This is a genomic window from Mucilaginibacter pocheonensis (genome assembly GCF_031456535.1).
GTDB lineage: Bacteria > Bacteroidota > Bacteroidia > Sphingobacteriales > Sphingobacteriaceae > Mucilaginibacter > Mucilaginibacter pocheonensis.
This window is the reverse complement of record NZ_JAVDUU010000004.1, coordinates 1,095,759-1,147,904: the sequence shown is the minus strand read 5'-3', so window position 1 is coordinate 1,147,904 and position 52,146 is coordinate 1,095,759. Positions and strand designations below refer to the sequence as shown.

The following is a 52,146-nucleotide window of genomic DNA, read 5'->3' as shown; positions in this document are numbered from 1 at the left end:
ATCTCACATCTCACATCTCACATCTCACATCTCACATCTCACATCTCACATCTCACATCTCACATCTCACATCTCACATCTCACATCTCACATCTATCGAAGATCCACCACCTCAACGCCCGGATGGGCTTTGGCGTCCCAGGCAAAAACATTGTCGGCAACCCGGGGGTTAGGGGTAAAGCTGCGAACGGTGTAATTGTATTTATTACCGTTTTTATCAAATAACTGCGCGCTGTAGATCTGTTTTTTTACTTTATCGATCAGCAGGCGTACCTTAAAAATATTTTGTTTTTCATTTTCGGGAGTAAGGTCAATAGCCTGGTATACTTTGCCGGCCAGTTTTTGCTCGCCGGTGTACAGGTATTTGTACCCATGTTCATAGATGGTAAAAATTTGCGACGGATTGTTGATCCCATCGGCACCTTTGGCTGCCTCGCTCACCTGTACCTCTTTATCTTTTTTAAGGTAGGTCCACTGGCTTTTGCCATCGCTCATGATCTCTTTGTCCACATCTTTGGCGGCGGCAGATGTATAAAGGGTAACCTTGTATTTGCCCGCTTTGGCTTTTGAAATTAAAGTACCGCTTTGGGTTTCTTTAACGCCGGCCTGCGGGTTATCAAGGGTAAAAGTAAAATCCGTTTTTATAACGTCTAACGATCTGTATTTCTGGCTTACCAGATTCAGGATAGCCTTAGCCTGGGTATCTTTCTGGGCAAAAGCTGTATTATAAGTGCTTAAAGCTAAAATAGAATATAAAAAAATCTTTTTCATTGGTAGTTTTTACATCAATAACTAATTATCATAGTTATTGGTTTAGAGCAAATAAATTTGAATAGGTTTAATCTTTAGGTTTTTGAAGCGTTTCCAGGTACCTTTCCAGGCTGTATTCATCGGGATATAATACATCGCGTGCCTTGCTGCCTTCAAAAGCTCCAACAATGCCGGCTGCTTCCAGCTGGTCAATGATACGGCCGGCACGGTTATAACCCAGTTTCATTTTACGCTGTATTAACGAGGTAGACCCTTGCTGGTGCATCACAATAAGGCGGGCAGCCTCTTCAAACATCGGGTCACGATCATCCGGATCATATTCTTTGGCGCTGCTGGCTTCGCCTTCACCAACATATTCAGGCAGGAACATGGCGGTAGGGTAGCCGCGCTGTTCGCCAATAAAGTTTGATATAGCCTCAACCTCAGGTGTATCCACAAACGCGCATTGCAGGCGTATCAGATCGCTGCCAGTTGAAAACAGCATATCCCCGCGACCGATCAGCTGATCGGCGCCTCCGGCGTCAAGTATGGTACGTGAATCTATCTTTGACAGCACCCTGAACGCCAGTCTTGACGGGAAGTTGGCTTTAATTGTACCCGTGATAATATTAACCGACGGCCTTTGCGTGGCAATAACCAGGTGTATACCCACCGCTCGGGCCAGCTGCGCAATACGGGCTATAGGCATTTCCACTTCTTTTCCGGCGGTCATCATCAAATCGGCAAACTCATCAATTACCAGCACAATAAATGGCAGGTAGCGGTGTTTTTCGGGATCACTTATTTTGCGGTTAACAAATTTTTGGTTGTACTCTTTCAGGTTACGTACCTGCGCATCTTTCAGCAGGTCATAACGCTGGTCCATCTCAATACAAAGTGAATTAAGGGTGTTAACCACCTTTTTAGTATCGGTTATAATGGCATCACCTTCATCGGGCAGTTTGGCCAAAAAGTGTCTTTCAATTTTACGGAAAAGCGTAAGCTCCACCTTTTTAGGGTCAACCAGTACAAACTTAAGTTCGGCCGGATGCTTTTTGTAAAGCAATGAAACCAATATAGCGTTAATACCGACTGACTTACCCTGACCGGTTGCCCCCGCAACCAGCAAATGGGGCATCTTGGCCAAATCGGCTATAAATACCTCATTTGATATGGTTTTACCCAGGGCAATGGGCAGGTCCATCGTAGTGTTCTGAAATTTTTCTGTCGACAGGATTGAGCGCATCGATACCATTTCGGGGTTTTGGTTAGGCACCTCGATGCCAATAGTTCCTTTACCGGGCATGGGGGCAATAATACGGATACCCAGGGCCGCCAAACTCAGGGCGATATCGTCTTCCAGGTTCTTGATCTTGGAAATACGTACGCCCGGGGCGGGAATGATCTCGTAAAGCGTCACCGTTGGCCCGATAGTGGCTTTTATCTTATCGATCTCAATGTTATAATGGTTCAGCGTTTCAACAATTTTATTCTTGTTGGCTTCCAGTTCTTCGGCATTAACCGATATTTTGTTCGATCCGTGGTTCTCTAACAGATCCAGGTGCGGTATCTTATACGACGCCAGGTCAAGTTTATGATCATAAATACCAAACTGGCTAACCAGGTTTTTGGCTTTATCATCATCACTTTTTTCAACACTCAGCTCGGGCAGCGGCCGGTTTACATCAATGGTAAGCGGTATTTCGGTTTCTTCCTCCGGCTCATGTGATGAACTGGGGGTTAGCACTACCGGCTCATGATAAACCGGGTTTTGTACAAAGGGCTGTTGTTTAAGCGGTTCGGGCCGCACGGTATTTTCGGCGCCGGGTTGGTTATCATTACCGCGGTTATTGCGCGGCCATTCTACCGGGATTGATGGTTCTTCATCTATAAGGTCAACCGGCGCAGGCACTACCTCGTCAACGGCTAACCGGGCTGCTGCGCGGTTGCGCTGCGGCAGTTTAAAGTCAATATTATAGGCAATTACCAATACTGCAAGTGCGGCAAATATCAATAAGCCGCCGGTACCTGCCGGCCCAATCTGCGCATCAAGCAAACGGTTGCTCCAAAAGCCGAAGCCGCCTTCCAGATAATGCGGATAATCAATAATAAAAGCGTGGAAATAGGCTATGGTTGTTGATATAAATACAATGCAGAACAAGGTATACGCCAGGGTTTTTGGTATTGAAAAAAGCCTTACTTTAAACAACAGGCGATAACCAACTACAAAAAATAAAAAAACAAACAGGAACGATGCTACGCCAAACCATTCATAAATGAACTGGTTGCTAAGCAGGGCGCCAAATTTGCCAAGCCAGTTTTGAGCTATCTGCGGACTGCCGTTATCGGCTATTTCCTGTATGGTTTTGCCGGTTGCCAGGTTATGCCAGCCGCCATTGGTGGTTGATATGTAGCTTTGGTCTTCCTGCCAGGTAAACAGGTAGGAGGTAAAAGCAATAAGAAAAAAAATCGACATCAGGAGCGATAGCAGGCCTGCTATTTTCACAATCCTGCCGTTGTCCATATCCAGCTGAGGCATACTCGGAAGCCTCCTCTTCGTAACACGTTCCCGCTCAGCCTTACCCGTTTGCCGGGGCTGATTTTCGTCCTTAAAGCTATTTGATTTAAACTGATTTCCTTTTATCGGCATCGCTGATGTAACATCCTTTAAATGCAAACTTACATAAAATTTCACCTATGTAAACCTTGCAAAAACAACATATAAAAATTTAGGTGTGCTTAGCCTCCTCTAAATCTTGCCCGGCAAGTGAGCCTTTCAAAAGCTCCGCTTTACGGGTAGGGCTGGGCTCAATACGCTTAAATTGATGAATATAAAGTTAACAGATTAAACAAATTATTTAATTGTATTTTTATTTTTTTAGTATTATTGAAAACCATCAGATCCCATACCCGTAAAATAGATTTATAAAAACGCATAACCTGTAATACGCTGATTACTTAATTGTAAACAATGAGTATAGAAAAGCTGGAGCAATATATTACCACTGCCGATTTAAGCAAGCTCGAAGCCCTGCTAACGCAAACACCTGCGCTTGCAACTACCCTAACCAGTCACCAGGTTTCGCCGCTTATGTTGTCATGTTATTATAAAAAGCCGGCTGTTACCCACATATTGCTCAATTATGTAAATGAGATCAGTTTGTTTGAAGCAGCAGCAGCGGGAAAGCTGGAAGTGGTTACACACCTGATAGAAAGTAACCCGGGCGCTATTGATGATTATGCCGACGATGGCTTTACCGCCCTGGGGCTTGCCTGCTATTTTGGGCATGAGGCGGTTGCACGTTACCTGGTAGCCAGCGGTGCTGATGTTAACCGGCCTTCAAATAACGGTTTCCAGGTTTATCCCATACACTCTGCCTGTGCCGATAATAATATACAAATAGCCCGTATGCTCATTGAAAACGGCGCCCTGGTAAATGTAAAACAGCAGGCAGGTGCCACGCCCCTGCATACGGCAGCGCAGAATGGTAATATTGAGTTGCTGATATTATTGCTGGAAAGCGGCGCTGAAACAAACGTACGCATGGAAGGCGGCAAACTTCCCGCCGACCTGGCCCGCGAAAAGGGGTTTGATGAAATTGCAGAGATTTTAGGTTGATATGCCAAAAACGGTAAAAGAACTCACATCAGTCAACCCGTTCAAAATCATTGATCTTATCCAGGTGTAATACAACGCGGCCATCTTCGTCACGGTCAAAAGTTGGTTTAAATTTGGCTCCCCATACCATGTCCTTATAGGTGTAGGTGGTGCGCGAGTGAATGGTTTGCGAAAAGGTATCGTCAAATAGCTTTAACAATACCGAAAAAACCACCTCCGATTTTTCAAAATCTTCGGGCGTAAAATGTTTTATCGGGCTGTCATCATCAATGGGGTGTACCACTGTCCAGCTGATAGATAGTATACTCACTGCTTTGCGTTCCAGCTGCAGCGGAAAGAACTTGCGCTCAATCTTGCCGTTCACTTCCTCGTTATAGGAAAATAAAACTTCCATGTGCAGATCTATAAGGATATTGCGCCGCAGATTGGCCAGCCTGAACATGAGGCCTGTTTTATTCCTTTTGTAAGGCGATATAAGAATGTTCTCGCTGTATTTGATCTTTGCTGTAGGCTTTGAAAAACGTCCGTAAAGCAAGCCTGTAGCCAAAGCAAACGCCAGTAAACCCATCATAGACTCCATTGCCGCAACGCAGTTAGCGGCCATCCCCTGCGGACTGATATGCCCGTAGCCAACGGTTGATATGGTTTGAGCCGAGAAAAAGAAGGCATCCATAAAATGGTCAAACAGTGTAGTACCGCTTTTGCCGTCAAGGCTATCAGAGCCCAGCGCAACGTAGATGCAGGCAAAAGTGATATTGGCTATCATATACCCGCTTAAAACAACCAGCCAAAACTTTGTCCAGCTCATGGTAATGAGGGTTTGATAACTGTTTTGGCGATTGAAAACGGATATCCCGGTACGTTTTACATTGATGGAACCATCCTTGTTAATTACCGGCTGATTTTTTATAACCGGCTGCGTTCCAAAGCCAAGATCGTCTTCCGGGTTAACTTTTCGTGTGTTGAGTTCCATTTCAGGTATAAGCATTTTGGCTTTTGCGTAAATTTATCATTCTGTTTGGTTTTAGTAAAAACTATTTCCATATTTGTGGCACAAATGAAAATGATCGCAATAAACAATAACTGGTGGTGGCTTAACGAGTAATCGTAAGGCAATTCCGTTTTTTGTTTTTTAACATAATATTCAGAAGGGTTGCCATACGGTAACCCTTTTTTGTTACCCCCGGCCCCCTAAAGGGGAGTAATTAGCGGGGCATTAATTATAACAATGTAAATTAAAGAACTTTTCCCTTTTAGGGGCAAGGGGGGCACATGAAACAGATATTAAATCATCTTTTTGAACACAAGACCTTTAGCCGGGAGCAATCAAAAAATATTTTGATAAACATTGCGCGCGGGCAATACAACAACTCGCAGATGGCGGCATTCATGACTGCTTATTGCATGCGTAGCATCACCGTTGATGAGCTGGAAGGTTTCAGGGATGCCATGCTGGAGCTGTGTTTACCAATTGACCTGGAAACCGATGAATTGATTGACCTTTGCGGTACAGGTGGCGATGGCAAGGATACCTTTAATATATCAACCCTTGCCTCGTTTGTAGTGGCCGGGGCGGGTTACAAAGTAGCTAAACATGGTAATTATGGTGTATCATCGGGTTGTGGTTCATCAAACGTGATCGAATTTTTGGGCTACCAGTTCACTAATGATGCTGATAAGCTTAAGAATAGTATTGATAAGGCAAACATCTGTTTTTTACATGCGCCATTGTTTCACCCCGCCATGAAAACCGTAGCGCCCATACGCCGCGAACTTGGGGTGAAAACATTTTTTAATATGCTAGGGCCGTTGGTTAATCCGGCCAAGCCAGAAAACCAGTTAGTTGGCGTATTTAACCTGGAGCTGGCACGGGTATATGCTTACCTGTATCAAAAATCGACCACCAAATATACTATAGTGAACGCGCTGGAAGGTTATGACGAAGTTTCACTCACCTGCGATTTCAAAACATTTTCTGCAGAGGGCGAAAAGATAAACACGGTTGAAGGATTAGGCTTTGAAAAGCTGGATCCAAAACAAATTACAGGCGGGGATACCGTTGAGGCATCGGCCAAAATTTTTACCGACATATTAAATGGCGACGGAACATTTGCCCAAAATAACGTGGTACTGTCAAACGCGGCGCTGGCTATTAAAACCATCAACCCTGCAAAAAGCTTTGCTGATAGCTATTATGAGGCCGAAGAGGCCCTGATGGGTAAAAAGGCATTAAACAGTTTTAATATTTTATTGCAAAACTAAGCATGAAAATAAAGGTTTGTGGCTTAAAGCACCCGGAAAACATCAAGGCGGTATCTGCATTAAAACCGGATTATATGGGCTTTATTTGTTACGGAGCTTCGCCGCGTTATATTGATGCTTTACCCGCTGATGCACTGGTTGCTTTGCCCCCTGCTATACATAAAACCGGGGTTTTTGTAAATGAAACTGCCGAAACTATCAATTTACTGATCGATCGATACGGTTTTGATACCATTCAGCTGCATGGCGACGAAAGCGCTGAGTTTAGCAGCACTTTCAGGGAGAAGGTAACCGTTATTAAGGCCTTTGGGGTTGATAACGATTTTGATTTTAGTCTGCTTGAAAATTATGCGAACAATGTTGATTATTTCATGTTCGATACCAAAACATCAGGATATGGTGGTTCGGGTAAAACATTTGATTGGGGCATTTTAAATAAATATACGTTGGATATTCCTTTCTTTTTATCAGGCGGTATAAGTCTTGATAATTTAAATGAGGTAAAGAACATTACACACCCGCGGTTTTACGCGGTCGACCTAAATAGCCGGTTTGAAACGGAACCGGGTGCAAAAAGTATTGAAAAGTTAGAAAAAGCATTTGATATCATCAAAAAACAAACCATTACAGATGAAATACGGAGTTAACGAACATGGTTATTATGGCGATTTTGGCGGCGCTTATATTCCCGAAATGCTATATCCAAACGTTGAGGAACTAAGGCGGCAATATATCAGCATTATTAACGATCCTGATTTTAAAGCCGAATTTGATGACCTGCTAAAAAATTATGTGGGCAGGCCTTCGCCTTTGTATCATGCCAAAAGATATTCAGAAAAATATGGTGCTAACATATTTTTAAAACGCGAAGATTTGAACCATACCGGTTCGCATAAGATCAATAATGCCATTGGACAAATATTGCTGGCCAAACGTTTAGGTAAAAAACGCATCATTGCCGAAACCGGCGCCGGACAGCATGGTGTGGCAACCGCTACAGTATGCGCGCTCATGGGAATTGAATGCGTGGTTTATATGGGCGAGGTTGATATGGCCCGCCAGGCCCCGAATGTATCACGTATGAAAATGCTGGGTGCTACCGTAAGACCGGCATCATCGGGCAGTAAAACACTCAAAGACGCTACTAATGAGGCCCTGCGCGACTGGATAGCCAACCCGGTTGATACGCATTACATTATAGGCTCCGTAGTGGGACCGTACCCATATCCGGACATGGTGGCGCGTTTCCAGTCTGTTATATCAGAGGAAACAAAAAAACAGCTGGTTGAACATACCGGTAAAGCACTGCCTGATTACGTGTTGGCCTGTGTAGGCGGCGGCAGCAATGCCATGGGCATGTTCTACCATTTTTTGGATGATGAAGAAGTTAAGCTTGTTGCTATTGAGGCGGCAGGTAAGGGTGTTGATAGCGGCCACTCGGCAGCTACCACTTTTTTGGGTCACGAAGGTGTTTTACATGGCAGCCGTACCATTCTGATGCAAACTCCAGACGGACAGGTTGTTGAGCCATACTCTGTTTCGGCCGGGTTGGATTATCCGGGTATTGGACCGCAGCATGCCTATTTATATAAAATAAACCGTGCGCAGTATGTAAACATCACAGATGATGAGGCGCTGAAGGCTGGTTTGCTTTGTTCGCAGATGGAAGGCATAATCCCGGCTATCGAATCATCACATGCGCTGGCATATCTTGAAAAAATGAAGTTTAACCCCAGCGATAATGTTGTGATCTGCCTGTCGGGCAGGGGAGATAAAGACCTGGATACTTATATAAAATATTTTAATTATTAGACCAGAATTTTCAGAATTAAAGAATGATCAGGATTTAATCGGTGAGTGTTTACTCATGCTGCAGATTCAAAAATTCTGAAAGTTTCAACTCAGACAATCAACTACAAACAATTAAATGAACCGCCTGAACCAGCTTTTTGCATCAAAAAAAGATAACCTGTTATCTATATATTATACAGCGGGTTATCCTGCCTTAAACACTACTGTTGATATTGCCGAAGCTTTGGAGAAAGCCGGGGTCGATTTCCTGGAGATAGGTTTCCCATATTCAGACCCTGTGGCCGATGGGCCAACCATTCAGCACAGTTCTGAGCAGGCACTGGAAAATGGCATGACGCTGAATAAGCTTTTTGAAGAATTAACCGAATTGCGCAAGCGTGTTACCATACCCATATTACTGATGGGGTACGTTAACCCAATAGTACAATATGGCGTTGAACTTTTTTGTAAAAAAGCCGCCGAACTTGGCGTGGACGGCATCATTGTTCCTGACCTGCCCATGTATGAGTACGAGGAGTTATATTCATCCTACTTTACTGATAATAACTTAAGCAATATATTCCTGGTTACCCCTCAAACATCACCGGAGCGCATCCATAAAATTGACGGATTAAGCAATAGCTTTATTTACCTGTTATCCTCATCATCCATAACCGGGGGCAGTTTGCAGCTTACCAATAGCATTGAGGATTATTATAAGCGTATTAAAAGCATGGAGCTTTCAAACCCAACTATTATAGGTTTTGGCATATCAGACAATGCTACCTTTACAAAAGCCTGTGAATATGCCAACGGCGCTATTGTGGGCAGTAAGTTTGTAAAGCTGCTGTCTGAAGATGGTTATATGGAAAAGATCCCTGAGTTTATCAGGTCAATAAGACCATAAGGCTAAATAAAAATGTTATGAGGCAACTGCCGATATAGCGTTATCCCAACAGCTCCATAAAATATTCGTCTGTAAAATCTTTGGCAAAATGCAGCACGTTTTGCAGTTTTTCAAACTCATGCGGCTCATGGGTAGTAGTGATCACTACGGTTTTTATACCGGCGTTTGCCGCTGCTTCGGCACCTTTGGGTACGTCTTCAAACACTACACAATCGGCAGGCTGTACGTTTAACAGCGCTGCTGCTTTTGAAAATGTTTCGGGATGTGGTTTGCTCAGCACTACATCATCAGCGCTTACAATGGCCTTAAAATAGTGCCTGATGTTCAGGTTATCCAACACAAAATCAATATTGAAGGGAATAGCCGCCGAACCGATAGCCATAGGAATACCCTTTTGATAAGCAGCATCCAAAAATTGGTGCAACCCGGGCAATAGGGCCAGATGCGGTAAAAATTCCTGCTGATATTTTTCTTCCTTTTCATAGGACAGCCTGTCCATTTCTTCTGCAGTGAAACGGTTAGGACCAAACATCCTTACCAGTACCTCAGCGTTTTTGCCATACATCTGGGGCTTTACTTCATCCCAGGTAAAATTGCCGCCCAGCTGGTCATTTAAAAGCGTTTGCCATGCTTTGGTATGATAGGTCATATCATTGATCATGGTTCCGTTAAGGTCAAAAATAAAGGCCTTCATAGGGGGATAGTTAATTTTTGGGCAAACATAACGGTAAAAAGATAAAAATTGCCATAGCATTGTATTCTTTTGCCGGGAGTAAATTTGGGCTGCTGGTTTATTTGTTGTAAACCAGTAGTTTATAAAATCCGGGTGTTCTTAATTTGATCAACGGCTTTGTGTTTGCAAAATAATATGTACCTTGCGACCTTTAATAAATAAAATAATGCAAAAAGAAGGAACAGTAAAATTTTTCAATGAAACAAAAGGTTTTGGTTTTATTACACCAGCAGGTGGCGGTCAAGACATCTTTGTTCATTCAACAGGCCTGATCGATGAAATCCGTGAAAATGATAAAGTGGAGTTTGAAGTAGAGAACGGAAGAAAAGGTTTAAATGCGGTAAATGTAAAAGTTATTTAATTATAATATAATCATTAAGCATACAGGCATCCACTTAGTGGATGCCTTTTTTTATGCATTTAAAAAACGCTGCAGCTAAAACTGGCATTGTTGTTGTTTAGGTTAGCTTAGGTTGAATCATCTACATAAAAAACTCAAAATGAAAGATCAAGCAAAAATTATTGCAGCACTTTTAGTAGGCGCAGCGGCCGGTGCCGCATTAGGTTTATTACTTGCCCCTGAAAAAGGCGGTGAATTAAGAGAAGATATTGCAGATTATATCAATGACCTGGTTGATACCGCTAAAAACAAAGCACAATCAACAGCCAGCAATATCAGGGAATACGGCAGCAGCGCCATTGATAAGGCAAAATCAAAGTTTAGCGGTACCGTTAGCGATTTGTATGACCGTGCCGAAGACGCTGCCGATGCGGCAAAATCAAAAGCCAAAGACGTGGCCGACCATGCAAAAGATTTAGGTGAGGATGCAAAAGCCAAGGTTAAAAGCACGGCAAACGATTGGAACGATTCTGTACAGGGCGCATAATTTTTAGTACTATATGAAAACAAAAACGGCCAGTAATTACCTGGCCGTTTTTGTTTTAGGGGATTTAAATATTATTTAACAATAAACTTATTGTTACTTACATCGGCATCCATAAATATGCCGCCATCCAATACCGCCGATTGTATGGTTTTGCCGGTTTTAAGGTTAACGGTTATTTGTTTTTGATTTTTTTCCCAAACATTTGGTGTTTGGTGTATGCTTTCGCTTGTACCATCGGTATAGGTTAGTTTAACATCAAACGGAACAGCAAAACCACCAATGTTTTTAACAGAGGCCGCATAACCACCTTTTACCTTGCTTACACTTTGCAGGGCCAGGTCAATGTAATAATTGGTGAAAAACCAGTTATTGAAAAACCAGTTCAGGTTTCGGCCGGATACATTGCTCATGGAGTTAAAATAATCCCAGGGGATAGGGTGTTTGCCGTGCCAGCGGTCCATATAGCCATGCAGGGCTTTTTTAAACAGGGCATCGCCCAGCATATCTTTTAAAGCAAAATAGCTTAATGATGGTTTCCCATACGCGTTATTGCCATAACCGGCCCTCAATTCGCTCGATGGGGTAATAACTGGCAGGTCTTCGGCTGTCGAGGCGTCAGTTATCCATCTTTCAACCCTGAAGTTTTTATAAAGGGCGTCAGCTTTTTCCTGGCCCACTTCGGCGGCGCCTATGAGCCGCTCAAAGGTAGTTGCCCATCCCTCGTCCATAAAAGCGTAACGGCTTTCATTAATGCCCATGTAAAAGGGGAAGTAGGTGTGCGCAATTTCGTGGTCCTGTACAAACTGCGAAAACTTCACATCCTCATTATGGCTGTCATTTACCATCATAGGGTACTCCATATCGGCAAATCCCTGAAAAGAGGTCATTTTTGGGAACGGATAGGGTACACCCGGCCAGTTATGCGATAGCCAGCTTAATGAATTGCGGCCATTTTGCACAGCTAGGTGAAAGTCTGCAGCATTGTCTAAAAAAGCGGCCTGCATACTGGCCCTACGGTGGGCAGCGTCATCAACAACCACACTGGCTGCATCCCAAACATAATGGTCGCTTATGCCAACAGCCATATCGCTGATGTCATTGGCTTTCCATGTCCAGGTATTTACATCGTTTTGAGCGGTTATATTTTTCTTAGCCAGGTCGGCCGCGGTTGCTACATGTATGGTAGAGTCGCTGGTAAAGGATGCCTGCAGGCGACCGGCATACTCGGGTTGTAACACCTGGCCGGGGTTTTGTAACGTGCCTGTAGCCCAAACTATGTAATTTTTGGGCGCTTTTACATGCAGGGTATAATCATTAAAGTCGTTATAAAACTCCTGCGCATCCAAAAACGGAAGCCTGTCCCAGCCATTATAATCATCATAAACAGATACCCGGGGATAAAAATAAGCCAGGTAGTAGGTAGTTGAATCGATCATCCCCTCGCGCCCGCTTTGCAGCGAGATCTGGAAATGCCAGGCAATATCGAGCTTAACCGAATCATGCGGCATCAGGGGTTTATATAAACCCACCATCTGGTTGGTTGATGCTATGGCATTGTTAACTTTTTTGGGCCGGCCATTAATCAGGAAGGTATCAATCTGTATGCCGGAGGTTAAATAATCTGCTTCTGCATTGGCATACCTTGCCGCGCCGGGTTTGTGTATATTCAATATCAACTTCATATTAAGCGCCTTTAAGGTATCCGGGCTATTGTTGATATAGGTGATCTGTTCGGTGCCTTTTATGTTGCGGTCTGGCGGCAGAGCGGTTATAGTAATGTTGTAACGGCCGCGATTTTGCCAGTATTTTTTACCGGGGTTACCATCTGGCGAGCGGGTTCCGTTTTTGTAAGCATACTGTATATCGCGGGGCATATACAAATCCTGGGCCTGTAACTGCACCAGCAAAAAGCAGGAGAAAAGTGTCAGCGTAATAGTTTTGATCATGTCTTTAGTTAATATAAGTGCAAATTAATGTAAATGGATCAACATTTAATAAGCGATAATCATGAATTTGATAACTGTTTATATTAATATAAGCCATGGCGGGCACGGCAAATTATTTATGATTTGGTAACAAATTTGTAACAATAAATAATTTGGCGTCAAATGTTTTGCTTGTCTGCAATATATTTTTTTACTTTGTTTAAGTTATTTTAATAGGGGTATTAAATAACTAATATTTAAGCCATCTGCGTAAAGCGGGTGGCTTTTTTTATTGTTATTGATGACAACTAAGCTCCTAATTATCAGTCATATACTCTTTCGATATCAGCATAAAGAGCTGGTCGTTATCCATCGACTCATCAAAACACTCGGTAAGCAGCTGCCTCACATTATCATAATTTAACTGTTTGGCTACTAAAATGAGCATGCGGTATGAGGTTATATTTATATGTTCAAGTAATTGAACGTACATGATCACATCCATATCGCTTAATATAGGCAGCGTTTGTTTTTCATCAAGGCAAAACCCATCCTTAATTATTGATTTTAAAGGGTTGCAGTTTTTGTCGGACGGCTTTTCACCAATAATCCCATATATTTCTTCCATCCGTGTTATCTGTTTCTTAACATCGTCCCAAAACTCCTGAATGGCCAGCTGTAAAGCGGTGAATGACGCGTACTGTATTAACTGAGCCAGGTGATTATCAAGATAACGTTTGCCAAAGTATATGCGGTTTAGGTTATGAATAAATACTTGCTTTAATAGCTGGGGGCTTAGTGTGGCCGGTATACTGTTTTTCATGACATTTAATTATAAAGTGATTGTTTAAGGGTAGCGGTAATTCAACTAAAAAAGAGCTGAATTGTTTAATTAAATGTAATATTAATGTGTTACGCTTTCGCGGCGTAGAAGATTTCTCTTTCGCACCCTCCCTCATTCCTCTCCCTGCTCTATCGAAATGACATTTTAAAAACTACCCTGTACAACAAGAATGCTAACTTGTCCTGAGAGGTCCTGAAACAAGTCAGGATGACCTTCTTGTCTTCCAGGGTTCTCTGCGAGAGACCCTGAGGGGGGTGAAAAATGAAGTCATGCCGAACTTGTTTCGGCATCCCATCATTAAAGCTATACAATAAGAATGCTAACTTGTCCTGAGAGATCCTGAAACAAGTTCGGGATGACCTTCTCGCGCTATTAAAGAAGATGCTTCACTCCGTTACCCATGACGGCTTGCTTTTATGTCATTATGAGCGACGCGTGGCAATCCCGGCATTACAGGGCCGCCCTGTGTAGTTCGCAATTGCTTCGTACCTCGCAGTGACGCGCGGGGAGTGTTGTCATCCTGAGCGATAGCGAAGGATCTTCTTCGCCCTGCTAAACGCCTGGCCCATAGGCGGACGGGCCTGTCACCCTGAGCTTGTCGAAGGGTGCGCGTAGAGGCCTTTCCCCGCTATCCTTCGACAGGCTCAGGATGACAGCCCTTTTTGTGTCATTCCACTTTCAAATACAAAAGCATTTTTTGCAGCACGCCAAAACGTTGGCCTAATTAGCAGTCCAGCGTTTTATTTATATACCGGTATGTATATATAAGCTAACTTTGCGTGTTGATATATTAAACTATGAAATATAAATTAGGCGATTTTGTACGGTTTGTTGATGAAAAGATGGAGGGCTTTGTTACCCGTATAATTGACGACCAGATGATAGGTGTTACCGGCGAGGACGAATTTGAAATACCGGTACTGGCCAGTAAAGTAACCACGGTACATGGTTATGAGCCTGCCGGCACAAAAAAAGCTGCTGCCGAAGATAAACCGGTAATATTGGGAGAGTTTGAAAAGAAAGGTATTTATGCAGGTGTAATTGCCGATGCGCGGGCCAGTTCGGTAGTGCATTTTTACCTGGTGAACAATACCTCGTTCCAATTGCTTGCCGCGCTCACTACCGAAAAACAGCAGGTGTTTAAAGGTGAGTTTGCAGATATTGTGGCTGCTAAGTCGGCCACTAAAATATACTCAGCTCAACTGGCCGACCTGCAGGTGTGGCCCAGGTTTATTTTCAATATTGTTTACAGCACCAAACAAAACATTGAACCGCCAGCGCCGCTGGTAGTTGAGGAAAAATTTAAAGCGAAAGATTTTTCGACATCCAAAAAAGCCATACCCTTATTAAGTGAGCCGGGATGGCTGATACGCCTGGACGAACCCGAACTGGTGATTGATGCCCAAAAGTTAAAAGAAAGTTTTTTTAAATCGCCGGAAGAAAAGGTAGTGCTGGAAAAACCGGCCAGCGAAGTTGACCTGCATATTGAAAAGCTGCGCGACGACCACCAGTTTTTGCAGAACAGCGAAATGCTGAACATTCAACTGGCCCATTTTAATAAAGCGCTTGATGCGGCTATTGTACACCAGCTTCCCGATGTTGTATTTATTCATGGCGCCGGCAATGGCATTTTACGCCATGAACTGCATAAAATATTAAGCAAGCACCCCAAAGTACAAACCTTTATGGATGCCCGGAAAGAAAAGTTTGGTTACGGGGCTACCAAAGTAATTTTAAAATAGGGAAGAGGGCTGTTCAACAATAAGGGTTTGGCTTTATCTTCATATATAAAAAAAGGACAGGTCATCCTGAACTTGTTTCAGGATCTCACAGGATGGACAATATCCTTGTTATATAGCTTTAATGATGGGATGCCGAAACAAGTTCGGCATGACTTTACTTTTAATCATGACTTCACTTTTAAACATGATAATCAGTCTCCAAAGAAGACAGGTCATCCTGAACTTGTTTCAGGATCTCACAGGACGGATACATGCTCAGCCATGAATTTAAAACCCTTACTTGAATACCGGCTTGGTTTTTTATTTATTCAAGCTATCAACCTTATCAAAATATTCTTTTTGCAGCTGCAATGTAACGGTATCGGCCTTTATGGCTTTCAGGGCGCTAACAAAACTTGCAATCTCATGGTCTGTAGTGAACTTACCCAACTGATTGCTTGCTTTGGCCCCCTCGCCGGCGTAATGATTTGGATAGGCTGCGTACCACCATATTGGGGTATAAACGTTTGGCAGGTTTAAACGGTGCTGGTTGGCTCCTGATTGTGATGCGGCGCGGTCCATCCGCATAAGGTCGGGCCGGTAATAGAGCAGGGTTGAAGTTTCGCCCTCACCGGCATGCTGGTCATTCTGTGGGTCGGATTGGTGCATTTTAAGATACTGATCGGTAAATTCCTTGTCGTTTTGCGGCTGATAGAAATATACAGCATAATTATGGCGCTTGTTAAGCAATGATTGCATAAAAAACCTGATAAACTCAGGGTTGCCGCCGTGCCCGTTGAGTATCACTATTTTGTCGAAACCATTGCGGGCTATTTCGTCGCAGGTTGCCTCCAGCAGTTCCCATATTACTTTACTTGGCAATGCAAATGTGCCCGGCTGGTGTCTGGCCTCATTTATTTGTCCGTAAAAATAATCAGGGAACACTACCGCGTATTCCGCTTTAACGGCACGGGCCGCCCATTCGCGAACGTGAATCAGATCGGTACCGATGGGTGAGTGGGGACCATGTTTTTCCAATATGCCAATAGGCAGTATGCAGGTTTTTGATGATTTTTGAAGCGCCTGCGAAAAATCAGAGGCAACAAGCTCGTCCCAGCGGGCGGGCAATTGCTGCGCGCCGGCAACGCCCGAAAACAGGATAACGGTAAATAAAAGTAAATAGGATTTCATTTGCTTACACAATTGGTTAATAAAATTAGCTATGGGGATGGAAGGGAAATTACAAAAATATTTTATGCAAATACTTGTTTACCACCAGGTAATATAAATTTTACGTAGCCGGTTTATTGTAAGTTGGGCAGCGCGTAACAAAAAGCGGCGCCTTTTACGCCTGAATTTTCAACCCAGATGCGGCCGCTCATTTTTTCGATGAAATCCTTACAAATCATCAGGGCAACGCCCGCGCCTTTTTCCTTCTCGTTACTATAACGCATTTCGGCCTTGAAATTAAACATCGACCCCATTTTTTCGGGAGATATGCCCTGACCCTCGTCCAGTACACAAAAAACAGTTTCGCCGGGATGTACCGTGGCCGAAATAAGTATAGTGGAATACATTGGCGAAAATTTAATGGCGTTATGTATAAAGTTGCGGTGAATAAACTGCACCAGCTCCTTATCGGCATGGATAGTAATATTGCTGTCAATACTATTTACAAACTTAAGCTGATACTCCTGGCTCATGAGGCTAAAGGGCTGCAGGGCCTCGTCAATGAGGTCTTTAAGCGATAGGGCTACCGGCTGGTAGCTAAAACCCGAAAGCTGTTGTTTTATCCACTGCAGTATGTTTTCAAATATCTCCAGCGAAATGGTAGATGAATGTTCCATGGTGTCAACCAGTTCCATCAGCTCATCACGCGTAAATGAATCAGTATCTTTTAAAACGGTTGCCAGCGTTTTTAAGGTGCCGATGGGCTGTCTGAAATCATGCGCCAGGATAGATACCAGGCGATTATTAAATTCATGGTCGATCTCCAATTTTTTATTACGCAGCAGTACCGACCTGTTCAGTGCTTCAAGCGTTGCGGCATGTTTTTGTTTGAGGCGATATAAACGGTATATGAACAGTACAGTTATGGCGGTTAACACCAGCAGGATAGCTAACACGATAGACAATACCTTGCGGCTTTGGCTCCGGGCGGTAATGGCCCCAAGCTGCTGGTCCTTTAGCGCGTAATCTATATAATCAAATCCCGAAGTATTGGTAAACAGCTCTTCGTCGTCATAAAGCTTTAATAATTTAGCACTGTACCGCCTTACTTCGGGCAGGTTATTTTGGGTAATGTAAATATCAAACAACTTTTTTCCGAACAGCTTTTCATACAGGTGATAACCTTTCAATTCGGCTATATCAAGCCCCTGCTTGTAATATTCAATAGCCTTATTGATATCCGAACTATAGTACAGATCGCCCAGGCTTTGAATAATATCAAGGCTAAGGTAGTTCAGGTCCATGGCTATACCTTCCGTTGCTGTTTTCTTTAATAAGCTGATGCCTTTTTCGCGCTCGTTATGTTGTAAATATAGCTGTGCCTGTATCTGATCAGTGACTAATAAAACCCGGTTATCTTTATATTTAGTGGCTATCTGTTTAGCCTGGTTGAGATAAATATTTATCGAATCTTTGGGTATTTCAGAAGGGTACATCAGCAGGTAGTTGCAGAGTACGAGCGACATGATCGAATCTTTTTGAATCTTGCCGCCGAGGTATAAGGCTTTGTTTAAAAACTCAATTGCCTTGTTATCCTCTTTATTCTCATTAAAAACAAGGCTGATGTTCATTAGCGCCTGAACCACGTTTGATGAATCATGTATGGCCTGGTAATGGTTATAGGCATCGTTATAATAGCGAAGCGATAGCTGAAGGTTGCCCTTCAGGTCATAAACTATCCCTATGATGTTTAAGGCGTCAGCCTCGCCCTGTCTGTATTTTAACCTTTCGGAAATGGTGCGGGCCCGTTTGGCGTAGTAAAAAGCGCTGTCTACATTACTTTCATACATTAACATTCCCAGGCGGTTAAGGGCATCAACATATTTGGTACTGTCGGTAATAAGGGGCAGGTTTTTTTTGATCTTACTGATATTAATTAACTGACCATAACCAGAGGTGGCTACAAACAGCGTCAATAAAAAAAGGCCAAAAAATTTTCTCATTAATCAATACCCATTAGGCTATAGCGAGCATCACTGTAAGCAAAGGTTGTGCCGCTAATTCCTGTTATACGAAATAAGAATACAGAGAGTTGAGCCCAATAGTAAATAAAATCAGAGCAGATAGGGTAGACCGATAAAAAAATTAAAGATGAGTTTATTCACCCCATGCAGTGATAACCAAATTTCGCGGACCACCATAATTGCGGTGCTCACATAAATAAATACCCTGCCACATGCCCAGCGCCGGCCTGCCGTTACGGATGGGGATCATTACCGAGCTGCCCAGCAAGGCGGCCTTTAAATGGGCGGGCATGTCATCGGGGCCTTCATCGTCATGTAAATAGTCAGGATCGTTCTCGGGCACCGTTTTGCTAAAATACATTTCAAAGTCGCGGCGCACGGTAGGGTCAGCATTTTCATTAATAGTGAGTGAAGCCGAAGTGTGTTGGATAAAAACCTGCATTATACCGGTTTTGATATGGCCTAACTGCGGCATAGCGTGTAAAATTTCGGTGGTGATTAAATGAAAGCCGCGTTTCCGTTCTTTAAGCTGAAGTGTTTGTTGAAATATTTGCATGTTTTTATGACTTTGCCCAAGGGGTAAATTTACGGTGCTTTTTGATACGTTTAAAAATTGCCCTATAAAAAAAAGTGGCGGACCCCGCGAATGTTTATCCTTTGGGGTAACTTTTACTTTTTGTTTAAAAAAGCGTTGTTTTTATATTGAAAATTGATGTAAAAGTGTTAAATATGAATGTTTAATACACCAATTGGAGTTAAATTACTACGATTTTAACATGTAAACAGGTCAGTATTGATTTTGTTGCAAAGAAGAGATGAGATGGCTTGCATGGGGGTTCATATGAGAGGATTAAAAAAAATCAGGCTATTTGTCCAATTTACGATTTGGTGTTCGTCATTGGATTTTAACACATAAAACTTAATAAAATGAAAGATTTCTTATTTGTATTCAGGAATGATCGTCAGGGAATGCCTCAAGGTTCACCAGAAGAACTTCAGGCTATAACTCAAAAATGGATGGATTGGGTAGGTGGTATTGCTGCCCAAAACAAACTGGTTGACCGGGGAAACCGCTTGGTTGCAAACGGAAAGGTTGTAAGGCCAAACAACGTGGTTACCGATGGCCCGTATACCGAAATTAAAGAGCTTATAGGCGGGTATACTTTAATAAAGGCTGAATCACTTGATGAAGCTACCGAATTGGCAAAGGGCTGCCCTGTCTTATCTTTTGGCGGTAATGTGGAGGTAAGGGAGATCAACCCGTTATAAACCTCAGCTAAAACCTGCAAAACTAAACAAAGCCATCGCGTCCAAATGGCTTTGTTTAGTTTTTTTTAATGCTCTTCTGTTCAATCCGAGCAGTTGATCATACCCTTTAGCTATGGTTTATCAATGGATTTACGATCCCCCCTTAACCGACCGGAAATGAACGGTTCTTTGTATCAAAACTGAACAAGCGTAAATGTTTATGTGTTATAACTAATTCATAATCAATTATATAAAACGATGGCATTTGCTTTGATACACCTTTTAACAAGTAGGGAGGTTATCATGAAACACCATAAACAATTGGAACGGCGCACATTTACACAGGACCGTTTCGATATATTAATAAAGCGTCAGAAAAGCGGGAAGGCAACCTTTAATGAACTTACCGAACTTGATGATATTGTAAATCGTGATCCCGCCATACGCGAAAGTATTTTAGAAGAAATGCAGGGATTGGATGATCCTTCTGAAGGTAAGAATAACGATAACACACTTATTACCACACCTGTAAGATCACAAACCCTGCTCGATAAAATCATCTCCTTTTTAGGACGATTATTTATTTCAAATGAAAGCGGCAGTTTGACATCCGGCTTGTTAACATAAAATTCGTTTCTGATCCCTCAATACTCCATCAACAGCCAACTTTTTCCAGCATAGTGGCGCCTTATCTTAACCCGCATACAGCTTATTTGCGTTGATTAACATGCCTTTTGCCGTAGTGGCGATAATGTCGTAATAAAGTCCATCATTATAGTAACATTAACTATTTTATAATCTGTTTTAATCAGGCAGATTTACATTGTTATGCAATTCATTGAAACAAATGCAGGTCGTGCCGTGCAAAGTGAAACCTGGAAACAAAAAAAATATTATAACGATATGATGATCAAACTACTAAATCAATCCTGAAAAATGAATAGTTCAAAAACTTTCAATAGCCGGTATATTATCGGCATCTCCTTTATTTCGGCTTTGGGTGGCTACCTTTTCGGGTTTGATTTTGCCGTGATATCCGGCGCTTTGCCATTTTTGCGAACACAATTTGCTCTCGACCCTGTATGGGAGGGCTTTTTAACCGGCTCATTGGCCCTCGGCTGTATCATAGGCTGCCTGTTAGCCGGTAACCTGGCCGACCGCTATGGCCGCAAGCCTGGCCTCATGGTTGCCGCTCTGATTTTTGCGGTTTCCTCAATTGGTATCGCATTTTCGCAAACATTAACCTACTTTTTAGTATTGCGTTTCGCGGCTGGTATAGGAGTGGGCATGGCCTCCATGCTTTGTCCAATGTATATAGCCGAGGTTTCGCCGGCCGAAGTACGGGGCCGTAATGTAGCCATTAACCAGCTTACTGTAGTAATTGGTATCCTGATCACCAATTTGGTGAACTATTTTTTGGCTGACGCAGGGCATGACGCCTGGCGGTGGATGTTTGGCCTTGGCGTGGTGCCATCCGCTGTTTTTTTGATCGGAGTGACGTGGCTGCCAGAAAGTCCAAGATGGCTTATGAAATCAGGGCAGGCAGCAAAAGCCAGGCATGTGCTTGCCAAAATTGGCACAGCAGATTTTGCCGAATCTACCATGAAAGCAATTGAACGATCTTTATCAGGCGCCACCACCAAACAATCCTATAAAATGGTGTTTGAGAAGGCGGTGCGCCCGGCTGTGGTGATAGGCATAGCCCTGGCTGTGTTTCAGCAGTTTTGCGGCATCAATGTAGTGTTTAACTATACTTCAACCATATTTGAATCGGTAGGGGCAAATTTAAACCGTCAGCTTTTTGAAACCGTTTCCATAGGTATAGTTAACCTGGTATTCACCCTGCTGGCTATGTGGCAGGTTGATAAACTTGGTCGCCGCCCGCTCATGCTGGTAGGTTCATTAGGTTTGTCCATACTATACATTGTGCTGGCTATTGCGCTGCAAAACCATTTCCCGGCAACGTTAGTGTCCATTTTTGTGTTGCTGGCTATCAGTACTTATGCTATTTCGTTAGCACCGGTTACCTGGGTGCTTATTTCCGAGATATTTCCTAATAAAATAAGGGGTGTTGCATCATCAGTAGCCATTGTTTCTTTATGGGCGGCTTACTTTATACTGGTTTTTACCTTTCCTATACTGGCCCAAAAATTAGGTACTTACGGTCCGTTTTATTTATATGCGGGTATCTGTTTCCTGGGCTTTTTGTTTGTAAAGGCGCGCGTTAAGGAAACTAAGGGTCAAACGCTGGAAGAGCTCGAAGAAAATTTAATAAGACATTAATTATAAGATATATATGCATCATTCAACTGTATCCGTTTGGGAAGAAAAGGTAATTATCCCTACTTATAACGTTGGCAAACCCGATAAAAACCCTATGTTTTTTGAAAAAAGGGTTTATCAGGGTAGCAGCGGTGTGGTTTATCCAAACCCAGTGATCGAAAAAATTGCCGACGAAAAGGCTGATAAAGAGTACACAGCCTTGTTCCTGGAGAATAAGTACTTGAAAGTAATGGTATTACCTGAACTTGGGGGGCGTATTCAAATGGCTTTTGATAAGATAAAACAGAGGCATTTTATATATTATAACCAGGTAATTAAGCCAGCGTTAGTTGGTTTAACCGGCCCCTGGATATCAGGAGGCATAGAGTTTAACTGGCCGCAGCATCACCGCCCCAGCACCTTTGATCCGGTTGATTATATGCTGGAAGAACACGCCGACGGCAGCAAAACCGTTTGGGTTAATGAGGTGGAGCGTATGTTCCATACCAAAGGCATGGCAGGCTTTACACTCCACCCGGATACGGCTTATATCGAAATAAAAGCCAAATTGTTTAACCGCTCGGCTCTACCACAAACCTTTTTATGGTGGGCAAACCCTGCTGTAAAAGTGAACGATTATTACCAGTCGGTGTTTCCGCCTGATGTAAATGCGGTGTTTGATCACGGTAAACGTGATGTGTCAGATTTTCCAATCGCTACCGGCACTTATTATAAAGTTGACTACTCGCCCGGTACTGATATATCGATGTATAAAAATATTCCGGTACCTACCTCATATATGGCCATCAACTCCGATTATGATTTTGTGGGTGGTTATGAGCACGACTCACAAGCAGGTTTATTGCACGTGGCTGATCATCATGTATCGCCCGGTAAAAAGCAGTGGACCTGGGGCCACAGCGATTTTGGCCAGGCCTGGGACAGGAACCTTACCGACGAGGATGGGCCATATATTGAATTGATGACCGGTGTATTTACTGATAACCAGCCCGATTTTAGCTGGCTGATGCCTTACGAGGAAAAAACCTTTACGCAATATTTTTTACCATACCGCGAGTTGGGCCTGGTGAAAAATGCCACAAAGGATATCTTGCTGGCGTTAAGCAAGGACGGTGATAAGGTAACTATTAAAATACAGGTTACTTCAGAACAGGCTAACTTAAATATTCAGCTGAACTACAAAGGCGAAGTCCTATTTACCGGGCTTACATCCATAGTTCCGGAAAATGTTTTTGTAAAGGAACTTCCCGTTGATGCCGGGCTGAACGAAAAAGAACTCCTGCTGAGCATCACCGACAACCGCCATCAGGAAATATTGCGTTATGAGCCCGCAAATAATAAACAAAATGAAATGCCAACGGCTGCAAAACCGGCCCCCGAACCAGTTGATGTAGCAAGCGTAGAGCAGTTGTTTTTAACCGCTCAGCATCTGGAACAGTACCGTCATGCAACGTACAGCCCCATACCATATTATGAAGAAGCGCTACGCCGCGAACCAACAGACGTTCGCAACAATAATGCACTGGGAAAATGGTATATCCGCAAAGGGCAGTTTGCCAAAGCCGAACCTTATTTAAGACAAGCGGTAAATACCGGTATCCAGCGTAATCCTAATCCTTATGATAGCGAGCCATATTATAATTTAGGTTTATGTCTTAAATATCTTGGTCAAACAAATGAAGCTTATACCGTATTTTACAAGTCGACCTGGAGCAACGCCTGGAAAGATTCCGGATTTTTCTGTGTAGCGCAGATTGATATGGCCCGCGGGCATTACCTGCTGGCGCTTGATCATATTACGCAATCATTGGACAGAAATGCCGGCAACAGCAAAGCTTATGTAATTAAAGCAGCGGCATACCGTAAGCTTGGTCAGCCCAATAAAGCTTTAAAAGTAGCCGCCGAAGCTTTAGAAAGGGACGGTTTTAACCTGGGCGCCGTCTTTGAGAAAATATTGGTTTACAGGCTTATTAATGAGCCGGAAAATGCGCAAGAAAGCCTGGGCAAATTATTACTGCTTTCCCGCGGCGACGATCAGAATTTTATAGAATATGCTTTGGATTATGCTTCGGCCGGTTTATATAATGAGGCATCGCAATTATTACAGCTGATAGTAAAGCCAACAGAGTCAAATCCTATAGTTTACTATACACTGGGTTGGTTAAGCCACCGTAGCGGAAGGAAGGCAGAAGCCATGGAGTGGCTTGCAAAAGCGGCTGCTGCAGATCCCTACCTGTGTTTCCCTAACCGTTTGGATGAGATTGGTATATTACAGCTGGCAGCTGAAGTTAATCTAACTGATGCCAAAGCACCATATTATCTTGGTAACTTATTTTATGATAAGCGTCAGTACAGCGATGCGGTAAGCTGGTGGGAAAAATCGGCCACTTTGGATGCATCATTCCCGACGGTTTTCAGAAACCTGGCCATAGCTTATTTTAACAAGCAAAATGACGAGCAAAAAGCGTTGAAATATTTTGAAAAAGCTTTTATGCTTGATAAAACTGATGCCCGTGTTTTAATGGAGTTGGATCAGCTTTACAAAAGGCTTAACAGATTGCCCCAACAGCGCCTTAAGTTTATTGAAGATAACCCGGAGGTAGCAAATCAGCGCGATGATGTTTATTTGGAAAGGGTAACGCTATATAATCTTTTAGGGGATCATGAAACCGCGTTGAACCTGCTTAGAAGCCGCCAGTTTCATCCCTGGGAAGGGGGCGAGGGTAAAGCATCCGGCCAGTATGTATTTAGCCTGGTACAGCTGGCTAAAGCCGACATGGAAAATGGTTTGTATGAAAAAGCTATTGATAACCTCAACGCGGCCAAAAATTATCCGCATAACCTGGGCGAAGGTAAGCTGTATGGTACCCTGGAAAACGATATTGATTATTGGCTGGGTTGCGCTTATGAAGCATTAAATGAGCCCGAACCGGCAAAAAAATACTTTGAGCAGGCAACGGTGGGGCTTGATGAACCCTCGGCGGCGGTATTTTACAATGATCAGCAACCCGATAAGATCTTTTATCAGGGCCTGGCCTGGAAAAAACTGGGCCGGCATGAGCAGGCCAGCCATATATTCAAAAAATTGATTGATTATGGCGCGAAGCACACAAATGACGAAATAAAGATAGATTACTTCGCTGTATCTCTGCCCAATCTGCTGATATTTGATGATGATCTTAACCTGAGGAACCATATCCACACCAGCTTTTTACAAGCCCTTGGGTTATTGGGTTTAAACGAGTTTGAAGCAGCTAAGAAAATACTGGACAACATATTGCAGCTTGATACATCACATGCTGGCAGTAAAATTCATCTGAACATGGCAAAGCAATCAGAAAGTTTAACTGTTGACCGCGTACCCAAAACCTAAATAAGCAATGAGCCAAAGTACTACCCAAATAACATACAAGTTATGGGGCGAATACGCAGGGCAGCCGGTATATCTTTTCAGGATGGAGAACGCCGGTGGTGCTTATGTGGAATTAACCAATTATGGTGCAACGCTGGTTTCTGCTGTGGTTGCTGATGCCGGTGGAAGGTTAGGTAATGTGGTGTTAGGATTTCAATCGTTACAGGCTTATTTAGATGATGAGTGTTACGTGGGTTCAACAATTGGCCGTTACGCTAACAGGATAGGCGGTGCTAAATTTAAACTTGACGATACTATCTGGTTCCTGGAAAATAATGATGGCAAGAATACCAATCATGGTGGAAAAAACGGTTTTAATTCAAAGGTATTCAAATACCTTATTTCCGGCGACAGATTATTTTTTAGTATTCGAAGTGAGGATGGCGAAGGCGGGTATCCGGGTAATCTTGAATTCACCGTACATTACCGTTGGACGGACATGAACGAATTGATCATCAGTTATCGCGCGTCGACTGATAAAAGAACTGTTGCCAATTTTACCAACCACGCCTATTTTAATTTATCAGATTCCGAGGCTAAAATATTTGATCACCGGCTTACTGTTCATGCGGATAATAAATTGGAAACCGACGCAGAATATATCCCCACTGGAAATATCAAACCACTTGGAGACAACAGATTGATCGATACATCTGTTAAAAACACAATGCGGGTAGGCGACCACCGCGTTATAGGTTTAAATGATTGTTACCTGCTTAATAAGCAAAACCAAACCTTACATGAACCGGCAGCCGAGCTGGTTGAAAAAAAATCAGGCAGAAAACTGGAAATATTTACTACCTACCCTGCTATAATAGTTTATACCGCCGATTTTCTTCAAAGTAAACATCCCGGGCACCATGCGCATCCATACAGCGCGTTTGATGGTTTATGTCTTGAATGTCAATATTATCCTGATAGCCCAAACCATCCCAATTTTCCTGCTACGGTGCTGGAAGCAGGAGATATTTACCACCAAACCATTATTTATAAGTTCAGCACAATGGCCAAAGCTGTTAAGTAAACCAGGCGTATCAGGCTTAAGGTACTCTGAGAATTGCCTGGGCCTTTACTTCTACGCTGATGTTTGTACTCTGGAATATAATTACTTTTGAGTTTATAAGTAATACCATAAACACATGACCGATTATAAACTGGAGGCAGCAAAAGCCGCGTTTAAATTTATTAAAGCAGGCCAAACCATTGGTGTGGGTGCCGGAACAACTGTTTTTCATTTGGCAGATATGATCAGCCAGGATAAAGACCTTGCACAGGCTGTTACCTTGGTGTCATCATCCTTTAAAACCAACGCTTATTTACTGCAACACAACCTTAATATAAAATCCTCGTCTATGATAAAGCACCTGGATATTTATTTTGACGGATGCGATCAATTTGACCGGCAACTTAATGCCTTAAAAAGCGGAGGTGGTATCCATACGTCCGAAAAAGTACTGGCATCAATGGCTACAGAATTTATATTGATGGGTGATGAAGCTAAATTTAGCCCTGAACTGGATGCAACCTATCCTTTAGTGGTGGAAATTTTGCCGCAGGCCTTACAAATAGTGCTCAGCAGACTTGCATCGGCGTGGCTAGGGGCAACAGTGAAATTGCGTATGAGCAATCAAAAAGACGGCGCCCTTATTTCGGAAAATGGTAACCTCCTTGCTGATATCCAGTTTTTAGGCCTGCCCGAATTAAAGCAATTGAATACGGAGGTAAAGATGATTCCCGGTGTGGTGGAGCACTCGCTGTTTTACGGTATGGCAACAAAGGCTATTGTTGCGGGTGAGGGCGGCGTGCAGGTAATTACACCCTCAAAGTAACGGCTGTTCACTTTACGCGGTAAATATTTTATCTTTAAAGCTTAACCTAAAAAACAATAAAATGATGTTCCTGCTAAAGTCCAAACGCTCACGTTCGTTGTTGTTTGTCCTGCTTTTTTTGATCCCCGGTGTAAAAACCTATGCAAAGGTTGGCCAGGTTAATAACCCCGACTCTTTATTGCAAAAAGCATATATATTAAACATAATGCACAAGGTTGCCGACTGGCAATTGAATGAATGGAACACCAATGGGTTTAAGCATCCTAAAGTTGATTGGACCAATGCGGCTTGTTATACAGGTATTTATGCATTAGGCTCTATCAAAAATAATGAGAAATATTTAACCGCATTGGTTAATATTGGTAATGATTTGAACTGGAACACCGGCCGTGACCGTTTTATGGCCGATGATTATTGTATAGGGCAAACCTACGCTTTGCTTTATACCCGATATAAGGATAAAAAGATGATAGCGCCATTCATATTGCTGGCCGATAGTATTGTAAATAAACCACATGATGAGTCGTTGGAGTGGAAAAATAAGATCGCCTCGCGGGAATGGGCCTGGTGCGATGCCCTGTTTATGGGGCCAACTGCATTGAGCTATTTGAGCAGCGCTACCGGGAATCGGCAATATTTAAATATAGCTACTAAACTCTGGTGGAGAACTACCGATTATTTGTATGATCCTGCCGAACACCTTTATTTCAGGGATGGCAGTTACCTGGACAAAAAAGAAAAGAATGGCAAAAAAGTATTTTGGGCCCGGGGTAACGGATGGGTGCTTGCAGGGTTGGTAAGGGTAATGGAAAATATGCCGGCCAATGACCCCGAAAAAGCCAGGTTTGAAAAATTGTATCGCGATATGGCCGCCAAAATAGCTTCGCTGCAACAACCTGATGGTAGCTGGCATGCCTCGCTACTTGATCCGGAAAGCTACCCGGTTAAAGAAACAAGCGGTACCGGGTTTTACTGTTATGCATTGCTATGGGGGCTTAATCATGGTATGCTGGATAGTAAAACGTATTGGCCGGTGGTGAAAAAAGCATGGGCCGCACTGGCAAGCTCTGTTCAGCCAGATGGCATGCTGGGTTATGTACAGCGTATAGGCGCCAGTCCGGATGCGGTAACCGAAAACAGTACCGAGGTATATGGCGTGGGCGCATTCCTGCTTACCGGCACTCAGCTCTATCAGTATTTGAATAAGCATCCGGAGGCAGGCAAAAACTAAACCCCCGCTGTTTTGAATAAACCTGTCATTGTGCTTGCTATAAATATCATACATATATATGATTGAAAAAACACAAATGCCAGGGTACCTTTATTGTTTACTAATAAGATAAGAAATTGGATATCAGGGTTTCCATATTTGATGATAACAATGCCTTGCGCGATAGCCTGTGTTACTTAATTTCCGGTACGCCGGGCTTTGTGGTTGCGGGTACATACCCAGATGGTAATCAGGTTCTTCAACATTTATACCGCGATGCAACTGATGTGGTATTAATGGATATTGACATGCCCGGTATAAATGGCATAGAGGCCACAGCCCTGATAAAAGGTCATTTTCCGGATGTTAACGTACTTATCCTGACTTCTTATGATGATAATAACAAGGTTTTTGCCGCTATTCAGTCCGGAGCAACGGGTTATCTGCTCAAAAAAACCTCGCCAGCTAAAATACTGGAAGCCATAATTGATGTAAACCAGGGCGGTGCGCCCATGAATGCCGGTATTGCGCGGAAGGTACTTGACTTTTTTCGCGAAAAAAAGAATATTGCCACTAACGAATATGACCTGTCGGCCCGGGAAAAAGAAGTGCTTAGCTGCCTGGTAAAAGGCGATAGTTATAAAATGATAGCTAACCATTGCTACATTAGCATGGGTACTGTATGTACACACATTGCCAGCATTTATAAAAAGCTGCACGTAAACTCCAAATCAGAAGCCGTGGCTAAAGCCATCCGCGAGAGATTGATCAATAGCAGCCTATAGCCTGTTTATTTCCCATCCGTTTAAAAACCATAAGCTTATATGATTGATTGGCATGGCCATATTCAGCATCTTAGCATGACAAACAAACCGTTATCATGAAAACAGTATATACCCTTATTACCGTCGCGGGCAAATGGCTAAGGGAATATCCGCGTAAAACTACTTACCGGCAAACAGGAGACCGCGTAAATACACTGATAATAAATACAGTAAATTCCGAAACCCAGTTGAGTAGTATTCCGCCTGTTATTGTGAACAGCATAAAGTATTTTTGACAATATCAAATAAGCGTTAGCAGAATTGTAATGAATAACAAAACATATATAATAAGTTAGCAAGCCTCCGGGTATTTCATGGCCTGGAATAAAAATAATAAGTTATAAATTAGGGATAATAACTTAGGAACAGTCGTCTGCAGTAATGTAGCGGCTGTTTTTTTTGTTTACTGGTTGCTTTAAAATAATGTTAACTGCGCCACATGCCTTTTTAATATTTATATACTAAAAATCAGTTATTTTTATTGCTGCAATTATCACCATCAATTTAACATGATCAGTAATACCGGTAAAAAACTTGCCATATGGGCAATTGTAATTTGTTCAGTATGTGTTAGTTTTTACAATGCTAACGCGCAAAGTGGTAAACCCCGGTTTAAGGTAATAGCCTTTTATACTGCCCGAAACGACAAGGCACATATAAGCTTTGTACACGAAGCCAACCGATGGTTTCCGCAAATGGCCAGGAAGTATAATTTTACGTACGATTCCACCAATAACTGGAGTAATATGAACCCCAGATTTTTGGACAACTACCAGGTGGTGATATTTTTAGATACCCGCGCCGATGATCAGGGGCAGAGGACGGCATTTGAACAGTACATGAAAAAAGGCGGTGCCTGGATGGGTTTCCACTTCGCGGCCTTTGCGCTCACTCCTTCAGATTATCCGCAAAACTGGGACTGGTACCATAACGAGTTTTTGGGGTCGGGTCAGTATAAAAGCAATACCTGGCATCCAACTTCGGCCATTTTAAGGGTTGAGGATACCAGCCATCCGGTAACAAAAGGGTTGCCGGCCACCTTCAAAGCATCGCCAAACGAATGGTACCGGTGGGAAAAAGACCTGCGTACCAATACGGATATTAAAATTTTGTTAGCCATTGATTCTACCAGCTTCCCCCTCGGTACGGGGCCTAAGCCTTATGAGATATGGCATAGCGGCTATTACCCGGTAGTATGGACCAATAAAAAATATCGTATGGTTTATTTTAACATGGGCCATAACGCTATTGATTATGACGGAGGGACGGATAAGGAGCAATCACAAACTTTTGATAACGACGTGCAAAATAAGCTTATCATGAACACATTGTTGTGGTTGGGAACAGGGAAAAAGTAAATACTCCTTCTAATTCTTCGTAGCGGTGTCATTTTTACTAAAAAATATTCCGCTTGAGCACGGGATGAAGGTGTGGTTTTTACCTTTGACGATCACCGTACACCTATGAAGAAATTAAAAGAGCTATTTAACAAGATTAAGGAATTACCGGATAAAGACAGGCAGGATATTACCAGCCTGCTTTGGCAGCTTATTTGCTATTCGCCAAAATTTCCGTTAAGGCTGCAGCAACAGCAGTTGCTGGATGAGGCCACACCGTTTAGCCTGGAGGCTGATGACCCACATTTTAGCCGCTCGGCATTGAAATTTAACGGTTTTATATGGGGCAACGGTAGCCGTAAAGTACTGATCACGCACGGATGGGGTTCCAAAGCAGCAGACTTTATCGACCTGATCGCGGCCCTCCGCTCTATTGAAGATTTGCAGGTTATTGCTTTTGATGCCCCGGGTAACGGCAGTTCAGAAGGTGAATTATCCAACCTGATGCTTTTTGCCAAAGCTACGGAAGCAGTTATTACAACTTATGGTTCACCAGAGATAATGATCGGTCATTCGTTGGGTGTAATGGCCAATACGATGGCTACACAGGAAACCGGCACCAAGCCGAATCTGTTAATAAGCATAGCTCCTATGGTGAGGCTAAAAGAAAACTTCATTGCTACCATGACCAATGCTGATGTTCCGAAAATAGCACAAGATAAATTTTTTGAGAATTTCGAGGCCATATTTGGAATGCCCACATCTCAATTTGATCTTTCGGAAATGTACACGCCTGGTACTGCTGTAAGGCATTGGCTGGCCTACGACCCCGAAGACAAAGTGGCACCCTTTGCTTATTTGCAGGAGCTTTTAACCGCATGTCCTGCTATTTCAACCAAAGAATATGAAGCCACCGGTCACGAGAGGATCATTAAGGATACCCGACTTATTGCTGATATTCTGAAGCTGGTACGGGGGTAAATCATCAACATTCCGCCCTCTTACACTACTTCGTTCTGTACTCCTGAATAATACTTCAGTTCTATGAGGTCATGAGGCAGTGCTTTAGTGTTCCAGGCCTGGTGTATGGCAAGTGCTGTGCCTACGGCGGTAGCCTGCGCCATTGACGCGGCATAAACTTCCAGATGAGGGAATGCAAAAGCCAGCAGGTGCATAAACACCGTGTTTTTGCTAAAACCGCCATCAACAAATATCCTTTGTACTTTACAGCCTTGCAGCACATAACCTGTGGATATGGTTTGCTGCTCAACAATATCTATCATAAGTTGATGGTAGGCTTCTGTATCGTTATTAAAGTCTGCAAGGTTACGCTGCTCAAAAACCGATTTCTGCAATTCTCCTTCCTGGATTTTTGACTTCAGGGTTGCTTTTGCCTGCAGCCGTGCAACAATAGCAGGGTCATAATTCATGGTACGGTACCTGATCACATCCTGGTTAAAATGTGCAGCAATACGTTTTACCTGCTGCTCATACTCATAACCGGTAAACAATCTCGAAGCTTTAACCGGGCCACCTTTATATTGCAGGTAGTTGAGGCAATCATTCTTTAATTCTTCTTCAGTAAGCGGTGTTTGATTAAATGGATTCAGGCTGATAGACCACGTACCCGTAGATATCAATACAAAGGGCATATTAAAGCTCACCAGATAGGGGATAAGCGCAGCAGAACTATCGTGCAAGCCAATCCCTACACTGTAGGTACTGCCCGGAAATACCGCCGAAAGTACATTGTCGGCAGGCTTAAGAGGTGCCAATTTGGGCAGGATACCTTCTTTATTAACCCATTCATGGTAAGTGTTGTGGTTAAAATCCCAAAGCGCGGTATGACAGCCAATACTGGTCAAATCAGTCACCATTTGACCGCTGAGCAGGTAGCTCATATATTGCGGTAAATGCAGGGCGTATTTTACCTTATTAAATACTTCGGGCTGCTGATATTTAAGCCGGTACAGCTGCAATCCTGAATTTAAATTGCCCAAAACAGGCGAGGCAGTTTCGCGGGCAAACCGGGCTTCATCGCCATAGGTTCCGTAAAACTGCCTGCCCAACTCTGGTGGATATGGTTTAAGGTAATTATACAAAGGGGTAAGGGGCCGGCCATCTTCGTCAACATAAACAAAGCTGGCTCCATAGGTTGAAAAGTTGACCGCTTTAAGGTCAAACTCCTTATGCTTAAATATTTCCCTCAGCGAGTCAAATACAGATAGCCGCAGGCTGTCCAGATTTTCGCAAGGGTCGCCGTCTTCATCGTGGGTTTCTGTAAACCGGGCCGTTCTTTCAAAAACTATTTTATAGTTCTCATCAAAAAGAAACAGCTTTTTATTGGTTTTACCAACGTCAAAAACAGCTATAACAGGTATTTGCTCCATAGTTTACAAGCCGGTTGATACAGCCAGCGCTCCACGTTCATTTATTAATTGCTTACGTACAGTTTGTTGCCTGTACACGTCCAACGGCTGTAATGCACCGCCTGATCTTAAACGGGCTTCGGCAAGCAGCGGGCGAACATCGGTGCGGTAGGCTTGTTGTAAAATTTCCTGCGCCAATACCACGTCATTGTTTTGCTGGGCCTGTACTAATGCAGGCTGATCAATCAGCAAAGCCTGTGCGTAAGCTATTTTGATAGCTTCTACAGATTGCAGCAGGTCTTCAATAGGGTCTTTGATGTTGTGTGATGCGTCAATCATCCAGCCTATACCAGTAGCATGGTTTAAACCGCGGGCATCCATGCCTTCAACCAGTTCATTAAATATCAGGAACAGCTGATAAGGATTTATACTGCCAACCGTTAAATCGTCATCGCCATATTTTGAATCATTAAAATGGAACCCGGCCAATTTGCCTTCCATCAGTAATAACGATACAATTTGCTCAATATTAGCGCCTTGTAAATGGTGACCAAGATCAACCAGCGTTTGCGCCTTTTTACCCAGTTTTGATGCCAGGAGATATGACTGTCCCCAGTCGCCAATGGTGGTTGAATAAAAATTAGGCTCGTAAGGTTTGTATTCTATCCAAACTTTCCAATCGGCAGGTAAGGCATCATAAATTTCGTGCAGGCTCTCCAGTGTGCGTTCAAACGCGCCCCGCATATTGAGCTGTCCCGGAAAGTTTGACCCATCAGACAACCAAACGGATAACGCTTTTGATTCCAGTTCGATACCATAATTGATCACATCGATGTTGTGCTCAACAGCCTGTTTACGCACAACCTTATCTACATGATGCAAGGAGCCATACTTATAGCTGTACTGCTGCGATGGCTGGTCCTGGAAGGTATTGGAATTTACCGCGTCAAAACGCAAACCGTGTTGAGCAGCCAGCGCTTTGATGGATGATGCGTTCTCAGGAATATCCCACGGAATATGCAGCGAAATAGAATTACTACTTTTGTTTAATGCATGGATCAAACCTACATCTTCAATTTTTTCTTCAAGGCTGCGCGGCTCACCACCGCCAGAAAAACGGCCAAAGCGAGTACCTCCTGTGCCCAGGGCCCAGCTCGGTATAGCTATATTAAAATCGGAAATTTTTTGGATGATGGCATCCAAACTGTTTATATCGGCAGCAACAAAATCAAACCTGCGCTGGTGCGCCGCTTGTTGTTTATGGTTGGCCTCGTCAATTATATGCTTCTCTAATTGCATGGTTTACTGGTTTTTATAATTAATATAAGTCATCCAGAACTTGTTTCGAGATCTCACATGACGGTTAGCCAGTATATTGTTGACTTTTTCATGCGGGATGCCGAAACAAGTTCGGCAAGACTACCTTGTTATTTCAGACTTAAATTATGCCATTGCGAAGAGGAACAACGAAGCAATCTCACAGGGCAAATAGATTTTGTTTTGTGAGATTGACGCGCTACGCTCGCAATGGCAAATGTTATGTTTTTTTATCCTTTCTTGGTTTCCAAACCTGGGCTCCCCAAAGGCTTATCTTACAAATGCCATAGCCACACCGCCATCAACATTTAACACGTTACCGGTTGATTTGTTGAGCAGGCCGCCGGTAAAGGCAAAGCAGGCATCGGCAATATCGGCAGGTAAAATGATCTCGTTCAGCAGTGTACGTTTAGCATAGTAAGCTGGTAATTCGGCTACGGTAATGCCATATGCTTTTGCACGGCCTTCGGCCCATCCGCCGGCCCAAATATTACTATCGCTTATTACCGCGTCGGGGTTTACCACGTTTACACGTATCTTATCGGCACCAAGCTCAGCAGCGTTAAGACGGCTCAAGTGCAGCTGCGCTGCTTTTGCCGATCCGTAACCCGCGTTGTTTGGCCCGCTAACCAGAGCGTTCTTGCTTACAATGTTAATAATGTCGCCGCCAATGGCCTGTTTTTTCATAACGGCAACAGCGGCCTGTGTAATAAAAAACTGCCCTTTAACCAGTACATCATACAATAGGTCCCAATCTTTTTCGGTATGGTCGGCAATTGATTTGGATATAGATAAACCTGCATTGTTTACTACAATATCAACCCCGCCAAAAGCCAAAGCGGCTATTTCCAGTGCGCCGTTGATCTGCTCGCTGTTGGTAACATCAAGTACCGCAGTAGTGTATGAATCTTTACCATATTGTTTTTTAAACTCTTCGCCGGCACCCTCCAAACGTTCAGCGTTCATATCATTCAATATCACCACAGCTCCTTCATCAACAAATTTTTTAGCGATGGCTTTACCTATACCGCCGGCGCTGCCTGTAATCAGGGCTATTTTGCCCGATAAAGCTTTTGGCTTTGGCATACGCTGCAATTTTGCTTCTTCCAGTAACCAGTATTCAATATCAAAGGCCTCCTGGCGCGGTAATGAGGTGTATTCAGATATAGCTTCGGCACCTTTCATTACGTTGATAGCATTGGTATAAAACTCGGCCGCAACACGGGCAGTTTGTTTATCTTTTGAAAAAGAGAATAAACCAACACCAGGATACAGAATGATCACCGGATTGGTATCCCTTATAGCGGGACTGTTGTCGTGCTTACAGGTGTTGTAATAATCGGTGTACATTTGGCGGTAGGCCTCAAAAGCAGGGGTTAACCGTTCCTGCAATGCCTTAACATTGCTCAGATCCTCGCCGGGTTCAAGATCAAGTACCAGCGGACTGATCTTGGTGCGTAAAAAGTGGTCGGGGCAACTGGTACCCAATGGCGCCAGGCGGTCAAGATCATTGGAGTTAATAAACTCCAGCACGCGGGCATCATCAGTAAAATGGCCTATCATATGTTTTTGGCTTGAGCAAAAACCCCGCAGAATGGGCGCAATGGCAGCAGCCTGTTTTTTACGGCCGTTTTCGTCAAGGCTCTGTACTTTCTGCCCGCCGAAAACCGGGCCTTTTTTGCCGTAGTTCTCTTCCAGGTATTCTGCACAACGCTCAATTACTTCCAGCGTGTTCATATAGCTTTCATAAGCGGTATCGCCCCAGGTAAATAAACCGTGTGAACCTAACATTATACCACGAATGCCCGGGTTTTCATCAAGGCACTGCTTTAATTGCAAACCAAGCTCAAAACCGGGTTTTTTCCATTCAACCCAGCCAATGGTACCGTTAAAAAGTTCCTGGGTTATTTTCTTACCATCCTTAGCGGCTGCAATAGCAATGGCAGCGTCAGGGTGCAGGTGGTCAATATGCTTAAACGGAAGGAACCCATGCAGTGGCGTATCAATTGAAGGCGCTTTTGACGCCAGGTCATAAATGCAATGGTTAAACAGCTCCACCATTTCGTCCTCATGTTCTACACCACGGTAAACATTTTTAAGGCTGCGCAGTCTGTCAACATACAGGGCTGCCAGTCCGCTTTTTTTAAGTGTGCCAATATCACCGCCTGAGCCTTTGATCCACATCACCTCAACATCGCTTCCGGTTAGCGGATCTTTTGATATTAGTTTACATGAGGTATTGCCCCCACCGTAGTTGGTAAGCCGCAAATCTGCGCCCAACAAATTTGAACGGTATATTAATAAGGCAACCTCATCACCCGCAAGTTCGGCAGCTTTGGCATCGTCCCACAGGTAACTTACATGCTTAAATTGTGTTGTTTTAACAGACATATATTTTAATTATTGAATTGCTGAATTATTGAATTAATGATTTATTTTTTTTATTTGATCGAATTACCATAGCCCACCACCAGTACTGATAAAATAATAACCAAAATACCGGCTATTACTGTTGCCAGGGCTTTTTTGCTCACGCCTTTCCATTCCTTTAACACAAGGCCCCACATGTTGGCAATAAGTATAATAAAGGCCATGTGCAATATCCATGAGCTTGCTCCATTACCCATTTTACTTTCGCCCATACCATAAAAAAAGAATTGCAGGAACCATGTTGTACCCGCCAGTGCCGCGAACAGGTAGTTTTTAAGCAGCGGCGTTTTTTTATTAGTATAATCGCCAAAGGTTTTATTGCGGGCGTTAAGCACCATACACCATATAAAATTAGTAGTAAGGCCACCCCATAATATAATAATGTACGTTACATTGTTTTGATACAGAAAGTTCCCTTGCCCCGGGTGTGCCGCCTGCCAAATCTGGTTAGCGGTATCGGCCATTGATTTACCGGCCTCAATACCAAAGTTAAAACAGGCACTTAATATACCCGAAACTATGGCTACCACAATACCCAGGCCAAAGCGGTAATCTTTATTGGCCTGTTGTTCAACATGGCCGTTTGCTGATGTTAGTTCTTTTTCCTTCATCATGCCCGCCATGCCGCAAATAACAATGCCTACCACGCATAACAAAACACCCAGCAAAACCATTTGGCCCCAGGGGGTGTGCAGCAGCATAGTAAAAGTATCTTTACCATCCTTAGGAAAAAAATCATAGTAAACCGATGGTATCAGCGCGCCAAACACCGAACAAAGCCCCAAAATAATGGTGCTGCCTAATGATACGCCCAAATACCTTACGCCCAAACCGTAGGTAAGGCCGCCAATGCCCCAGAGCAAGCCCATTAAATAGGTCCACCCGATAATAGATGAGCTGGTATGGCTGATGATATCGGCAAAGCCGGGGATAGTTAACCATGCAGCAAGCGGCGGCACAATGAACCATGAAAAAATACCGCCTATTATCCAGTAGCTCTCCCAGGCCCACCCTTTTATTTTTTTGTAGGGGATGTAAAAGCTCCCCGAGGCAAAGCCTCCGATTAAATGGAAGAAAACTCCGAAAATTATTTGCATATGCTAATTGGTTTATATTGGTAAAGCTAATTTAGAGAATAAAAATAGCGGAACTGTCATGGTCTGTCATGAAATGGAGGTAACAAAGCAACAAAAATGAGGGATAACAGCCGGTTTTGCCGGAATTAAAACATTGCGGAATGCGTTGTCCTTTTATCTTTCAACCTGCTGCTCATCCCAAAGATAAATCCTATTTTGTGGCCTGATCATTTTTATCATGCAACCATATATATTAGGTATAGATATAGGTACAGGCAGCACCAAGGCGGTAGCGGTTTCTTTAACCGGCGAGGCATTAGGCGTAGCCCAGGAGCATTACCCCATTAACAGTCCCGAACCAGGTTACAGCGAACAGGATCCTCAGCTAATTTGGGATGCTTTTGTAAATTGCCTACAAAATATTACCGCCAAAATAGGGTATAGCCCTGAGGCTGTGAGCCTGAGCAGCGCCATGCACAGTATTATCCCGGTTGATGAAAAAGGTACACCTTTATCGCCTATGATCACCTGGGCTGATGCGCGAAGCGAGAACATAGCGCAGGGATTGCGTGATTCTGAAAAGGGCGCGGAGATATATCACATTACCGGCACGCCTATACATGCCATGTCGCCATTATGTAAGCTGATGTGGTTGCGTGCCAACAGGCCCGCACTGTTTGCTCAGGCATACAAATTTATATCGATCAAAGAATTTATCTGGTTTAAGCTTTTTAGCAGCTTTCAGGTTGATTATTCAATTGCTTCGGCAACAGGTTTGTTTGATATTCTAAAATTAGACTGGAGTACTGAAGCCTGCACATTGGCTGGCATTACGGCAAACAAGCTTTCAAAGCCCGAAAATACAACCTACTACCGAAATGATCTGGATGAGGCTGTGGCGACAGCGCTCGGTGTTTCTCAAAAAACAAATTTTATTATAGGTGCCAGCGATGGCTGCTGCGCCAACCTGGGCAGCCATACCACCGGCCCGGGTATTGCCGCCCTTACCATAGGTACCAGCGGTGCGGTACGTATAACCAGCCCCAAGCCGGTTTATAACCTAGACGGTATGACGTTTAATTACCTGCTCAATCAAAACACTTTTGTATGCGGCGGAGCAGTAAATAACGGTGGTATAGCTATTAACTGGCTGCTGAAAAACTTTCTGCAAAAGGAAAAGCTGTTAGCTGCCGATTATGATGAACTGTTTAATACTATTGAAACGATACCGGCCGGAAGTAACGGACTGTTGTTTTTACCCTATTTATATGGAGAGCGGGCACCGCTTTGGGACACTAAAAGCAACGGGGCGTTTCTGAATATCAAACCCGCGCATACCCGGTCGCATTTTTTGCGGGCTGCACTTGAGGGTATTTGCTTTGCCTTGTATGATGTACTTAAAACCGTTGAGGATGCATCAGTGAGCATTACTCAGGTAAACATCAGCGGGGGCTTTGTAAGCTCGGGCACCTGGACACAGATCCTGGCCGATATTACCGGCAAAAAACTGGTGGTGCTGCAAACTGAGGATGCATCGGCAGTGGGCGCTATTTATTTGGCCATGCAGGCACTGCACCCTGAAAGTTACAACCGGTTAGCACATACCACCGGCGAAAAAATTATTGAACCCAATATCCAAAACCATGAACGTTACAGCAAGTTGTTCCTGGTGTTTAAAAAGCTGTACCGCGATTTGAAAGATTCCATGCATTTGATGCATGATCTGGACATTTAAAAGAAGATACCGGTTGCCACGAGGTTAATCAAGTGCAATATTATTGCATTTGATAAGCAGGCCAAAGAGCCCGGAAGAGGTAAAGCGTCATGACCGGTTACAGATCAAGAAAGCGGGTAAGCCGGTATAAGCAGTAAACTATTACCGGAGCGGCCAGTACATCAATTGTGTAATGTATGTGTTGTATAAGCAACAGCACCATTACCGCTATGGTAGCTACAAAGGCAATGATCTTATCACTCTTTTTTTCAAGATTAAGCAATATCAGCACCATGGTTGAGGTGTGGCCCGAAAAAAACAGATCGTGCGTGATGGATGCGTGCCCATAAAAACAACCCGTAAGCGGATCGATAAGCGGCACCAGGCCTGCAGGGGGATCAAGCCGTACCAGGCTTATGGATATGAACCGCACTATGCAAACAAAAATCAGCGTCCATATATAAGTGGTACAAATGGCCGGTTTATACATGGCTCTTACCAGCATCAATAGCCCCATGCCCCAAATAATAGCAAAAATTATGGGCGATACATCAAAAGCCGGCAGATGGGCCAGTACCCAATCATTAAGAACCACACCATTCCTTTTTTCAATGCTTCTGAAAAAGGAAGGCATCATGCTGATTAAACCAACTATGAGTACGCCGCCAACCAATAACTTGAAGCGTTTTAAACTGGTATCATAAGCATTTTGCCAGTTTTGTTTTAATTTATATAGAGCGGTAACGTGCACTGTTTTAATAAATGTGGTACAACTAATAATTGACATCAATATTAAGCAGTTGTTACCAAAAAGTTAAAATAAAATAGATAAAAATGACAATTGCTTAAATGCAATAATATTGCATTTGTTTATATTTGCGACATGGATTTCCAGAAAACTTCTTCCCGGCTCGACAACATAGGCATTACAGCATCTACTTTATGCGCCATACATTGCGCGGTAGTGCCTGTGATGTTTACCAGTTTACCGCTATTGGGCCTGGGTTTTTTGGCCAATGCCTGGCTGGAGTGGGGAATGATAGCGTTGACATTAGTTATAGGCGCATGTTCCATAGGCTTGTCATACCTGCGGATACATCGCAAACCGCTACCCTTATTTTTATTAATTGCCGGATTTACAATTATTATACTGGGGCATTTGTTTACAAGCGGTTGGGCCGGCAAACTCGTTGTACCAGCCGGCGGATTGCTTATCGCCGCGGCACATCTTGTAAACTATAAATTCGCCGGACGCTGCAAAATGAATGTTGCGAAAATGCAAACCATTCCTGAAACGCAGCCGGGGAGAGGTACCGTCATCAACAGATAAAATATTACGTTATTTTAAACCATTAGTTATATTCTTTTTAAATTTGTATCCTTTTATTATAAATTATACCCTAATAGAGATAAATGGCACAAGCCCGCAATAATTTTCATTTTGAAGATTTGCTAAATAAGCATCATTTAAAAAAAACTGCCCCCAGGCTGAGGGTTTTATCAATGATGTCGTCAAGAAATACAGCCACTTCCCAACCCGACCTGGAAAGCGTGATGAACGATATTGACCGGGTTACGCTTTACCGTATCCTTAACGCGTTTGAAGAAAAAGGCATCATCCATAAAATATTTGATTTAAATGGTACCGCCAATTATGCACTTTGCACATCCAATTGTGATGAAGGCCATCATCACGACGAGCATTTGCATTTTAATTGCACCAACTGTAAAAACGTTTATTGCCTGGATGATCAGCACCTGCCTGCAATAAACCTCCCCAACGGATTTGAACCCACCGGTTTTACCCTGTATGCTACCGGCTTATGTCCCAAATGCAGTAAAAAGGCCGCCCAAAAATGATATTTAATAAAAAGCTTTTCTGCATTGCAGCCGCTAATTGCGGTTTTTTATCTTTATTGCTTTGCCTTTGTTCATTCACTCCGGCGCGTGATACCATACCCTCTGTTTCTACCTTTAAGTTTAAAACCATTATTATTGATGCAGGCCACGGCGGTAAAGACCCTGGGGCACGCGGCTCTTACTCGGTTGAAAAAAATGTGACGCTGGCCATTGCCAAAAAACTGAAAGCGGCCATCGATTCGCAGATCACCAGCGTTACCGCTATCATGACGCGTACCGATGATACTTTTATACCGCTTAACCAGCGTTCGGCCATAGCCAACCAGGCCCATGGCAACCTGTTTATTTCTATCCATTGTAACTCATCGCCCGAGGGTACCGCGGCTTCAGCGCACAAGCGCAAAGGGGTGTTGCTGCTGGTTTATGGTTTTCACAGACTAAAGGAGCAGGAAGAAGCTGTGCGCGAAAACTCATCAATTTTTATTGAAAAAGATTATAAGCAGAATTATGAGAGCTATGACGAAAGTGACCCTTCCAACCTGATCATCCTGAACGCTTATATACAAAAATACCGCAAACAAAGCATCCTGTTTGGCGATTTACTGAATACCGAATTTGTGGATACCAACGGCCGCGAAAGTGCCGGTGTAAAAGAGCAGGGTGTTTTGGTACTTGCCCACAGCGCCATGCCAGCTGTGCTGATAGAGACAGGATTTATCAATAACTCGGAGGAGGAAGACTACCTGAACTCCAATGAGGGGCAAAATGAAATTGTGCAATCAATTATAAAAGCCATTAATAATTACCGCAAGGCTATAGGGGCGTTGTGATCATTTATTTTATTCTCGTTCATAAACAAGTATATTCGGCTTTAACAAAATAAAGCCAATGATAAGCCTGTGCAAACCCTGCAGATCCCTGTTAAAAATATTATGCCTGATATTGACCGTCAACCAGGCCTCAGCACAAGTCAAGGAACAGGGCGTCATTCCAAAACCTTTTAAGGTTCAAAAAACAAACGCGGTATTCAGCTTTACGCCTTCAACAGGTATAACATTGCAGGCTGGTATTGATACGGCTAATCTTACTTTCTTTAACCGGTATTTTCATTCGCTTGCCGGATATGGTCTGCCGATCATTAAAACAGCGGCTTCGATAACACTAAATATTGATTCAACCAAAGTTCCACAGCCCGAAGGGTATATATTATCAGTAACATCAAAACAGGTCAGTATTACCGGGCATGACCAGGCCGGGGTGTTTTATGGGCTACAATCACTTATACAGTTACTGCACCCATCCAACGGGAAAATAACGGTACAGGGCTGCACCATTGAAGACCACCCCAGATTTGCCTATCGTGGGATGCACCTTGATGTAAGCCGTCATTTTTTTAAGGTTGATGCTATAAAAAAATGGATAGACCTGCTGGCCCTTTATAAGATCAACACTTTTCACTGGCACCTTACGGATGATCAGGGCTGGCGCATCGAAATAAAAAAATATCCGCTGCTGCAAAGTATCTCGGCATATCGCGATGAAACCATCATCGGTCATAAAAAGGATAGCCCGCACCGTTTTGATGGCAAGCGTTACGGCGGCTACTATACACAAGATGAGGTTAAGGCGGTGGTGAAATACGCTATGGACAGGCACATCAGCATTATTCCCGAAATTGAAATGCCGGGCCACGCTTTGGCAGCGCTGGCGGCTTACCCGCAATTGGGCTGCACCGGCGGCCCTTATAAAACTGCTACCTTTTGGGGTATTTTTGATGATGTATATTGCGCGGGGAACGAGGAAACTTTTACCTTTTTGCAAAATGTATTGGATGAGGTACTACCACTTTTTCCTTCTAAATATATCCACATAGGCGGCGATGAGTGCCCTAAAACCAAATGGAAAACCTGTGCTAAATGCCAGCAGCGCATTAAAGATGAACATTTGAAAGATGAGCACGAACTGCAAAGCTATTTTATTGGCCGGATGGAGAAGTACCTGAACAGCAAAGGCCGGCAGATCATTGGTTGGGACGAAATACTGGAAGGCGGCCTTACCCCTGGTGCAACGGTAATGAGCTGGACAGGCGAGGAGGGCGGTATAGCTGCGGCCAAACAACACCACGATGCCATCATGACACCTGAAAAATATGTGTACCTGGATTATTACCAATCGCTGTACCCCAGCGAACCACTGGCCGGTGGCGGATACACGCCTTTAAGCAAGGTTTATAACTATGAGCCAATAACCCCTGAGCTTGGCGGCGATGAAGCAAAATACATTAAAGGTGTACAGGCAAATGCCTGGAGCGAATATATGGACAGCCCCGGCGTGGCCGAACGGCAGTTGTTTCCGCGGATGCTGGCTTTGGCCGAAATTGCGTGGACGGATAAAGAAAGTAAAGACTATGCCGGGTTTTTGAAACGCTTACGCTACGAACAACCATTGCTGAAAAGGCTGAATGTAAACGCTGCCGATGTTTTTGACGAGATAACCGATAACCTTACCGAATCTCCGGATCGTCAGGTACAGCTTGCTCTGAGCAGTACGCTGCCCGGCAGTCACATTTATTACACAACTGATGGTACTGCGCCCGGCTTAAAAAGCAAAAAGTACACTAACCCATTTACTATTACAGCTTCAGGAAAGGTAAAGGCCGCGGTGTTTAACGGCACCAGGCCATACGGAAGGGTGTTTGAAAAAGATTTCCACCTTCATAAAGCGATAGGTAAAACGGTTACTCTGGCCAGTCAGCCGCAGGGGGGGTATAATCCCGGTAATACCTTTGGACTTGTGAACGGGGTTTTTGGAAGCAGCCTGTATAACGACGGGCAATGGTATGGTTTTAACGGTGATGACCTCGACGCGGTGGTTGATCTGGGTTCGGTACAAAGGGTATCCCGGCTGGGGATCAATATTTTAAAATACCATTGGCAAAAAATGTGGGAGCCAACCCTGCTCTCCTTTGAAATATCTGCGGATGGAAAAACTTATACCGAAGTATACCGCCAAACCGAATTTAAGGATAATGGTATTAACCGGGTAAGGGCAGTAATTGATCAGGCACAGGCGCGCTACATTAGGGTACGGGGAAAAAACAAGGGCATTATACCGCCGGGCGAATATATTGCAGGGGCCAAGGCCTGGTTATTGGTTGATGAATTGATGGTGGATTAGCCTGTCGGATTGAAATATACACATCTGAAACTCATCCATATTTTTTTTCCTATTTTTATACCAAACACTAATGCGTGCGTTATGTTCAAATAACAGAAAGTTTAATATGATGTTATTTTACACCGATAGCACTGCAAGTACAACTACTCAATGAGCAAAGTATTTACAATAACCGAGGGTTTGGAAAATATGGGGGCTTTGCGAACGGGCGGGCAAGGCTCAGTTTACAAAGGCCGGCGTTACGGTCCCATTATTACCGCGGTAAAGTTATTACCTACACCAATCCATACCGAAAGCACCGACGATAAGAACTTTCGTAATTTTCAGAACGAGGTTGAAAAACTAAAAAAGGTAAACGAAGAGCCTAACCCCAATGTAGTTAAGATATTAAATTCGGGCATTACAGAGAGTGGTTCGTTTCCGTTTATCGAAATGGAATATATTGACGGCCCCGACCTGGAAGACCTGCTGAAACCTCCGCACGATCCCATCTTTACTATAAAAGAGATCATTAAGCTGGCCGATCAACTGGCCAATGCCTTATCGCATTGCCATAAAGTTTCGGTAAAGCATGGTGATATTAAAAGCAATAATGTAAAGTTCAATATCCATACCGGTAATTATGTACTATTGGATTTTGGTTTGTCGGCCATGTCTGATGATCAGCGGCGTACCAGTATCAGGCATGCCGGGGCTATTGAATTTATGGCACCAGAACAAAACGAAGGCCTGATGTATTTTCAGACCGATGTGTACAGTTATGGTGTTATCCTTTACGAGCTTATTGCGGGGCAGGTGCCGTTCCCCTTGCGTGACAATGGCGAAACCGCACGTAACGCCGTAATGCTGGCCCACATGGAAACTGCGGTGCCCGATGTGATGGAGCTGCGCAAAAACAACCTGCCCGAAAGCTGGAGCGACAAGAAAAAAGAACACGAAATGCTGGTACCGGCATGGTTGCTTAAAATAGTAGCCAAATGTCTTGAAAAAGACCCTGCAGACAGATTTGCAAATGGTATTGAGCTTCAGGAAACTTTAATGTACAGCAGCATTACAGTGGCAGGCAATAATCAGCAGGATGATTCCTGGAACGCTTCGGTATTGCTGAAGGAGAATGAACGCCTGCAGGGCTTGCTTTTATACTACCAGGAGGCCGAAAATAATAAAGGTCAGCCTGTGGCAGCCGGCGACGCAACTCCTATTGTTAATGATGGCAAACAGGTGCGCATGTCTAAACCTGTTTTCGTACTGTTTTTGATAATGCTATGCGGTTTTACCGTTTTTTCGGCCGTGGTATTGAGCAAGTTTGGCGATCGTATATATCACGGTGTATATAATCGCGTTTTTAAACCATCAGGAAAACCGGCAGATACAGGCGCGACGGTCACCCGTCCAAAGAAAAAAACCGACACTGTTCAACAACAACAGGATTCCACTCCCGCAGTTGACGAATCGGGCATTCCGCCGGAAGTTGATGCACAGGCCGACTCTATTTTGAAAGGCATACAAAAGAATAAACAACAAAAGGAAGAACCACAATTTTATCGCGATAGCGCCAAAACAAAGGACACTTCTAATCTGAACTTTTAAACAGTTAAACGTAACTGAATGGAATCAAAATCAACTTTTTGGCAAAAAATAGGCTTGCAGGACTGGTTTCTGCCCAATGGTAAGCCGGCAAATGAGGTTGCTGCGCGCATTAAGGCACTTACGCCCGATGATGTTTACATGTACATTATCGAAAAGTTTAAAGAATCTGTCATACAACTTTCATTTGCAGACCGTGTAGTATTTTACCACGAATTTATCATCAGCTTTAATGAAGAGGATTACCAGGAATTTATCAATAACCGGTCGGGCCTGTTTGGCATTATCGTTAATGAGTCGGTAAAAAAGTTTTACGAGCTGCTGCGTGAGTACCAGGAGGTTGGCAAAAAAGTAGAGCCTTCCAGCTCAAAATGGGTGTTCAGGCTGGTTTCGCACCCTGATTATGCCAAAGGCGATAAAGGCTTTATAGGCAAGTTGTTGCCCGGCAGCAATAAAAAAGAAGAGAACCTGCGGGTAACATTTATACCCCGGCATACCGGCGTGGCACAAACGCTTGATATCAGCAATGATATATTAAAAGGCTTTACGTATTACAGTGAGGGGTATTATGAACTGCCTTATGCTACTGATTTAAACCATAAGGAAAAGGAAACAGACAAACCCGGCAATAAGGTACTGGCACGGCTGGATACCATTATGCCCGATAAGCAATTTGTTGGCCGCAAGGTAGAATACCTGATCACTGACGACGATATTGTAGTATCAGGCAACGAAGAAACGCGTGAGGAACGTGCCGTATTTAAAGTGCCGAGCGATTGGGTAAATACGCCGCACCTGCGCATACGCCTCAATAAAGCCGACGGGAAGTTTTACATGGCTTCCTTTGGCGAGCGCACCCTTATCAATGAACAGGAAGTGATCCGCAGCGATGTAAATTCGCCGCAGTGGGTTGAATTACCTTTTAACTCTAAAATATTACTGAATGGCATCATAGGTATCAACATATTTAAACCCGAAGCATAATGTCACAAATACTATCATTTGGGCTGTTGGCAATATGCGTTTTATTATTAGCGGCCCACTTTATCGACATAAAAAATTCCAGTAAAAACCATGGCAAATAATTTTTTCGGAATAACAGATATCGGGAGGCAGCGGGATAATAACGAAGATGCGTTTATTGCCCAAAAGGCCGGTGATGGCAATTTCATCATTGCCTGTGTAATTGATGGCGTAGGTGGTTATGCCGGCGGCGAGGTGGCTGCGGATATAACGCGCGGGTGCATATTGGAGCAACTGTCATACATTGCCGGCGATGTTGTGCCGCTAATGGTAAATACCATTGTAATGGCCAACCAAAGGATATATGACAAAAAGCTCGGGAACAAGCAGTTAGAAAACATGGCCTGTGTGTTAACATTGGCTATAATTGACATTCAGAATAACCAGTTTTATTATGCCCACGTGGGCGATACCCGCCTGTACCTGCTGCGCGATAATTCACTGATAAAAATATCAAAAGACCATTCCTTTGTTGGTTTTCTGGAAGATTCGGGCAGGCTTAGCGAGGAGGCCGCCATGGATCACCCTAAGCGCAACGAGATCAGCAAGGCGCTTGGCTTTAACCCCCAAATAGCAAAAGACCCTGATTTTGTAGAGACCGGACATTCGCCTTTTTTGCCTGGTGACATACTGCTGGTTTGCAGCGATGGGCTTACCGACCTGGTTGATAAAAGCCTGATCAAGGCTATACTGACGGGTAGCGGTTCCCTGCAGGATAAAGGTGAAAAATTAATAGATGCCGCCAACAGTAAAGGCGGAAAAGATAATGTAACCGTGGTGCTGGCGCAAAATGATAAGGCCCCTCGCCAGCACAGCGCAACCCGCCCCGCTGCAGCCACTGCAAAGGTGGTTGAAGAAATTATTGACCCGCTGGCACAGCCCAAACTGCCCGATGGGCCATCAACAGTACCGGTAAAACAAAAAAGCAACCGGGGTACTATGGTTATTCTCTTTATATTGCTTGGTGCGGCCATAGCTGGTTTTTTATGGCAGTTTTGGCTCAATTACCAATTAAAACAGCCTGAAGTAAAAGTGACTGCTGTCCCGGTAAAAGTGAAGAATGCCGAAGAGATAAAACTGCAGGATACCATTAACCGGCTAAAAGGCAATGTGCTCATCATCTCGGATACTGATTTTAAGCAACCTATTGTTTTGAGTGATACGCTTCATATACAAAAAGACAGCCTTTATATTAAAGCAAAAGGCGGCATCATATTTAAGGCCGATTCGGCCTACTCAGGGCCGGGTATCTCACTGGCAGGCAGCAGTAAGTACATTGTGCTTGATAGCGTGGCCTTTGAGGGTTTCCATGTAGCTATAGCCACCCAAAATGATGCCCTTGTGCTAAAGCATGTAATATTTAACGGCTGTGCAGTACCGGTACAAACCTCTTATGCTTTTCCGCCCAATAAATATATTTCGGGCAGGCTGTTTGGCGGCATGTTTAAAATAGATACCTTAATAAAAACAGCTAAATAATAATAATGGATCAGGGTACACCCAAGCCACAAGGCAGGAGAATGGAACGGCTGTTTTTATTGCTCACAGGTATTGTGCTGGCCGTATTGTTTGGTAAGCTTTATTTTGTGCTGCAGCAAAAGTTTGTGGACGTTGATAAGCGGCTTAAGGATGGTACCATTGTAAACCTTAACGCCCCAAACACCGCCCGTAATGTGGCCGCCCTGCTGCAAAAAGGCTATTATTTTGATGACCCTAAGGATGTTGATTACATCAGGACTGCAATTGCCGCCAAAGCAAATACCGGCGAAGGGTTTGATAACGCGGGCGAAATAAACAAACATAAATATTATGTTGTTGCCGATGATGCTTTTGCAAACGGCGGCGAGTCGTTTAAAAAACGGGTAATGGTATCGCGCTCTTTACTGGGCTATACCGGCGATGATTCCGTTCGTTTTACGCAGGAAAGGAACCATCCCCCGCAAATACCGGTGCAAACCGATTTGGGTTTGGGCGAATACAGCATCAGGGGAACTATCAAACATAAAGAACTGCCCGTGGCAGGTGTATTGGTACGCCTTACCATGATACTACCGCAGGATAGTATTTATACCGATGAGGAGATCGCTTCAAGAGCGGCTACCACGCAAGCTACCAACGCCTATAAAAAAGTTTACGTTATTAATGCCGATAAAAAACGCCAGCTGCAATCGCTCACGGCCTTTGCCCGCACCGACGAAAATGGCCGGTATGAATTTAAAAACCTGCCCACCGGCAAGGCTTTTGAAGTGCTGCCGCTGCAGCCTGGTTTTGAGTTTGGTACATCGCAGGGTGTGGTGGAGCTCACCGGCAATAAAACGCTTAACTTTTTTCAGTCCCCGCATACCATCAAGCTCTTATCAACCCGCGATTTTAATATCCTTAAAAAAGAGGGCGCCTTTATTGTACGCACCCAAGATGAATTTAATGAATGGTACTGGATAATTGCGGGCAGTTTTTTTGCCGGTTTCCTTATCATACACGTGCTGCTCAGCAGCAAATACCCACAGGCCGATCAGCTGATACTGCCGCTGGTAATGCTGCTCACCGGCATCTCCTTTCTTACGTTATTATCATTGCAAGACCCACTGCGCGACAGGTTTTTGGCTAAAGACACCCTTATTTACCTGGGCATAGGGGTGGGCGGTATCTGCATAATGCAGTTTTTTAACCTGCGCCGGTTTAATGCCGATTCAACCCTATACAGGTTACTGTTTTTTAAAGGCGCGCGCAGCGCGGCCAATGGCTGGCCCTGGGCCATTTTAGCCATGGCCCTGTTGTTCAGTACCATTTTATTTGGTACCGGGCCCGAGGGCAGCGGCGTAAAAGTTAACCTGCTTGGCGTGCAGCCCAGCGAGATCGTTAAATACCTCATTGTGATATTCCTGGCCGGTTTTTTTGCTGCCAACGAAAGGTTTATCAGCCAGTACGCCAGTTGGGGCAAACGCTGGTCGTTTTTTTCATTTGCGCTGATTGCCACCATTATTACGCTGCTTTTGTTTTTAGTGCTGGGCGATCTGGGACCGGCCATGGTGATCTGTTTTACGTTTATCATCCTGTTTTCCTTTTCGCGCGGTGATTTTCTGTACATGGCCGCTTATGTATTGCTGTTTGTGCTTAGCACCTGGGTATTTGATAATGTTTGGCTCAGCGCTTTAGTCACCTTTGGCATTTGGGGGCTGGTAGCTTTTTTAAAGCCCCGTTTACTCAGCGAATCGGCATTTATGGCGCTCATCGTGGTAACGGCCTTTTTAACTATTGATAAAATACCCGGGTTGGATAAGATCATTCCCGGTCCGGTTGAACGTTTAGTTGAGCGCAAGGCTATTTGGCAGGATGCCTGGAACAATGAGGTTTATGGCGGCGACCAGGTAGCCAATGGCCTGTGGGCTATGGCAAGCGGCGGCTTAAGCGGTACCGGCATTGGGCAGGGCTTTGCCAAAACCATCCCTGAGGCGCATACCGATATGATACTGCCATCCATTGGCGAAGAGTTTGGCTGGACAGGCATGGCGGCCGTATTTATACTGTTTTTGCTGTACCTGCACCGGTCAATTATTATAGGGCGGCAAACGGGTACACCGCTGCTGTTTTACCTTAGCGCCGGTATTGGCACCTGTACCTTTGTGCAGTTCATACTTATTGCAGGCGGCTCTATAGGCGCGTTGCCGCTGTCGGGCGTATCGCTCCCGTTTGAAAGTTATGGCGGTTCATCGCTGGTGATCAATATGGTGGCTGCGGGCTTTTTGCTGTCGGTATCATCAGTAAAAGGTACAGCTGTGCAGATGAGCTATATTACCAAACAGCAGGATAAAAACCTGGTACCCGCGCTTGCTGCAGCATTGGCCGCGGTAATTTTACTTACCACAAATGTATCGCGCTACAGTGTTGATAATATACATTGGGTGGTAAAACCAGCTTTGGTTGCAGATAAAAGCGGTCTGCGTATGTTTAGCTATAACCCCCGCATCAGCATATTGATGAATAAGCTGCAGGCCGGCTCATTGCTTGATCGCAACGGCTTAATATTGGCCACCAGCAAGCCCGAACTGATACAAAAGCAAAAAGAAAAACTGGCCGCTACAGGTTTAATGCACTATGACCTCGATTCGGCAATGCACAAACGTTTGGAACGGTTTTATCCTTTTGAGGAGCAAACGTTTTTTTGGACGGGCGATGACAACACCGGGGTATTCAACGGCAGTACGAACGGTTATTTTGCCGAATATGAACATGCCGCCGAACTGCGTGGTTTTAGAATGCCGGTAACCAGTTATAACGTAAAGGCATCCCGCTACCAGGAAGACCGCTTTTTGCCACGCGGTGTAAAGGAAATGACGGTTAACAAGCGTGATTACAGCGCGCTTGCGCCCTTGTTGCTGGCCGATATAAACGGGCCTGAGATAGCAGCCTTTAAAAACAAGAACCGCGATGTACAACTTACGGTTGATGCCGAACTGCAGGCCAGCATACAGCAATCTATAGCCGCCGATACTTCATTGCTTGACAACCGGGTTTCTGTTGTGATCATGGAAGCCGCCACCGGCGATGTGCTTACATCGGCAGTTTACCCGCTGCCGCCTGTCCGCAACTGGGACCAGCTTACCATGTCGCAAACAGACCAGAACAAACTGGGCACTTGGATGACCACAACAGATCTTGGGTTTACTTATGCCTCGCAACCGGGATCAACAGCCAAAGTATTAACGGCCATGTCAGCATTTAATAAACTGGGCATAGGGGCGGCCGATGTGGTGTATCACGTAAGTATGAATGAGCGGATACGAACTAAAGGTATTGAACCCGACGAAACAGGTATG

The 52,146-nt window shown here is 43.9% G+C and carries 42 protein-coding genes (1 of these 42 cut by a window edge); 28 read left to right on the top strand and 14 right to left on the bottom strand.

What is annotated here, in order from left to right; all coding sequences use genetic code 11:
• Positions 1 to 93: 93 nt before the first annotated feature.
• Both lolA1 and J2W55_RS23060 read right to left on the bottom strand, forming a co-directional pair.
• A complete protein-coding gene (gene lolA1 / locus J2W55_RS23065; RefSeq protein ID WP_310101827.1) occupies positions 94 to 771 on the bottom strand; it encodes an outer membrane lipoprotein periplasmic chaperone LolA1 in 678 nt (225 codons plus the stop codon).
• Positions 772 to 838: 67 nt separating this feature from the next.
• Complete coding sequence (locus J2W55_RS23060; RefSeq protein ID WP_310101851.1) at positions 839 to 3,400, bottom strand: FtsK/SpoIIIE family DNA translocase; 2,562 nt, start codon at positions 3,398 to 3,400, stop codon at positions 839 to 841.
• A gap of 321 nt (positions 3,401 to 3,721) precedes the next feature.
• On the opposite strand from J2W55_RS23060, the gene J2W55_RS23055 reads away from it, so the two are divergent.
• Complete coding sequence (locus tag J2W55_RS23055) at positions 3,722 to 4,369, top strand: ankyrin repeat domain-containing protein (RefSeq protein ID WP_310101824.1); 648 nt, start codon at positions 3,722 to 3,724, stop codon at positions 4,367 to 4,369.
• A 28-nt stretch (positions 4,370 to 4,397) separates the two neighbouring features.
• Here J2W55_RS23055 and J2W55_RS23050 read toward each other — a convergent pair whose 3' ends face one another.
• The gene (locus J2W55_RS23050) at positions 4,398 to 5,342 is read right to left on the bottom strand and encodes an ion channel (protein ID WP_310101821.1); all 945 of its coding nucleotides are present in this window, start codon (positions 5,340 to 5,342) and stop codon (positions 4,398 to 4,400) included.
• 299 nt (positions 5,343 to 5,641) lie between these two features.
• On the opposite strand from J2W55_RS23050, the gene trpD reads away from it, so the two are divergent.
• From trpD to trpA, 4 genes are all read left to right on the top strand, one after another.
• Complete coding sequence (trpD, locus tag J2W55_RS23045; RefSeq protein WP_310101818.1) at positions 5,642 to 6,631, top strand: anthranilate phosphoribosyltransferase; 990 nt, start codon at positions 5,642 to 5,644, stop codon at positions 6,629 to 6,631.
• Positions 6,632 to 6,633: 2 nt separating this feature from the next.
• On the top strand, positions 6,634 to 7,278 hold the full coding sequence (locus J2W55_RS23040; protein WP_310101815.1) for a phosphoribosylanthranilate isomerase: 645 nt from the start codon (positions 6,634 to 6,636) through the stop codon (positions 7,276 to 7,278).
• The gene (gene trpB, locus J2W55_RS23035) at positions 7,262 to 8,443 is read left to right on the top strand and encodes a tryptophan synthase subunit beta (RefSeq protein WP_310101812.1); all 1,182 of its coding nucleotides are present in this window, start codon (positions 7,262 to 7,264) and stop codon (positions 8,441 to 8,443) included. The genes J2W55_RS23040 and trpB overlap by 17 nt, the downstream gene beginning before the upstream one ends.
• Before the next feature lie 115 nt (positions 8,444 to 8,558).
• Positions 8,559 to 9,329 carry a tryptophan synthase subunit alpha gene (trpA, locus tag J2W55_RS23030; RefSeq protein ID WP_310101808.1) on the top strand — a complete coding sequence of 257 codons (771 nt, stop codon included), beginning with the start codon at positions 8,559 to 8,561 and terminating at the stop codon, positions 9,327 to 9,329.
• 40 nt (positions 9,330 to 9,369) lie between these two features.
• Here the strand turns inward: trpA and J2W55_RS23025 are convergent, their stop codons facing one another.
• Complete coding sequence (locus J2W55_RS23025) at positions 9,370 to 10,023, bottom strand: HAD family hydrolase (RefSeq protein ID WP_310101806.1); 654 nt, start codon at positions 10,021 to 10,023, stop codon at positions 9,370 to 9,372.
• A 205-nt stretch (positions 10,024 to 10,228) separates the two neighbouring features.
• Here J2W55_RS23025 and J2W55_RS23020 point away from each other — a divergent pair, with 205 nt between their 5' ends.
• Together J2W55_RS23020 and J2W55_RS23015 are read left to right on the top strand one after the other, a co-directional pair.
• The gene (locus tag J2W55_RS23020) at positions 10,229 to 10,423 is read left to right on the top strand and encodes a cold-shock protein (protein ID WP_076377605.1); all 195 of its coding nucleotides are present in this window, start codon (positions 10,229 to 10,231) and stop codon (positions 10,421 to 10,423) included.
• 139 nt (positions 10,424 to 10,562) lie between these two features.
• Positions 10,563 to 10,949 (top strand): YtxH domain-containing protein, encoded by a 387-nt coding sequence (locus J2W55_RS23015; RefSeq protein ID WP_310101799.1) that lies wholly within the window; start codon positions 10,563 to 10,565, stop codon positions 10,947 to 10,949.
• A 71-nt stretch (positions 10,950 to 11,020) separates the two neighbouring features.
• Here the strand turns inward: J2W55_RS23015 and J2W55_RS23010 are convergent, their stop codons facing one another.
• Positions 11,021 to 12,895 (bottom strand): M1 family metallopeptidase, encoded by a 1,875-nt coding sequence (locus J2W55_RS23010; RefSeq protein WP_310101796.1) that lies wholly within the window; start codon positions 12,893 to 12,895, stop codon positions 11,021 to 11,023.
• Positions 12,896 to 13,190: 295 nt separating this feature from the next.
• Positions 13,191 to 13,697, bottom strand: coding sequence for a DUF892 family protein (locus J2W55_RS23005; protein WP_310101793.1), 507 nt, complete (start codon positions 13,695 to 13,697; stop codon positions 13,191 to 13,193).
• 818 nt (positions 13,698 to 14,515) lie between these two features.
• Here J2W55_RS23005 and J2W55_RS23000 point away from each other — a divergent pair.
• Positions 14,516 to 15,460 carry a Smr/MutS family protein gene (locus J2W55_RS23000; protein ID WP_310101791.1) on the top strand — a complete coding sequence of 315 codons (945 nt, stop codon included), beginning with the start codon at positions 14,516 to 14,518 and terminating at the stop codon, positions 15,458 to 15,460.
• A gap of 300 nt (positions 15,461 to 15,760) precedes the next feature.
• On the opposite strand, the gene J2W55_RS22995 is transcribed toward J2W55_RS23000, so the two are convergent.
• From J2W55_RS22995 to J2W55_RS22985, 3 genes are all read right to left on the bottom strand, one after another.
• On the bottom strand, positions 15,761 to 16,630 hold the full coding sequence (locus J2W55_RS22995; RefSeq protein WP_310101789.1) for a creatininase family protein: 870 nt from the start codon (positions 16,628 to 16,630) through the stop codon (positions 15,761 to 15,763).
• A gap of 113 nt (positions 16,631 to 16,743) precedes the next feature.
• On the bottom strand, positions 16,744 to 18,612 hold the full coding sequence (locus J2W55_RS22990) for an ATP-binding protein (protein WP_310101786.1): 1,869 nt from the start codon (positions 18,610 to 18,612) through the stop codon (positions 16,744 to 16,746).
• A 154-nt stretch (positions 18,613 to 18,766) separates the two neighbouring features.
• On the bottom strand, positions 18,767 to 19,189 hold the full coding sequence (locus J2W55_RS22985; protein ID WP_310101784.1) for a secondary thiamine-phosphate synthase enzyme YjbQ: 423 nt from the start codon (positions 19,187 to 19,189) through the stop codon (positions 18,767 to 18,769).
• A 371-nt stretch (positions 19,190 to 19,560) separates the two neighbouring features.
• Here J2W55_RS22985 and J2W55_RS22980 point away from each other — a divergent pair, with 371 nt between their 5' ends.
• The 11 genes from J2W55_RS22980 to J2W55_RS22930 all read left to right on the top strand — a co-directional run bounded on the left by J2W55_RS22980 (position 19,561) and on the right by J2W55_RS22930 (position 31,757).
• Positions 19,561 to 19,902, top strand: a complete 342-nt coding sequence (locus J2W55_RS22980; protein WP_310101781.1) for a YciI family protein — start codon at positions 19,561 to 19,563, stop codon at positions 19,900 to 19,902.
• A gap of 282 nt (positions 19,903 to 20,184) precedes the next feature.
• The gene (locus J2W55_RS22975; RefSeq protein ID WP_310101778.1) at positions 20,185 to 20,508 is read left to right on the top strand and encodes a hypothetical protein; all 324 of its coding nucleotides are present in this window, start codon (positions 20,185 to 20,187) and stop codon (positions 20,506 to 20,508) included.
• 309 nt (positions 20,509 to 20,817) lie between these two features.
• A complete protein-coding gene (locus tag J2W55_RS22970) occupies positions 20,818 to 22,164 on the top strand; it encodes a sugar porter family MFS transporter (protein ID WP_310101775.1) in 1,347 nt (448 codons plus the stop codon).
• A gap of 13 nt (positions 22,165 to 22,177) precedes the next feature.
• A complete protein-coding gene (locus J2W55_RS22965; protein ID WP_310101772.1) occupies positions 22,178 to 25,537 on the top strand; it encodes a tetratricopeptide repeat protein in 3,360 nt (1,119 codons plus the stop codon).
• Positions 25,538 to 25,544: 7 nt separating this feature from the next.
• Positions 25,545 to 26,600: an aldose epimerase family protein gene (locus tag J2W55_RS22960; RefSeq protein ID WP_310101770.1), complete on the top strand. Its 1,056-nt coding sequence runs from the start codon at positions 25,545 to 25,547 to the stop codon at positions 26,598 to 26,600.
• A gap of 115 nt (positions 26,601 to 26,715) precedes the next feature.
• Entirely contained in the window at positions 26,716 to 27,405 is a 690-nt protein-coding gene (gene rpiA / locus J2W55_RS22955; protein WP_310101768.1) for a ribose 5-phosphate isomerase A, read from the top strand.
• A 61-nt stretch (positions 27,406 to 27,466) separates the two neighbouring features.
• Positions 27,467 to 28,636: a glycoside hydrolase family 88/105 protein gene (locus tag J2W55_RS22950; protein ID WP_310101766.1), complete on the top strand. Its 1,170-nt coding sequence runs from the start codon at positions 27,467 to 27,469 to the stop codon at positions 28,634 to 28,636.
• A 116-nt stretch (positions 28,637 to 28,752) separates the two neighbouring features.
• Entirely contained in the window at positions 28,753 to 29,400 is a 648-nt protein-coding gene (locus J2W55_RS22945; RefSeq protein ID WP_310101765.1) for a response regulator, read from the top strand.
• Positions 29,401 to 29,495: 95 nt separating this feature from the next.
• A complete protein-coding gene (locus J2W55_RS22940) occupies positions 29,496 to 29,675 on the top strand; it encodes a hypothetical protein (protein ID WP_310101761.1) in 180 nt (59 codons plus the stop codon).
• Between the two features lie 273 nt (positions 29,676 to 29,948).
• Complete coding sequence (locus tag J2W55_RS22935; protein WP_310101758.1) at positions 29,949 to 30,797, top strand: ThuA domain-containing protein; 849 nt, start codon at positions 29,949 to 29,951, stop codon at positions 30,795 to 30,797.
• A 105-nt stretch (positions 30,798 to 30,902) separates the two neighbouring features.
• Positions 30,903 to 31,757, top strand: a complete 855-nt coding sequence (locus J2W55_RS22930; protein ID WP_310101755.1) for an alpha/beta fold hydrolase — start codon at positions 30,903 to 30,905, stop codon at positions 31,755 to 31,757.
• Between the two features lie 20 nt (positions 31,758 to 31,777).
• Here J2W55_RS22930 and J2W55_RS22925 read toward each other — a convergent pair whose 3' ends face one another.
• The 4 genes from J2W55_RS22925 to rhaT form a co-directional block, all read right to left on the bottom strand.
• Positions 31,778 to 33,166: an FGGY-family carbohydrate kinase gene (locus tag J2W55_RS22925; protein WP_310101752.1), complete on the bottom strand. Its 1,389-nt coding sequence runs from the start codon at positions 33,164 to 33,166 to the stop codon at positions 31,778 to 31,780.
• A 3-nt stretch (positions 33,167 to 33,169) separates the two neighbouring features.
• Positions 33,170 to 34,444 carry a sugar isomerase gene (locus J2W55_RS22920; protein ID WP_310101748.1) on the bottom strand — a complete coding sequence of 425 codons (1,275 nt, stop codon included), beginning with the start codon at positions 34,442 to 34,444 and terminating at the stop codon, positions 33,170 to 33,172.
• Positions 34,445 to 34,732: 288 nt separating this feature from the next.
• Positions 34,733 to 36,853 (bottom strand): bifunctional aldolase/short-chain dehydrogenase, encoded by a 2,121-nt coding sequence (locus J2W55_RS22915; protein ID WP_310101746.1) that lies wholly within the window; start codon positions 36,851 to 36,853, stop codon positions 34,733 to 34,735.
• A 50-nt stretch (positions 36,854 to 36,903) separates the two neighbouring features.
• Positions 36,904 to 37,989 carry an L-rhamnose/proton symporter RhaT gene (gene rhaT / locus J2W55_RS22910; protein WP_310101743.1) on the bottom strand — a complete coding sequence of 362 codons (1,086 nt, stop codon included), beginning with the start codon at positions 37,987 to 37,989 and terminating at the stop codon, positions 36,904 to 36,906.
• A 217-nt stretch (positions 37,990 to 38,206) separates the two neighbouring features.
• Here rhaT and J2W55_RS22905 point away from each other — a divergent pair, with 217 nt between their 5' ends.
• Positions 38,207 to 39,703, top strand: coding sequence for a gluconokinase (locus tag J2W55_RS22905; protein WP_310101740.1), 1,497 nt, complete (start codon positions 38,207 to 38,209; stop codon positions 39,701 to 39,703).
• Between the two features lie 97 nt (positions 39,704 to 39,800).
• Here J2W55_RS22905 and J2W55_RS22900 read toward each other — a convergent pair whose 3' ends face one another.
• Complete coding sequence (locus J2W55_RS22900; protein WP_310101738.1) at positions 39,801 to 40,469, bottom strand: phosphatase PAP2-related protein; 669 nt, start codon at positions 40,467 to 40,469, stop codon at positions 39,801 to 39,803.
• A 96-nt stretch (positions 40,470 to 40,565) separates the two neighbouring features.
• On the opposite strand from J2W55_RS22900, the gene J2W55_RS22895 reads away from it, so the two are divergent.
• From J2W55_RS22895 to J2W55_RS22860, 8 genes are all read left to right on the top strand, one after another.
• Positions 40,566 to 41,012, top strand: a complete 447-nt coding sequence (locus tag J2W55_RS22895) for a MerC domain-containing protein (RefSeq protein WP_310101735.1) — start codon at positions 40,566 to 40,568, stop codon at positions 41,010 to 41,012.
• An 83-nt stretch (positions 41,013 to 41,095) separates the two neighbouring features.
• Positions 41,096 to 41,542 carry a Fur family transcriptional regulator gene (locus J2W55_RS22890; RefSeq protein WP_310101732.1) on the top strand — a complete coding sequence of 149 codons (447 nt, stop codon included), beginning with the start codon at positions 41,096 to 41,098 and terminating at the stop codon, positions 41,540 to 41,542.
• Positions 41,539 to 42,372 (top strand): N-acetylmuramoyl-L-alanine amidase family protein, encoded by an 834-nt coding sequence (locus tag J2W55_RS22885; RefSeq protein WP_310101729.1) that lies wholly within the window; start codon positions 41,539 to 41,541, stop codon positions 42,370 to 42,372. Before J2W55_RS22890 ends, J2W55_RS22885 begins: the two co-directional genes overlap by 4 nt.
• Positions 42,373 to 42,484: 112 nt before the next feature.
• The gene (locus J2W55_RS22880; protein ID WP_310101726.1) at positions 42,485 to 44,719 is read left to right on the top strand and encodes a glycoside hydrolase family 20 protein; all 2,235 of its coding nucleotides are present in this window, start codon (positions 42,485 to 42,487) and stop codon (positions 44,717 to 44,719) included.
• A 150-nt stretch (positions 44,720 to 44,869) separates the two neighbouring features.
• Positions 44,870 to 46,309 (top strand): serine/threonine protein kinase, encoded by a 1,440-nt coding sequence (locus J2W55_RS22875; protein ID WP_310101722.1) that lies wholly within the window; start codon positions 44,870 to 44,872, stop codon positions 46,307 to 46,309.
• An 18-nt stretch (positions 46,310 to 46,327) separates the two neighbouring features.
• The gene (locus tag J2W55_RS22870; RefSeq protein WP_310101717.1) at positions 46,328 to 47,290 is read left to right on the top strand and encodes a hypothetical protein; all 963 of its coding nucleotides are present in this window, start codon (positions 46,328 to 46,330) and stop codon (positions 47,288 to 47,290) included.
• 90 nt (positions 47,291 to 47,380) lie between these two features.
• Positions 47,381 to 48,808 (top strand): PP2C family protein-serine/threonine phosphatase, encoded by a 1,428-nt coding sequence (locus J2W55_RS22865; protein WP_310101714.1) that lies wholly within the window; start codon positions 47,381 to 47,383, stop codon positions 48,806 to 48,808.
• 5 nt (positions 48,809 to 48,813) lie between these two features.
• Positions 48,814 to 52,146 carry the 5' portion of an FtsW/RodA/SpoVE family cell cycle protein gene (locus tag J2W55_RS22860; protein ID WP_310101711.1) on the top strand. Its footprint extends 813 nt past the window's final position, so 3,333 of the gene's 4,146 nt are visible here — the first part of the coding sequence; its start codon is at positions 48,814 to 48,816; its stop codon lies beyond the right edge, outside the window.

Excerpts from the sequence above, each read along its gene's own strand:
- lolA1 (WP_310101827.1), bottom strand. The coding sequence starts at position 771 with ATGAAAAAGATTTTTTTATATTCTATTTTAGCTTTAAGCACTTATAAT.
- J2W55_RS23060 (WP_310101851.1), bottom strand. The coding sequence starts at position 3,400 with ATGCCGATAAAAGGAAATCAGTTTAAATCAAATAGCTTTAAGGACGAA.
- J2W55_RS23055 (WP_310101824.1), top strand. The coding sequence starts at position 3,722 with ATGAGTATAGAAAAGCTGGAGCAATATATTACCACTGCCGATTTAAGC.
- J2W55_RS23050 (WP_310101821.1), bottom strand. The coding sequence starts at position 5,342 with ATGGAACTCAACACACGAAAAGTTAACCCGGAAGACGATCTTGGCTTT.
- trpD (WP_310101818.1), top strand. The coding sequence starts at position 5,642 with ATGAAACAGATATTAAATCATCTTTTTGAACACAAGACCTTTAGCCGG.
- J2W55_RS23040 (WP_310101815.1), top strand. The coding sequence starts at position 6,634 with ATGAAAATAAAGGTTTGTGGCTTAAAGCACCCGGAAAACATCAAGGCG.
- trpB (WP_310101812.1), top strand. The coding sequence starts at position 7,262 with ATGAAATACGGAGTTAACGAACATGGTTATTATGGCGATTTTGGCGGC.
- trpA (WP_310101808.1), top strand. The coding sequence starts at position 8,559 with ATGAACCGCCTGAACCAGCTTTTTGCATCAAAAAAAGATAACCTGTTA.
- J2W55_RS23025 (WP_310101806.1), bottom strand. The coding sequence starts at position 10,023 with ATGAAGGCCTTTATTTTTGACCTTAACGGAACCATGATCAATGATATG.
- J2W55_RS23020 (WP_076377605.1), top strand. The coding sequence starts at position 10,229 with ATGCAAAAAGAAGGAACAGTAAAATTTTTCAATGAAACAAAAGGTTTT.
- J2W55_RS23015 (WP_310101799.1), top strand. The coding sequence starts at position 10,563 with ATGAAAGATCAAGCAAAAATTATTGCAGCACTTTTAGTAGGCGCAGCG.
- J2W55_RS23010 (WP_310101796.1), bottom strand. The coding sequence starts at position 12,895 with ATGATCAAAACTATTACGCTGACACTTTTCTCCTGCTTTTTGCTGGTG.
- J2W55_RS23005 (WP_310101793.1), bottom strand. The coding sequence starts at position 13,697 with ATGAAAAACAGTATACCGGCCACACTAAGCCCCCAGCTATTAAAGCAA.
- J2W55_RS23000 (WP_310101791.1), top strand. The coding sequence starts at position 14,516 with ATGAAATATAAATTAGGCGATTTTGTACGGTTTGTTGATGAAAAGATG.
- J2W55_RS22995 (WP_310101789.1), bottom strand. The coding sequence starts at position 16,630 with ATGAAATCCTATTTACTTTTATTTACCGTTATCCTGTTTTCGGGCGTT.
- J2W55_RS22990 (WP_310101786.1), bottom strand. The coding sequence starts at position 18,612 with ATGAGAAAATTTTTTGGCCTTTTTTTATTGACGCTGTTTGTAGCCACC.
- J2W55_RS22985 (WP_310101784.1), bottom strand. The coding sequence starts at position 19,189 with ATGCAAATATTTCAACAAACACTTCAGCTTAAAGAACGGAAACGCGGC.
- J2W55_RS22980 (WP_310101781.1), top strand. The coding sequence starts at position 19,561 with ATGAAAGATTTCTTATTTGTATTCAGGAATGATCGTCAGGGAATGCCT.
- J2W55_RS22975 (WP_310101778.1), top strand. The coding sequence starts at position 20,185 with ATGAAACACCATAAACAATTGGAACGGCGCACATTTACACAGGACCGT.
- J2W55_RS22970 (WP_310101775.1), top strand. The coding sequence starts at position 20,818 with ATGAATAGTTCAAAAACTTTCAATAGCCGGTATATTATCGGCATCTCC.
- J2W55_RS22965 (WP_310101772.1), top strand. The coding sequence starts at position 22,178 with ATGCATCATTCAACTGTATCCGTTTGGGAAGAAAAGGTAATTATCCCT.
- J2W55_RS22960 (WP_310101770.1), top strand. The coding sequence starts at position 25,545 with ATGAGCCAAAGTACTACCCAAATAACATACAAGTTATGGGGCGAATAC.
- rpiA (WP_310101768.1), top strand. The coding sequence starts at position 26,716 with ATGACCGATTATAAACTGGAGGCAGCAAAAGCCGCGTTTAAATTTATT.
- J2W55_RS22950 (WP_310101766.1), top strand. The coding sequence starts at position 27,467 with ATGATGTTCCTGCTAAAGTCCAAACGCTCACGTTCGTTGTTGTTTGTC.
- J2W55_RS22940 (WP_310101761.1), top strand. The coding sequence starts at position 29,496 with ATGAAAACAGTATATACCCTTATTACCGTCGCGGGCAAATGGCTAAGG.
- J2W55_RS22935 (WP_310101758.1), top strand. The coding sequence starts at position 29,949 with ATGATCAGTAATACCGGTAAAAAACTTGCCATATGGGCAATTGTAATT.
- J2W55_RS22930 (WP_310101755.1), top strand. The coding sequence starts at position 30,903 with ATGAAGAAATTAAAAGAGCTATTTAACAAGATTAAGGAATTACCGGAT.
- J2W55_RS22925 (WP_310101752.1), bottom strand. The coding sequence starts at position 33,166 with ATGGAGCAAATACCTGTTATAGCTGTTTTTGACGTTGGTAAAACCAAT.
- J2W55_RS22920 (WP_310101748.1), bottom strand. The coding sequence starts at position 34,444 with ATGCAATTAGAGAAGCATATAATTGACGAGGCCAACCATAAACAACAA.
- J2W55_RS22915 (WP_310101746.1), bottom strand. The coding sequence starts at position 36,853 with ATGTCTGTTAAAACAACACAATTTAAGCATGTAAGTTACCTGTGGGAC.
- rhaT (WP_310101743.1), bottom strand. The coding sequence starts at position 37,989 with ATGCAAATAATTTTCGGAGTTTTCTTCCATTTAATCGGAGGCTTTGCC.
- J2W55_RS22905 (WP_310101740.1), top strand. The coding sequence starts at position 38,207 with ATGCAACCATATATATTAGGTATAGATATAGGTACAGGCAGCACCAAG.
- J2W55_RS22900 (WP_310101738.1), bottom strand. The coding sequence starts at position 40,469 with ATGTCAATTATTAGTTGTACCACATTTATTAAAACAGTGCACGTTACC.
- J2W55_RS22895 (WP_310101735.1), top strand. The coding sequence starts at position 40,566 with ATGGATTTCCAGAAAACTTCTTCCCGGCTCGACAACATAGGCATTACA.
- J2W55_RS22890 (WP_310101732.1), top strand. The coding sequence starts at position 41,096 with ATGGCACAAGCCCGCAATAATTTTCATTTTGAAGATTTGCTAAATAAG.
- J2W55_RS22885 (WP_310101729.1), top strand. The coding sequence starts at position 41,539 with ATGATATTTAATAAAAAGCTTTTCTGCATTGCAGCCGCTAATTGCGGT.
- J2W55_RS22875 (WP_310101722.1), top strand. The coding sequence starts at position 44,870 with ATGAGCAAAGTATTTACAATAACCGAGGGTTTGGAAAATATGGGGGCT.
- J2W55_RS22870 (WP_310101717.1), top strand. The coding sequence starts at position 46,328 with ATGGAATCAAAATCAACTTTTTGGCAAAAAATAGGCTTGCAGGACTGG.
- J2W55_RS22865 (WP_310101714.1), top strand. The coding sequence starts at position 47,381 with ATGGCAAATAATTTTTTCGGAATAACAGATATCGGGAGGCAGCGGGAT.